Below are 57,671 nucleotides of genomic sequence, written 5' to 3' on the forward strand. Positions count from 1 at the left end.
CTCGGACGAAACTAATCCACGTAAATTCGAATTATATATATGCCGAGTTTACTTCTCTCATTATGCGATATGTTGACGATGTTGAATTCTATTTTGATGAGAAAAATAAACTCCTTCACTTTCGGTCCGCCTCTCGATTGGGAAAATCTGATTTTGGAGTGAACCGAAAACGAATTGAGTCTGTATTGAAGGATTTAGAAATCTAATAAAAACAAATTTTTCTTAGATTTTCCAAACCCTTTCGTCGCTTTAATTCTTTTTATGTTTTGCGTGAATTTCCTGAAGGGAATTCACGGAGAATCCTCTGTCCTTCATTTCCACCAAACCATGAATTAACGCCTTGCCAGCTTGCGCTGTCGTCAAACAAGGAACTTTATATTTAATCGCTGCTTGTCGAATTGTAAAAGCATTTTCACGAGTTACTCTTGACAAAGGAGTGTTGATGATCAAATGAATTTTCTTTTCTTTGATATAATCAATCACGTTCGGGAAGTAACCATCATAGATTTTATTGATTTTACTAGATAGAATTCCATTATCAGAAAGAAATTTATGTGTTCCTTCCGTTGCGATGATATTGTATCCTAGGTTGGACAATGATCTTACAGGTTCCAATAATTCTTTTTTAGTTTTATCGTTGATGGTTACAAAAACCGTACCGTGTTTCGGTGGTTCTTCCCCTGCCATAATCTGAGCTTTGACAAAAGCTTCCCCTTTTGTTGTCGCAACTCCCATCACTTCGCCAGTTGATCTCATCTCTGGACCAAGGATCGTATCCACACCAGGAAATTTGCTAAATGGCAATACAGCTTCTTTAACAGTAATCATCGGTGCTGAAAAACGTTTTCCAAGTTTAAAAGAAGACAAAGGCTCACCTAACATCAAACGAACAGCAATTTTTACAACGGGGATTCCAATTGATTTTGCAACAAATGGAACAGTTCTTGATGCACGAGGATTTACCTCTAACACATACAAAGTTTCTTCTTTGATGGCGTATTGAACATTGATTAAACCTTTTACATCTAACTCTAAAGCCAAACGATAAGTTGCTTCCTCAATTTCTTGTAACATACGTTGAGAAATGGTTTGCGGAGGTAACACACAAGCAGAGTCACCAGAGTGAATTCCTGCTTCTTCGATATGTTCCATAATCCCTGCAATGAATACATCTTTCCCATCACAAAGGGCATCGACATCGACTTCGATTGCATCTTGTAAAAAGGAATCTACAAGAAGTGGTCTATCTTCGGATACCTCTTCTGCTTCTTCCATATATTTATCGAGTTCTGACTCTTCGTTTACGATGAGCATAGCTCTTCCGCCCAAAACATAAGAAGGTCTAACAAGAACTGGATAACCAATTTTTCTTGCGATCTCTCTTGCTTTGTCTTTGGAAGCAGCAATTCCATTGTCTGGTGACTTTAGATTCAGTTTTTCTAAAACTTCTGCAAAACGTTTGCGGTCTTCTGCTCGGTCAATTGAATCTGGACTTGTTCCCATAATGGGAACTCCTCTTTTTTCGAGTGCTTTCGCTAATTTCAAAGGAGTTTGACCACCTAACTGAACGATAACACCATCTGGTTTTTCTTTTTTAAAGATTGCCATTACGTCCTCAAGACTTAATGGTTCAAAATACAATCTGTCCGAAGTATCATAGTCTGTGGAAACTGTTTCTGGATTGGAGTTTACCATGATGGATTCTACTCCCGCTTCCTGCAAAGAAAAGGACGCATGGCAACAACAATAATCAAATTCGATTCCTTGCCCAATTCGGTTTGGTCCACCACCAAGAATCATAACTTTCTTTTTCGAAGTTACTTCTGCTTCATCTTCCTCATCATACGAAGAATACATATACGGCGTAAATGCTTCGAATTCACCGGCACAAGTATCAATTCGTTTATACACAGGATTGATTTTTTTATCTTCTAAGTATTTTTCAATGGCCTCTTCTTCTTCTCGAAGGGTTTTTTCTACTTTTGCTTTTGTGATTTCTATCGCTGCCCCACTACGAACTTGAGAAAGGATTTGTTCCTCTTTAGTGAGAAATGCAAGTTGGCGGTTGGAAAAACCAGATTTTTTCATTTCTTCAATGATGGCTTTTCCCTCTTTACGATATCGATTTTCTAATTGATATAATTCTTCAAACTGATAGAGAAACCATGGATCAATTTTACAAATATCAAAAATTTCTTCGACACTCATTCCAAAATCGAATGCCATTTTTACATAAAAAATACGTTTGTCGGTGGGGCGTTTTACCTTAGCCGTTAACCAAGTTTTTCTTTCTTCTTTCGGGACAGATTCCCATTCCAAAAGTTCCTTCAAATAACCATCACTTCCAAAACCAAAACGATCCGTTTCTAAAGACCTGAGTGCTTTCTGAAAACTTTCTTTGAAGTTACGACCAATGGCCATAGCTTCTCCAACTGCTTTCATCTGAACACCTAACGTAGGATCGGAACCAGGAAATTTTTCAAAAGCAAAACGTGGGATTTTAGTTACAACATAATCAATAGAAGGTTCAAAACTTGCCGGTGTCACTCGAGTGATATCATTTCTGATTTCGTCTAAAGTGTATCCGATAGAAAGTAAGGCAGCAATTTTTGCGATTGGAAACCCTGTTGCTTTCGATGCCAAAGCAGAAGAACGCGAAACTCGTGGATTCATCTCAATTACGATAACATCCCCATTTTCTGGATTCACTGCAAACTGGATATTAGAACCACCAGTTTCCACTCCAATTTCACGAATGATATCAATGGACATATCACGAAGTCGTTGGTATTCTTTATCACTTAAAGTTTGTTGTGGTGCTACTGTAATAGAGTCACCAGTATGAACACCCATAGGATCTAAGTTTTCAATGGAACAAATGATAACCACGTTATCAGCGAGATCTCTCATCACCTCTAACTCAAACTCTTTCCAACCCATCACCGACTCTTCAACTAATACCTGTGATATGGGAGAAGCGGAGAGTCCTTTTTGTGCAATTTCTTCGAATTCAGATTCGTCATAACAAGTTCCGCCACCAGTTCCACCTAAAGTAAAGGCTGGTCTAATGATGATAGGAAATCCAATTTCATCTTTTGCTTTCCTAGCGGCTTCCATGTCGGAAACCATAAATGATTTCGCAACACGAATGTCTAATTTTTCCATCGCTAGTTTAAATAGTTCCCTATCCTCTGCTTTACGAATGGCTTCCACTTTAGCACCAATGAGTTCTACATTGTATTTTTCTAAAACTCCTTCTTTATGAAGTGCTAAAGCTAAATTCAAAGCAGTCTGTCCACCTACAGTCGGTAAGATGGCATCTGGTTTTTCTTTTTTGATGATTTTTTCTAAAACAGGGACAGTGAGTGGTTCAATATAGGTTGCGTCCGCCAGTTCAGGATCCGTCATAATTGTGGCTGGATTTGAATTTACGAGAATCACTCGTATCCCTTTTTCCCTCAATGCTTTGGTTGCTTGTGTTCCGGAGTAGTCAAATTCACATGCCTGCCCGATGACGATAGGTCCGGATCCGATGATCAAAATTGATTTTAAGTCGTTACGTTGCGGCATAGTTTCCTCTTTTTTTCCTATTTAGTTTTCATTTATATCTGATAAAGAACTTGGTATTAAATACTCTCCGGCGAGAGTTGCGTCTTCCCATTGAATCACAGTTTTGTACAACATGTCTTTCATTTTTGTTGCCACGGGATGGTTCGGATAAAGATTTTTTGTATTCAAGGGATCTTTTTTTCGATCATACAATTCAAAAATGACACCTTGACGTGTTGGAATATAAATCAATTTGTAATCGGAATTCTGAACAGACCTATGTTTTGAAAAAGCAATGGTTTCTCTGTAAATGGGATCTGTGATCATAATTTGATAGTCTTCTTCAGGGATCACTTGGTGGAGAGAAAGGATATTGGGATAAGGAATTCTTTGTTTTTGAAAGAAATGATCTCCGGCATCAGAAAACCAAATTCCAGTTTCTGCATAGATCAAACGTTCATCCACCCAGTTTCTTTTTCCAAGGACCGGCAACAAAGATTGTCCAGGAAACTTTTGTTTGGTACTGATTCCAAAATAATCCATAAGCGTGGGATAAATATCTACACTAGATGTAATTCCGAAAAACTCATGATCTGGTTTCGTAGGGTTTGTTGATTTAGGAAATTTTATGATAAATGGAACATGTGTGACTGCTTCCCCACGAAGGTGTTCCCCATGCCCTTGCCCATGAACATCTTCATACAAGGCTTCCCCATGGTCAGCTGTGAGAATGATGATGGCTTCGTCATAAATTCCTTTTTCTTTTAAGTCAGAAATGATATCTCCAAATTCAGAATCAAAAGCATACACAGCACTATCAAATAATCCACGAATTTGTTTTGTTTCTACTTCGTTAGGTGTGGACGCGTTTGTTGGATCTACAAACTTTAAATATTTATACTTACCGTAATAATTTGGATCAGTAAAAGTTTTATAATAAGGATATGCTGGTGTGTAAGGAAAATGAATGACGCTGGAAAAGTATGTAACGGAAAATGCATCATAACCCTCCCTTCTCAGAATCGAACGGAATCTATCTAAAATACGATTTCCATCCCCCCAAGTGGACAATCCATCCATTTCTTCTAAATACATTCCACCGGAAAACCAAGATCCCGTGAGAAATGGCATGAGGAAAAGTTGAGACTCAGCAGTCCTTTGAACCGTCATAATGCGAGCATTAAAATTCGGAGCCAAAACCTCATCAAATCCAAAGTTTGCACGAGGAAAAATATCAGCGGCAAAACTTCCAATGGCATAACTACGATATCCGATTTCTTTTAACTTTTGTTGGATGGTTGGGAATGTTACCGATCCAATCCTTTGTTTTTCTTCTGGGGAAGGAAACATATCTCGAACCTTATGGCTCATTGCATATTGACCGGTGAGTAAATCAGCCCAACTGGGAAAAGTGCGAGGAATGGTAGTATGATGGTCGTGAAATACAAAACTATCTTTTGCAAACAAATCGATGTTAGGAGTAATACTTTTTTCATTGATTTTGAATCCAATTTTATCGTATCTGAGAGAATCAGCGGCGATGATAAAAACAGGAGGTTTCCCTTTTTCTTTCGAATGGGTGAATGCTTCGATTTGATTCCATATACTCGGAACCAGATAAAATAGAATTAAAAGAAAAAGAATGATTCCATAAGACTTGATATGAATCCTTTGGTATTGTTTGCCTTGCCAAAAAAGAATCGCAAAGTAAAAAATCCCCACCATATAGTGACCGGATATATGAACCAAACCTATCACTAAGACATGAACCAAAGCAAAAAAACTTTCTTTGTTTTTATGGAGATAAATTTGGCGAAAAAGAACCGAGACAAATCCTAAAATAAGCATTCCCAAAACCAAACTAAAATAACCAGGACTTGTATGGTCGGTTAAAAAATAAAGGAAGGGAGCAAAGGAAGGATATCGAAAGAAAAAGAACTCACCATATATTTGAGGGAAACTTACCATCGAATGGAACAAGGCCAAACATTCGATAAAAATCACCCAAACCGATAAATGGTACCAAGAAACGTCAGAACGTTTTAGAAAATGATAAGTTAAATAAACGAGTGAAAAAAGAGTTAGGTGTAAGAATAGGGAAACAGAAAAAACTTTGAAGGTTGTTGAAAGGTAAACTCCAAAAAAAGCACCTAAATATTGTTTGAGGAAGTCACCTACGTCAACTCCCATGATGGTAAAACTTGTATTAAAGACTAAAAAAAATAGATAAAAAAAAACGGTAAACCAAATGGCAATTTTTAAGATTCGGATGGGGAAAAGAGGGGCTTGGTTCGGACCCATTAGAGTCATAATTCCAGGCCCTCTTTATCCGTAAACTTTTCCTATTCCTTATTTTCCGAAATCCTCACAGTTTCATTTGGCCATTCGGCGTGAGTTTCTGGAGAATACATCGCCTCCACCCGAGTGGCAGGCATTTTAAAACTTCCCGTATGGTTCAAACGGAAACTATGCTCCAGAGTGTGGATCCCTTTCGGTAGGTATTCAAAATACGCTCTGTACTGAGATAGGGTCTTTTCTTCAAAACTCAAATAATAGGAAGAATCCCCTTGTTTAGAGTCTTGGCCAATGATCGATTCCCGACCAAACCCCCGACCCAAAGGTAAGGATCCTGGTGGGATCGGATCTTCCACAACCACCCAAGTTTTATCCGAATCGGCCTGGATTTCGATCGTGACTCGGATTGTATCTCCTTTTGACAATACTCCGGGTTTAGCAACTTGCAACGGTTCCCAAGTTCGTTTCAATCGGTATCCACTGGAGATAGGTGCTTTCAATGGAAGGATGGACTTTACCGACCATTCCACCCAAGGTTTTCCTTTTCCATCATAACTCACAGATACAGATTCGGGACTGGTTCCAATGGATTGGGATACCGTTTGTTTTCCGTTAGGTTCTAAATTAAAACTTTCCTTTGTCGATTGGATATTTAATTTTCCACCTGTGACTTTTTCAGATTCCAGAAGTTTACTCACCCGATCAAAAACCAAAATGGAATATGCATTTCCAAGGGTGGTATCGTAACTTCCACGCTTTTGCATTTTAACAAAGGCTTTGATTAGACGAGGCATATCTTTTTTATAACTTGGTTCAGAGAATGCCCAAAGTAAAAGTTTTGCCATTGTATAATCACGACTTCCCAAAATCCACCAAGGATTCGTAAATCCAGAATCAGCTACAATGAGTTCCGATCCTTGGATATTAAGTCTTGATCGTAATGTACTTGTCAGGCGAGACTTTATAGAAGTATCTCCCCCATTCACTCGACCCCAAATTTCGGAAAGGTCTATTAGAGATGCTGTAGGTAAAAATTCAATTCCTTCAAAGATTGGTCTGACTTGTTCCCATTCATAAGTTTGGTAACGTGTGAGAGCTTCCCAAACGATGATTTTCCGCACAATCGAATCGGCCCCAAACTTGTATCTTTCTCCTTTCACTCGTCCTTCTAAATAACCTTGTAAACCAACAATCATCTTGCCCAAAGTTTCCTCGGGAATTTTTTTGTTAGCCAATTGAGCAGATGTTAATACATATGCGGTTAAAATTTCGCTTCCATTTTCCATTCGAGCAAAATATTTCACAAGTCCATCATAATCCAAAAAGGAATTCAAATCAGAGAATACATCATTCCACATGGATTCAGATTTAAGACCAATGGCTTTCGATACACGTTGTTCCATACAATAATATGGATAATTTTGGAAATAAGTTTGGATCCCGAAAAGGCTAGTGAGAATTGTTGGAGACGCCTTCCAAACCATTTTACCAGAGTTTGGTTGTGATCCTTCTGGAACTTGGACAGATTCTTTGATGGGAGTTTCATACAAAAATAGTCCCGCCTGATAAACTCTTTCCGTGTCCACAGGCAGAACCGTTTGTTCCACAGACAATTGGTCGAGGACTGTGCCATTCGGCGAAGAAACTTCCAAATGAAATTTTCGTTTGGTGGTATTTTCAGGAACCATCAAATCCCAAAAAATAACCTTGGTTTCACCAGAATTCAAAATGGCTGACTTTGTTTCTAAATCCTCTTTTGATTCTGATCCATTTTTGAGATCAGTCACAGACAAACGCAAACGAAGTTGTTCCTTACTTTCTCCTGCATTACGAAGTGTTACTTCATGACGGAGGTTGTCACCTAACCGAACTACAGGTGGAATTCCAGAGAAAGATTGGATTTTTTGTGTGGTTTGGATTTTTGCCATTCCTGTTCCAAACTCTTTGGCACCAGAAGTGGCTACGGCGACAATGCGAAAACTGGTAAGAGAATCATTTAAAGGAAAACTAAACTTATACTTTCCATCCTTACCCACAATGGCCTTTCCCTTCCAATACACTAAGGTTTCAAAAAGAGAACGAGTGGATTGTTTTCCACCACCACCACCTTCTGGTTTTGCTTTTAGGCCAAAATGTCGTTTCCCAATGATTTGGGATTGGGCAGTGGAAGTTCCTACGGAATGAGGTCTTGTTCCCATCATCACATCGAGTAAGTTCCAAGTAGGATTCGGTGAAAGTTCTAGAAGCGCTTCATCCACAACCGCAAGAGTGACCTCTGTAGATTCCAGAGGAATCTTTCCATCTGAAGTTTTGATTTCTAATTCTACGTTAGCAGTTTCTCTGACTTGATAGAGTTTTTTCTCAGGACTCACTGATACGGACAGAGTGTACGGTTTGGAACCCACTTTTAACATGGTAAGACCCAAACGGTATCCTGGTTTTGCTAAATCCACAAGCCCTGTCGGTTTGGGATCACCCACTCGTCCCCGTACAAGTAAAACCGAAATATAAACATTAGGTGCATATTCCTTTTTGATAGGAATCGAAATCACAGGATCTTTTCCTGAAATTGGTGTCACAAAATAATCTAAAACCCCTTCTCTTTCTAAACTCACAAGGGCAGTTGCTTCTCGAAAAGGAGAACGAATTTGTACTTTGATCGTTTCGCCAACATCCACTGAACGTTTTTCTGGTAGGATGTCCATACGATTGTGATCACTCACATCAAACCAAGCTTCTTGTTTTGAACTCACCCAAACACTATATCCAGAATTGGTTATATTCCCGTTGGTGTCCTTGGTTTCTGCGAGAAATATAATATCTCCGACTGCAGGAGATTTCCCTTCACAAATCAGAATCCCTTTGGAGTCGGTTTTCCCTTCACAAAATTCTCCGAGTTTGGTAACCTCTTCATTGTGTTCATACGCATAAAATCCACCCACAAGGCGTTTACGGTTGGAATAAAATTCTCTTTTATAAGCAGTGACTTTTATTTTTTGAGAAGAGATGGCTTTATCTTTTCCATTCAGTGCAACTAATTGAAGTTTTACGTTATCTTCTGTAAAAAGCCAACCATCGGGTAAAATTCCGAGATGTATTTCTGCGGGAGAAACAGGAAAACTTCTGGCTACGGTTTGGATTTCTCCCGATGGATCGGCATATTCCATTTCCACTTGGAAACTTCCATAACCAGGAACTGGTTTTAAACCTTCAAATTTATATTCTAAAAATCCTTTCTCATCTGTTTTGAGTGCGGTGGATAAAACAGTCGGTTTTGATTCTTCTGCTTCTTCTTCATCGTATCCACTCACCTTCCATTTTCCTTCTGTGATGGATTGTGGGGAAAACGAAAATGCCGAATACTCTTCTCTCGCCGAATAGTGGCTAGGTACTACTTGAGAACGAATTTTTACAGGGAAGTTTGAAGCCCCACCCCCAGACAAATATTCCAATCCAAACAAAACTTTGGATTCCTTTGGAGAAATTAACTCTTGTTTGTCGCCTGCGAGTTGGATATTTCCTTTGACCACGGGCAAACGAAATTCCTCTACCCGAAACTGTGTGACCGTTTCCCCATAACTAACATCCTCATTGGAATAAGGATAATAAACAATATACTGTCCGTGTTTGGCAGTTTTTGGAATTTTAAACTCGGATTCCGAATGTCCAGGAAAAGACCAAACCAGTGGCAAAGGATAGGCCTCACCAGAACCTTCATGTTTGATGATGACTTGTGATGGATAGTCCTTGGGATCAGCTGGACTGAGTCCTTTGTTTCCAAATCCACGGCGAACATGTTTTAGGTGGACGGTCTCTCCTTTTTTAAATAGGGTTCTATCAAGCACAATAGATTTGATTTCTTTCGAATGGCCTGTAGAGGTACTTGGCAATTGGTAACGCCAACTTTCAATTCCTTTGTCCCAAGTGCTTGAGGTAAAACTAATATCATCATTTTTTTGAACAAAGATGGTAAGCCCTGAACCTAACTCATGATAACCACAATAAGGAACCTCTTGGAAATTTAAATTTCCAAATAACATACTTCCGTCTTTTCCGGTGATCCCTGCCCCACGTAAGTTTCCCTTACAGTCCAAAATTTTAATTTGGACTCCCGACTCCGGTAGGCCTTGGTCTAAGTTTGTAACCCAAACTAGACTTGTATCCTTTCCCCATTTAAAATGAGCCGAAAGGTTTGTGACCAGAGCCGCACTTGATACATACATCTTACCTTTTTTTTCAAGAAGGTTATTTCCAAGGATATCACTTGCTAGTTCTACCACATAAAACCCTGGTGTTTCCAAAGGAATCCCCACCACTTCCATTGGTTTTTTCCCATTGGGTTTAGGAAGAGTGAAAGAAGAAATACTAGCGGATGTAGGTGGATTTTGGAATACAGATTGTTCTCTTTCTCTAGTGGCTAAAACTTGAAACCATTTTTGAATTTCTAAGATGTCCATTGTCTTTTGGGTTTTGCCACCAACACCAAGAGAAACCGATTTTAAAGGGAGGTTTGCTTCTAAATTCCGAAGCGTGACAGGTAACGCAGGTTTGGCTTTGGATTCCAAAATTCCAAATTTTGCACTGAATTTTGCCAGCGGTGGAAACTCATCCGTTTTAAACTTTAAAGGAAAAGAGGTTTGGTTCGACAAACTTCTGTTTGTATCATCGACAATTTCTGGAATTCGAATTTCGAATTCAGTATTTTCGGGAAAAGGCCCAGGAAAACTTACCCATTCATAAAACTCGTTTCCTTTTTCTGTAAAAGGAGACATGGGATATTCTTTTCCATCTTTAGAAACCAATTTGATTTTTTGTAATAAAGAAATTGGCACCGCCGAACTAAAAGAAAGCGATACAGGTAGAATTGGAATACAATCTGCTTTTGCATTGACTCTTTCACAACTGAACCTAACAGAAAACACTGGCCTTACCGTAAAAGGTATGACTTCATCTTCTCTGATCTCACCACCCCAAACGGATTTCGTTCCTTTTCCCAGTACCAATTGGATTTGTCTTTCCGGTAAAAAGGTTTGTTTGGATTTTAAAAGAATTGTTTCTTCTTTGTCTGTATCCCCTGTAGATTTAAGAATCGCTTTCCGATCCGTTCCCGTAACAAGAACAATCGGGATCCGGTTTCCTAATTCTTCCGAACGAAAGTAAACATACTTTTGAAACGAAGCTAAGTCCGGTTTCGCATCTAAATGCAGAATGAAAATCTGGTCTTCGGTGATAGAAGCGCCGTTATACGGAGTGGAATACTGGACAGAAGGTCCACCTGTATGGAATGAAAATTTACGTTCCCCTTGCACGTTTTCTCCACTTAAGGTTTTTGTTCCCTCTTTTAAATCAAAGGAACATTCAACTCCCCCAGGAACTTCTTTTTCAAATTCATAAACCCAAGTTGTGGAATCAAGGAAACGACTGGTTCCCGGAAGTGGACACTGGATTTGAAAGATATCCACCTTCGGTCGAATGTCCCCAAGGGTTACCATTGGTTTTGTGAACCGAACAGTCACCTGTTTCGGTTGTTTGACAAATCCATTTGGGGTAAAAAATTCGATGCTGGCTGGTTGGCTTTGTGTGAAATCAGAACGAACCAAACAGAGGAAAAGGAGTAAAAGAACAGGATACCGAAACCGGAGGAACATGGAGAGAATTTAGGAAGAGGAATTGGTTTGGAAAGAAAAAAAAGAAAATCAGGGATATTGACCCCTCCCTGCGGGTATCATAAGGAGAAACATCTATGAACAATATTTAGACCCTAGAGCATTGAAAAAGGTTTCCAATTACTAGAAAACTTTCCAACGGGACTTCCTTTTTGGCCTAAAATTTCAGGGAGAAAGCAACGACAAAAAAATCTTCTTTTTTGTCGGTAAACTTCGTTTCTTCTGAAAGGACAGGATATACAAACCCAAAACATAGAAATATCTCGACATAGAGATACCTCTTAAAAACTCATTAAGAGAAATTTCATTATAACAGTGAAATACTTAAACTCGCGATTGGTTTAACCAACGATACCCAATTCCAGGTTCAGTGATTAAAAATTTAGGATCACCAGGAGAATCTTCAATTTTTTTTCTAAGTTGAGTGATATGAACTCTTAGCGAATTCATTTCATTTAACGCCTGTTCTCCCCAAATTTGTTTGATTAAAACATCATGAGTGATTGCTTTACCTGAATTTTTGATTAAAAAAGTCAAGATTTGAAATTCAGTTGGTGTCAATCGAATCTGATTATGATTTTTGATGACCTGGTGATTGACAAAATCCACAACTAAACCCGCATTTTCCCAATTGGGAGGTGTTTCATCCGTTGGAAGTCGTCGGAGTGCCGTCCGAATCCTTGCTAGTAACTCACCCATACTAAATGGTTTTGTAATATAATCATCTGCACCAGCATCAAGTAAGGATATTTTATCTTCCTCAGAACTCATCACTGACAAAACAATAAAAGGAATTTCTGAAAAATTACGAACCTCTTTGATAACTTCCAAACCAGAACCGTCAGGAAGTTGTAAATCCAGTAATACTAATTTTGGAGAATTTAAAGCAACAGATTCAATGGCTTCTTTTTTAGATATGGCTTCAATCGTTTGGTAACCCTTTGCCTCCAATGCGATGCGTAACATCTTTCGAATGGCACCATCATCATCAACAAGTAGAATCAAATCTTTCCCCATAAGAAAATGTTTGTTCAAAAATTAGGAATGTCAATGACAAACCTCGCACCACCATCTTTTCGATTCATCGCGTCAATGCTCCCTCCGTGTAACTCTATGATTGATTTAGATATTGCAAGACCAAGGCCTGTCCCAATTTTCCCAGAAGACTCACCTCTATAAAACTTTTGGAAAATTCGGGAAGAATCAAATGGCAATCCATTCCCATTGTCTTCCACAATCCATTGCAATGAATTTTCCGTTTTTACCAATGATATCCATATTATTGAATCCTTTTGGGTATAAATACAGGCATTATAGAGCAAATTAAAAATTGCATGAGAAAAAAGCACACGATCCAACTCAATAGGGAAATCCAAATCATTTAATAGAATTTTGATTGTATGATTGGTTTTATTTTTTCCTAAGTAAGATATTGAATCATGAATGATCTCAGAGGGATAAACTTTTTCTTTCTTTAAAGCCAAAGAACCCGATTCAATTCGACTGATATCAAGTAAATTTCCCAAAAGTAAATTCAAAACCAAAGAACTCTCTTGAATTTCCTCAACCAAATCTTTTCTAGCATTTGGATCTGCATCAATTTCCGGATCTAACAAAGCGGAAGCGGATCCTTGAATGGACGTAAGTGGAGTTTTTAATTCATGTGATAAGGAATTAAAAATTAAATTGTATAATTTTTCAGATTCTTTCAGTAAAAAATTCTTTTTAGAATCTTCAGAAAGAATGTCTCTATCTAATGCCAGCGCCACTTGGTTTGCCACCGTGTTTAACAAAATCTCTTTTTCTAAACTTGGTTCTTCATTCGATACGACATTGATGACACCGGTGATCCCTCCCGGCGAAACTAAGGGATAAAATGTTGCATTTGCCAAAGATAATGTTTCCGTATATTTACCGGCAGGTTTCCCATTCTTTATAGTCCAAGTTGCAACTGCTAAATCTTTGGCATCTTCAATAGTGGGAGAAAACTCTCCAGCTTGGTAAAAATGAAGTTTCACAGGGAAAGGGAAAATTCGTTTAAAAAATGCCTCACCAGTTTTGATAATCTCCGATGCAGTAGATGTTTTCGAAAGATTCCTTGTGAGTTCGTATAGAATAGAAAGTTTATCCTCTCTTGACCTAAGTTTTGATTCATTCTTTTTAAGCCTTGCCGTTAAACTTCCGTTAATAAGAGCAATCAACATAAAAATAACAAACATCAAAGCATCTTCTAACTTTGAAATGTAAAAAGTATAAAGAGGTGGAATAAACAAAAAATTCCAAAAAGATGCAGAAAGAATGGCTGCGAGTAATACTGGACCTCTACTAAAAAACATTCCAAGCACAGCCACATAAAATAAATACAAAATAGAAACGGTCCAATAACCAATATATGAAATCAGGAAATAATTACAAAAAGTTACAATTGAAGTTAAAACAAAGACAGAGAGGTATTGCCGAATTCCAGAGGATGGGATTAGTTTTTTATAAAAATCTAATTGGAATCTTTGATCCTCTAAGTATGGAACAATGATGATCTCTATATCTCGAAGTTGTTTGATGATTTTAGTAGAAATATTTTTTTGAAAAAAGTCCCCAAAAAAATTCTTTTTTGAACCACCAATCACCAAACGGTTGATTCTTTTTTCTCTGACAGTTGTAACAATTCCAAAAACTGGATCCACTTCAAAGGAGTGAACCACTTCTGCACCTAACTCTTTAGCAAAGCGAATATGGGAACGAATAAAATTTGCGGCTTCTACACTTTTCTCTTCATCGTTCTCAGAAAAAAAAGCATACAATTCTGAATTTCTTTCTAGAGCCAATTTTTTTGCATAACGAAGTAAGGTTTTAGAATGAGGGCTTGCCGAGATAGCGACAAGAATTCTTTCTCTTCCTTGAGGCATTCGTTTTTCTACATACTTTGCAGTGTATGACAAAGACAATTCACGTAAGTAGGTTAAATTTTCTTTTCGAAAAAAGTTTTCTTTGGCAGAAATGATTTTTTCAGGTATATACACTTTCCCTTCAGACAACCGCTTCAACAATTCATCTGGAATGATATCAATTAATACAAGTTCATCTGCCCTTTCTAAAATACTATCAGGTATGGTTTCTTTGACCTGGCTTTGGATGATTTTTTCAATGGAGTCAACTTGGCTTTCTAAATGTTGTACGTTGACAGTGGAAAGAACATTAATTCCCGCATCTAACAACGAAAAAACATCTTGGTATCTTTTTTTATTAATGGAACCTGGGATATTGGTATGAGCTAGTTCATCAACCAATACATAACTTGGTTTTTCTTTAAGGATACGTTCGACATCCATTTCCTCCCATATCTTTTCTCTATATTCGATTGTTTTGAGAGGAACCCATTCGAGTCCCTCTACCAATGCCTTCGTTTCTTCTCTTCCATGACTCTCAACGATGCCAACTTTTACATCTTCTCCATCTTCCTTTAGGTGATGCGCCTCAGTTAACATTGCATAGGTTTTACCAACACCAGGTGACATTCCAAAATATACTTTCAGAATCCCTTTTTTCTTTGGTTCTTCCTGATTGGCTAAGGAAAGAAAATCTTCTGGGCGTTTTCCTTCATTCATATTTCATTTCTTTCCAAGATACATTCAGTTTTGTAACATTCACTCGCTCTGTACCGAAAATTCCTAATATAGGATATTCTGTATTTTTATTAATCAACTCATTTAAAACTTTGAGTGGGAAATTGAATTTTCGGCTAAGATAGAATGCCTGTTCCTTCGCGCATCCCACCGAAATATGTGGATCAAGTCCAGATCCTGAGCCATACAACAATTCAGAACAAACTTGAGAATCAATGCCCAAAGTTTCCAAATCGAATTTCCTTTTTTCTACTAACGTTTTTAAATCGAAACTAGAAGGACTTAAATTTGAGGCTCCACTTGGTAGCGTATGATAATTTGCTGCACTCGGACGATACAAAAACAAAGATTCTGTATTTATCTTTTGTGCAAGTAGTTCTGATCCGATTACATTTCCTTGAAAAACAACCAAACTTCCGTTTGCCTTAAAAGGAAATAAAGATTGAGCGAGTCCCGTTACCGAAAGTGGATACAAAAGTCCCAAACCAATAATGGATAGAAAAAAGAATCGAATGGCAATTTCCCATTGGTTCGATGTTTCGTTCGACTTCATAAAGATCCTCCAGAAATCATTAAGTCAATGAGTTTGATTCCTAAAAATGGAAAAACCATTCCCCCTCCACCATAAATCAGAAAATTTCTAAGTAACGCGGAATCAGGAGACTTAGGAACATATTTCACTCCACGAAGGGCAAGTGGGATGAGGATTGGAATCACAAGTGCATTGAATATCACTGCTGCTAAAATCGCATGATCAGGACTTGATAAATGCATGATATTGAGTGGAGCTAAAGGCAAAAACAAAGCTGGTAGAATGGCAAAATATTTGGCGACATCATTAGCAATACTAAAAGTAGTCAGCGCCCCGCGAGTCATTAGAAGTTGTTTGCCAATTTCTACAATTTCAATGAGTTTACTTGGGTTACTGTCTAAATCGATCATATTCCCAGCTTCTCTTGCTGTTTGGGTACCCGTATTCATCGCTACCCCAACATCCGATTGAGCAAGAGCCGGTGCATCATTGGTTCCATCTCCAATCATCGCCACCAAATACCCGTTTGATTGTTCTTCTCGAATGCGTTTTAGTTTTGCTTCTGGTGTAGCTTCTGCTATAAAATCATCCACACCGGCTTCTGCGGCTATAGCAGCAGCCGTAAGTGGATTATCACCAGTGATCATCACTGTGCGAATCCCCATCCTTCTTAAAGTAGCAAATCGTTCTTTTAGTCCTCCTTTGACAATATCTTTTAATTCAATCAGACCGAGGATTCGTTCACCCTCAGCGACAAATATAGGAGTACTCCCTCTTTTAGAAATCTCATCCGATATTTTTTGTATGGATTCAGGAACGGTTCCACCTAAAGACTCTATATATTTTTTAATCGAATCGGATGCACCTTTCCGAATATTCCGAATCAATTTCCCGTTTTCATAAATCTCTACTCCACTCATCCTTGTTGAGGCTGAAAAGGGAATCCAACGAACATCTAACGATATTAAATTTCTTTCACGAATCGCATATTTTTGTTTGGCGAGAACTACAATCGATCTTCCTTCCGGTGTTTCATCAGATAGTGATGATAGTTGGCTCGCATCCGCAAGGTCCTCCTCGTTAACACCAACCGCAGGATAAAAACTATGAGCTTCCCTATTTCCTAAAGTGATTGTTCCCGTTTTATCTAACAACAAAACATGAATGTCGCCTGCTGCTTCCACAGCCTTTCCACTTTTCGCAATGACATTACAGCGAATCAACCTTTCCATCCCTGAAATCCCAATGGCACTTAAGAGTGCAGCAATTGTGGTTGGGATCAAACAAACAAATAAAGCAAGCCAAACAGAAAAATCAAAATTCCAATTTTGTCCAATTTGCGATCCAACAAAATTGGCAATGGGGATCATAGAAAGAACAGTTAACAAAAATAAAACAGTAAGTGCAAAAAGAACAATTCCTAAGGCAATTTCGTTCGGTGTTTTTTGTCTAGTGGCTCCTTCAATCATTGTGATCATTTTATCAATAAAACTCTCACCAGGTTTTGTTGTAATTTTTATGTATAAATGATCCGAGATTACTCGAGTTCCCCCAGTGACTGCTGACCGGTCCCCACCACTTTCTCGAATCACAGGAGCAGACTCTCCCGTCACCGCTGATTCATCGACACTCGCAATTCCAAAAACCACCTCTCCGTCACCAGGAATTGTATCTCCTGCTTTGACATAAACGATATCATTGACTTTTAATTCACTGGAAATGATTTCTTTGAAATTTAAATCACCGACAGAATCTACTTTTTTAGAAATTGTTTTGGATCTTGTTTTTCGTAGACTATCGGCTCTTGCTTTTCCTCTTCCTTCTGCAACACTTTCGGCAAAGTTTGCAAAAAACAAAGTGATGAGAAGCCAAAAGAAAATAGGCAATTCGTTATGGAAAGGAATCCCCGATCCATAATAATATAATATTTGTAAAAATAAAATGGAAGTTCCAATCCATACGGTTGCCATCACGGGATTGGAAAAAGCATATTTGGGAGAGAACTTTCGAATCGCAACCGTAAGTGATACAATGAAAAGTTCTTTTGATATTAGATTTTTTGAATTTACCATAATTGCCTCCTAGAAGAAAATCCCTTTGTTTAAAAGTAAATGTTCCAGTATAGGCCCGAGAGCCAGTACAGGAAAAAAGGAAAGACCACAAACGATGAGAATCACACTAAAAAGTAAAACTCCAAAAAGTGCCGTATCCAATTTGAAGTTTCCATCAAAAGACTTAGTTGTGGTTTTTCCACCGAGGCTCCCGGCAACAAGAATCACTGCATAAATCACACTGAATCTTCCCACTAACATAGCGAATCCTAAAGATAAATTTCCCCATAGAGTATCAGCAGCAAATCCAGCAAAAGCAGAACCATTGTTCCCTGAAGCAGAACTATAAGCATAAAGGATTTGTGATAAGGCATGTGGACCTTTTGCAGAATGACCAGACTCTAAAAAAATTGTGATGGCAGAACCAACAAGGATACAAGCAGTAGGAGATAAAATTCCAAACAAAGTCCATTTGATTTCATAACTGCCTATTTTTTTACCAAAGTATTCTGGTGTCCGACCAATCATAAGCCCCGACAAAAAAACAGTTAATATCAAAAATAAAAACATTCCATACATTCCCGTTCCCACACCACCAAAGATAATCTCACCTAACATCATTTGGAAAATAGCAATCCCACCGGCTAAAGGGGAGTAACTATCAAACATAGAATTTACAGAACCATTGGAGGCAGCCGTTGTTGCGGATAACCAAAGTGAGGATTCGGTCAAACTAAATCTAAATTCCTTTCCCTCCCAAAATCCTAAGTGAAAACTCTCCGAAACATATACGGCAATAAATCCCAATAGAAAAAATGACAACATTACAAAGAAAATCACCCAAACATGACGAAAAGAGTTTGTTATTTTGCCGTATAAAAACACACAAGAGGCTGGTAAAAAAAGAATCGAAAACATTTGGATGAAGTTAGAGAGAGGAGTTGGATTTTCAAAAGGATGAGCACTATTCACACCAAAATAACCACCACCATTGGTTCCAATTTGTTTGATCGCAATCTGTGAAGCGGCAGGCCCCATCGGTATCATTTCATTTCCTCCATCAAAACCCAAACTTTGAATCGGATCCTGAAAAGACTGAATGACACCTTGACTCACAAGAAGAATGGAAACAAAAAACGAAATCGGAAGAAGGATATAGAATGTAGAACGAAATAAATCCAACCAAAAATTTCCAAACCGATTGGTTTTCGTCGATACAACGGCACGACCGACAAAGGCTAAAACAGAAATACCAACACCAGCACTCAGGAAATTTTGCGGAGTGAGTCCAACCATTTGTGAAAAATAACTGAGCTGGCTTTCACCAGAGTAAGCCTGCCAATTGGTATTTGTAATAAAGGAGATTGTAGTATTGAGTGCAAGATCCCAGTCCATACCGACAAGGTGCAAAGGATTCAATGGCAAATAATTTTGAAATTTCAAAATCGAAAATAGAATCCCTGCTCCTAATAAGTGAAAAAGAACAAGGCTGTTTAAATATTGTTTCGGAGTTTGCGAAGGAGGTGCACCAGAAAATAGAAACTGGATCACCTTCTTTTCCAAAGGCAAAGACCCAGCATTCAATACAAATGCCATATAGTAACCAACAAAGGGTGAAACTAGAATCAGTAACCCTAGATAAAAAGGGAAATAAAGTAATTCAACCATAGAGAAATTCTCTCATGATTCTAAGTCTTCGTAAATATCTCCCAACTTAAGGAGAATGGAAATCACATTAAGAAAGGATTAAGATTCTTTTTCTTTCTGAAACGGAAAATAGACCATAACCGCCCAAACGACAACAAGAAACAAAAAGAAAAGTAAAGAATACACTCCCTTAGTCAACATCTCTGAATCCATAGATCCACGCCAAACTAGATAAACAGAGTTTTTTGTAAAAGGAAGATCTTCTAAATCCCAAAGAGGTTCTTGTAAAACAATTCCCCCTGAATACAAACTAGAAAGATGGCATTTAGTATCTTCCTTAGAATAACAAATTGCATATAACGGAGGTTTTATCTCCTTCCCAGAAATAGAACGAACTTGTTTGTATTGGAAACGAATCACAGGGCCATACACAGACCCACCGGATCTTTTTCGAACTAGAAGTGGAGAACGAAACTCGCCGGCACTTTTATCATCCAGATAAAAATCTCGGAGGAATAAATAACGATAGTTTAGGTAAAGAAATGATTCTTCCGGAAGAACATCCATCTTAGCAGTAATTCCTAGACCATAACCAATCGAATCACCCAGAAACAGAACAGAGTTTCCACCAGCGAGTAAGGATAAAAAAACAGCAAGGAGGATCTTAAAACCCGTTTTTTTAGAAAGTAAAATTCCTAAAAACAAAACCGGTAAAAACAAAATGAGAATGGCCCAAATAGAAATAGATAAAGGGAAAAAAGCACCAAAGGGAAGCAAAAAAAATCCAAATCCAAATATGATAGAGATTCCCGTCCAAAAGATAAAAAATAAGGATGGTGGTTCTTCATTTGGTTCGCGTTTTTTTCTATTTTGATTTTCAACAAAACCAACAAACATCCATTACTCCTTAACTTCAAATGAACTTCGAATGGTTTGCCAATAAAGGTCTGCCGTTTCCTTTTCTCGTTTGGGATACGACAAGGAGAGAAAGTAACCCCGAGGTGCGTTATAAAGATAATACTCTTTCATCTCCATTGCAACTGAATTTCCAATTTCATCCACCTCTGTCCATTCGCTCAAATATTCCGATTTAGATTCAGTCCGTTTGAATCCCAACTTTCGGATGAGAGCTGGTGTGAGAGAACGCATAGAATCCCAAAACCGAAAATAATTTTTAGTATCTCGGAGTGGTCTTGTTTTATCAAAACTAGAACCTATTGACAAAATGATTTTAGGTAGGTTCTTCTTTTTTTTACCCGAAGTTTGGAGGGTTAACGCTTCTTCCCATTCCGTTTGGCCTTCTGGTAAATAATTAGAGAGAAATTGGACAAATCGTACGATGCGGTAGATAGAATCCCTGTTTTCACCATAAATTCCGAGACGATTCCCAAAAAGTCCCTCATAACGAAGTTTAGACGAAAATCGAATCCGATAACGAAAGGATTCTGATTCTAAAACCAACTGGTCTTTGGGTTTTGCCGATTCCACATAACAACCATAAGGATCGCTGACTAAATCTAAAGGAATGGTTTGGTCTGACCATTCGTTGGCCGCACGGTTTGTGATTTCATTGGAACGAACAAGCCAACCTGGAAAAAAACCAGGTTCTTTCTCCCTTTGCAACCGGTAGCAGAGATGGATTCCTTTTCCGAGAAACACGACATCTTTTTCTTTTCGAACTTCATAAAGTGCCTCTAATTCTTTTGCGGCAATGTCTGCTTCGGTGATCACAGGAAATTCTTTTATGTATTCATCATCGATGAGAAAGCGCATTTGGCCAGCCGGCGAAACCAAATAATTCCGACCATGGGAATCTTTTTTTTTGACCGTAGATTGTTTGTTTTTATGCTCAGAAAGGAAACGATGAAAACTACGACTCTCCTCTTCTTCCGCATCAGGGATCCAAGGTTTTTGCAATAATGGATCTACTATGATATTGGGGTTTGTTTGGGCACCTAACGAGAAAACTTGAATCAATAGGAGTAAAATCAAAGATCCTAATTTTAGGGTAAATTTAGAAAATAGAAGAGAGTAATTCTCCCCTATCATGTTTAAACCTGAAATTTAGATTGGATGAAATTCAGTGCCATTGTAAAGATTTTGGAAAAATCTCGTTTATGGTTTTCGTCCGAAACTCGCGATAAAATTCCTTTTAAAAGAGTTTGTACTTGGGTATAATTGGGAACTTCGTAAAATGCTTTTTGGATATGAGGCCAAGCCATCTTAACCATTTGCATAAATTCAGGACTCCCTTTTTTAAATTCCTGAATCATACGATCTAACGTAAGTTTTACGACTTGGAAATTTTTTAGTTTTTTAACAATACCAACCAAAACTTCACGGCTCAAATCTGATTTGGAACTCATCATTTGAAAAAGAGAATTCCAATCCACGGCTTCGTTTTTTTGTTCTTTTAGAACTTGAGTGCGTAAAGACACAATCGCCTTTTCAAATTCCGAAAGACCTCGTAACCAGTTTTGGTAACCCACTTGGTCAGCTTTGGTTTGGTATCCAGTGATGGTTTGCACAAGATCCATAAATTCTTTCACACCAAAAGATTCTAACCTAGCTAAATTGGGATCAATAGCAACGGCGGGTTCTGGTTCTTCAAAATCAACGTCTATGTCCTGAGAAAAATCATCCGAATCATCGGAGTTTCCTCCCGAACTTTGTGAAGACCTGGAATCAGAATCATCAAATTCTAAATCCTCTATTTCATATTCGTCGGAATTAGATTGGTTGTTAGTTGGTGTTGTTTCAACGACTGGATTGTCTTTGGGATCTGGGCCAATTTTGATGTCTAAGGTTTCGCCCGTGAGAGTATCCCCGAAGGTCTCTACAATTTCCAAAAGAATGGATTTGTCTTTTTCAGGGATGAGAGATTGTTTTTTAACAACAGGCGTTGGCGGGGCATTGGCTATGGCCAAAGCATCGGTAAGAGAGACTGGTTCTTTTTCCGACTCGGCACTGGATGGCATAGAAAGAGCCGCTTTTGCCGATTCCGCCATAAGACCTTTTGGTTCAATGATCTCTCCCGTAAGCGGATTTTCGAGAACGGTAAGAATTCCTTTTTGAGCAAAAACAAAATCTTTAGGATGAGTGACTTGGAGTCTTTCTACGATTTCTTCCGCAATGGAGGCAAAACTAGGAGCCGGTGCATTCGCTAGTTTTTCCAACTCTTGGGCTTTTAGTTTCTCTTGTACTTTATTGAGAACATCGATAAAATTAGAATTTAAATATGTCGAAACCTCGTTTTGAGGCACACCTAACATAGTTGCAAACTGCGGGAGGTGTTCAAAAAATTGGTCGGTCTTTTTGATATTACCCGTCATGTAGGATTTGATCTGTTTTGCGACCTCTTCCACTTTTGCTGGATCCATTTTGCGAGCTTTTAGTAGTTTTTTGAAAATATCGATATGGGCGTGGAAATAGGATAAAAATTCCCCGTAAGCGGTGAATTCAAACTCTCCGTGCGCTTTTTTTTCTAAAACCTTTTTAGAACCGTCTGACATAATAGAATCTCATCCAATGCATAGGAAAAGTCACAAGGGTCAAGATTTTTACGAACCGATTGACGAAATGCAGGGAGAACGGAGTTTAGGAATATGAATCGTTTGTTCGTTTTGTTTGTGTTGTGTTTTGTCATGATCTTCTCTACATCTTGTCAAAAGAGAGAAGACAAAACTGTGGAAAAGAACCTGTTGACTTTCCTGGTGACTTGTACGGGAGGAAGTTTAGAAGCTTGTAATGCTGGTTGTGCTGGTAAATATCCAGACGTAACTGGTGACAATTATCCAGCTGCTTCTGCTTGTTTTACCGCTTGTTCTACTAACTGTAACTTATCTACCACCCTTCTCCTACTTACCAACAAGTAAGACAGGAATTTCTTTTTTTAAGTTCCATACACAAGGAAACTGGCAGCGACAATGCCTGCCGTTTCCGTTCGGAGAACTCCACCAGGAAGAGTGAGTCTTGGGATTTGGTTTTCTTCCATCCAGTTTTCCTCATCTAAATGAAATCCCCCTTCAGGTCCAATCACAGGAATTTTTTCAAGTAAATGATTTGCCGAAAACATTTCAGACCTATGCGGATGAAAGACCACCAAACTATCTTTATGTGACTTCATCCAATCTCCGGCTGGCTCAATGGAAAGTTTGAGTAACTCTGTTTGTTTGGACTGGGCGGCCGCTTCTTTTACGATTTTTTCGGCCCTCTCCAAATTGAATTCTTTGCGAATGGAATGCCGAAAGACTAAAAAGACTACAGCATCGAGTCCAATCTCCGTAACCTTTTGTAAAAAAAAATCGAACCGGTTTCCTTTCGGAAGGGCAATTGCGACGGTTTTCCTTTCTGTTTTTTTAGGAACTTGTGTTTCGTTTAGAAATTTTAATTCTTTGGAATGCGGTGAGAATTGATAATCATAAAGACCACCTTCTCCATCTCGAATTTGGATTATGGTTTCTTCTTTACTGAGTCGTAAGGCTCGGAGGTGCGCTAACTCTTCTGAGAAAAGAGAAATGTTCGGTTTTGGCGAAAATCCAGTCCGAAAAAGAATGAGACCAGGTTCTAACAAGAGTTTAACGACTCAGGTTGTCGACTGCAAAAAGAGAAGCATCCGGGTTTACGGATTTGTCCACTTCTTGGATTTCCCAAACAGTGATACTACCTGTATTCAAATCTAACATTTCCAAACGCGATGCTTTTTGAATTTCTTCTACCTTTCCAGAAACTTCTTTTACTTTCACAGGTCCGTATTTTAAGTTTAAAGTTTTGAATAAAATTCCGTCGCGATCATGAAAGTCAACGCGGTAAGGTTTTAGATCTTTTTTACCTACAAGTAAAACTAATTTTTTATAAAAGTAAGGAAGGATGGGTTTGAGAGAAATTCGGTAATACACCTCTCCACCAATTTCCAAATCCCCATTCACTAACGGATTGTAATTGGCCTGATAGGAATATCCAGAAAGATCCACATAAAAAAATCCAGTTCCCATCAGCGCTTCATACTTTTCATCATCCGTTTTTCGGAACAACTTTGCACTCAGAACATTGAAGAAAAATACATTTTCTCCTTCGTCCTTAGTGAGTAGTTTGGATTCTAATCCCCGCCCCTTTCGATCAAATAGAAGTAGAGCATCTTCCCCATTGAAAAACCTGTTGATTTTCCAAGTTTCAGAAGTTCCGTTCCTACGAATGAGGACGTAAGTACCTTTCACAAGTCCTTTCCCGAAATCCATTTCTCGGTCTAATCTTGCCAAAAGTTCCTGCGCCGACAAACTAGCGTCAGGCGCACCTTGCGCTTCTATCGAACCAAAACTAAAAAAGAATAATAGAACCCAAATTTTTCGCATGTAAGATTGTTATTCCGCTCTCATCGATGGTTTTGTGTAGGAATACAACCCGTGAACACTACCTTGTGCTTGGGCAGATTCCGTTCTTCTTTCGAAACGAAGTTTTCCTTCTCGTAAGGCTTTATGAAGGTCAGTGATATTTTTAAAACCCATATCTTGGAAACTTTGTCTGAGTCCTTGGACTAGATAAGGAATGAGGTTGAGAACTGATCCTTTATCCACAACGTATCCAGAGACACCTTGTGCAACTTTGATCTTTTGGGATTCAGAGAAATACCGTTTGTCCCCACCTTTACTCATTGCTTCTAAACTTGCCATTCCTCGGTATTTCTTTAGACGAATTCCATTTTCATAAAAATACTCACCTGGAGCTTCTTTTGTTCCGGCAAACATAGAACCCATCATACACATAGATGCACCAATGGCGAGGGCGTTGGCAATATCTCCAATATTGGAAATTCCACCATCGGCAATGACAGGAACTCCATGTGCCTGTGCATACTCTGCAGTTTTAAACACTGCCGTCGCTTGCGCACGACCCACGGCCATAGTATCTTGTGTGATACAAATAGAACCAGGACCCATACCAATTCGAAGACCATCAGCACCAGCAGCGATTAAGTTTGCCGCTTGTGCTTTTGTGACAACGTTCCCACCAATCACATCGATGTTTGGAAAATTGGATTTGATCCAATGGATCATCTCCATTTGGTAACTAGAGTTTCCTTGTGCAGAATCAATGATGATAGCATCAACTCCCACTCCCGCAAGAGCGGCCATACGATCACGAGACTCAGGCAAAGTGGAAAGGGCGGCCCCTACTCGTAATCTTTTTTGGTCATCCTTGGAAGATTGAGGGAACTCTTTATTTTTTTTCAGGTCACTACGACAGATGAGTGCGACAAGTTTTCCTTGTTTGTCAACGATTGGCAATTTTCCTTTTTTACTCGTGCGTAGGATGTTATTGGCTTCTTGTAAACTAATTCCAACATTTGCCGTGATGAGTTCTGTTGTCATCACCTTGCCAAGTTTGATGCTACGATCTCTTTCAAAATCCACATCACGGTTGGTCACAATACCAACTAACTTTGTACTGGCGGTTCCATCTTCTGTGATAGGAATTCCACTAAACCCATATTTTTCTTTTACAGCATCTAAATCAGCCAATGTATGTTCTGGTGAAAGTAAGATAGGATCTTTAATGAATCCATTTTCATATCGTTTTACTTTGCGAACAAGATCCACTTGTTCATCGATGCTATTGTTATAATGGATGATTCCGATTCCACCCATTAGCGCTTGTGCAATCGCCATTTCTGACTCAGTGACAGTGTCCATAGGAGAACTCATAAGAGGTCTTTTGAGTGAAATATTTTTGGAAAGTTTGGTTTCTAGTTCTACATCGCTTGGGTTGAAGTCTATATAACCGGGTAGAACTAAAAAGTCCCGATAGGTAAGTCCCATGTTGACCGAGAAGAGCTCTTGTCCGCTGACTCCATCGAGAAGCTCAGATCCAGGTAGGGGTTGATTTGACATAATTATCCTTCCTTTTTCTACTTTAGGCAAGAAAACTCTCCGTGCAAGAGAATTTCAGGGGAAATTCGTCCGATAATAGTGAGTACACAACCTTTTATGGATACACTTGAAAGAAGTAAGCGATCTTTGGATGTTTTTTCCGACACCGAAAAAAAACTCCATGTTTTGACGAAATTTTTATTAAACCAGGAATTAAGCCTAAAGGACAATATTCATTCTGGGGAGAGTTGTTTTTTAAAAAAAGTTTCAGCCGACGGGAACAAAGTACTAGTCAGCGTACGTCCAACCATGTCCCTCTCCGTGGGGCAAAAAATCACCTTATATAAAATTTTAGGAAGATACCTCCACCTAGAATGCACCGTCGAACAAGAAAAGGCGGAGTCTCAATACGTTTTACATTTAGATAAAATTGCCATTGCTAAAAAAGATAGGGAAAGTTCGAGGATTCCTGTTCCCCCAGGTTCTGCTTGGATTACCAACGTAGTTTCCAGTAAGGCAAAAATTGAAACGGATATGTTTCATGTACCAACAGCGGTAAAAGTAAACTTCCAAGACTACGAAACCAAGTTAAAAAACTCCGTAGATTTCATTAAAATCTCTACTTTTAACTCGAGCATTGATAACGAAATCATCCTACAAATCAAAAAAACCAAAAAAGGTCTACTTTTAGAAGACGCTACCGATAGGAAATGTTACGAAGAATCACCTAACGAAGATTTTTTGGTATTTTCCGAAGAAATCGACTTAGATATTAACAAAGAAATCAACAATAGACGAAATCAAAAAATCAGATCAGAACTCATCCTTCCGATCCTTTATCTAACCGATGAAGAAGAGTCTATCCCTATTGGTTATATCCAAATGCAAAGTAAAACAGAGACCTTTGATTTGATGAAAGCCATGGAGATGAAAACTGTATGTTTTGAAATGGTAGACCGAATTCGTCATTCCAACATGATCAAATCAGATGGAAAATTTCCAGTGATTGATATTTCTGAGGGTGGACTCAAAGTGATTGTAGACCATCCAGATTTAATCCAAAGTTTACCCAAACTTTCAGGATTTCAGTTTGATATATTTTTCAAAATGCAATCTCCTCTAACCGCTTTTGGAACTATCAGAACTATTACTAAAAACCATGAAGGCCACCTAACAGTGGGTCTTGCGATTGCAGGCCACTCTTCACGTTCTGGTGAGAAAAAAAGATTTTTAGAAAACGTAGAATTCTTTCGCAAACAAGTTCAAAAACCGTAATCTAAAGTTCACCGTATCCCAAAACTTCCATAGACCATTTTTCTTCTAAAATCCTAGAAGAAAAAGTAATGGCTTCTGGATCCATTTCCAATTTTAGAAATTCAAAATCAGAGTTATCTATTTCTTCGCTATCGATTAAATAAAAAGCTTCTTTGGACGGATTTAATTTTCGGATGTTTTGGTTTGTGATTTTTTCATAAATCAAAAAGGAAGTGGAATCTCCATTTTTATCCCGCCACTTTTTTAATTCATTCCTGTTTTCATCGAAAACAAAAACCAAACGGTGTTGGAGATTCTCTCCCCTATGTGCCAGCGTGCGAGATAAATACGAATTTCGTTTAGCCTCAAGCCCAGTTACCAATTTGGTCACTTCTGTAAGTTTGGGCAGAGACTTTAGTTCGATCACAAAATCAATAGTACAAAATGGTTCTGCCGTAATCCTTTCTTCGATAAGTGATTGGATACGAGAGAGATCTTCTGAAAAATTTTCTGGATGAAACCAAACACTGTGATGGCGGCTACCCTTCCAATCAGAAAGGACTTTCTCTAAATCTGAATTTGATTGCTGCGAATATAAAACTTTGGATTCTTTTAGATCCACATCGATCCGATCATTTCGTTTGGACGAAGGATCACATAAAAATGGTCTTGGAAATTCATCTAATCGTCTTTCTAATAAATCTTCTGCAAAATACAAAGACTCTGTTAAATCGCGGGGACTAAAGGTGGGAGTTTCGATGATCCGATACGGCGGGGTTGGCATAAAGGAAAGGCCTTCTTTTTCAGCATCCCTACGCATAGCAGTTCCCGGAAGCACTGACAAAGGAAAGGCCTGAACCCATTCACCGAGCCCATGTTCCAAAAAGAAATGGATTCCCCTTTCGACATCATCTGGTTTGTCACCGGGTAGGCCAATGATGAGATCAAGTAGTAGTTCCATCCCTTCACCGGCAAGCATCTTTGCCACTTCTGCCACTTTATGAGGGCTACCATACCGTTTGACACGTTTTAAAGTTTCTTCGTTTACCGACTGGAGCCCAAGTTCCACTCGAGTGAATCCCGCCTTACGAAGTTTAGTTGCAAGTTTTGGTGTCACACCTTCCGAACGAAGTTCGGCAAACATGGACATCCGACCATCAGAGTTCACTTCAGCAATGGCATCTAAAAAGTTTTCGAATCCCGGTCGATGGTTGAAGGTGGGGTCCAAAAATACAAGTTCCCTTGCCCCCTTCTCTTTTAGATCCGTGATGAGTTTGATGGTTTCTGGAATGTCTAAGGTTCTAAGATTTTGAGATGATTTAGGATAAAAACAATAAGTACATTGAGACTTACAACCACGAACTGTTTCTAAGTATGTGGATCTTTTTGGATCCACTAACAGATGTCCTGTTGTGTATGGAGATGGAAAATCTGTTAAAGGAAAGTCAGCAGCGGCCGCTTTGCCAAAGGGACTGAGACCTCCTTCTTTTTTTCGGTAAGCCACATTTTCCAATCCTTCTAAGGAAGACTTAGAAAGAACGGATCGCATGAGTTTACGAAAACTATGTTCGGCCTCTCCTGAAACTGCAATGTCATAACCCTCTTCCCCAAGGACATAAGGATTGTCTTCATTGACCTCGGGCCCTCCGATCAGAATGGTTGTTTCCGGGTTTCGTTTTTTGACTTCTTTTGCGATATAAAGGCTACGTTCTGTATTCCATAAATAAAGAGAAAGTCCTAGAAAATCAGGGCCTTCTTTTGTAATTTTGTCTACAAGTTCCTTGTCTCCCAGAGAATCTGTATCTTCCGGTGAAACTACATAAGGAGTGATTCCTTTAACAGGATCCGTTTTGGATTCTAGACAACTTGCTAAACTAGCAGCCGCTAAAGGAACATTTCCCGTGGCTGCAAAGTAGGAAGGAGGCGGAACTGGTAATTGCAAAAATTGTATTTTTGCCATAGCTCTTGCCAGTATCCACCCAGAGAGGGTTTTTCGCAAAACCTTTCAGGATCTTGAAACCACCACATCGATAAATAAAATCAGATTTTCCGATAAGTTTCTAGCGAATGTCCGTAACATCATCCGCTCGGAAATGTCATGGTACATTTGAGAAAGGGTCCAAGCATCCCGACTCGTTTTAGATTTGTGTAAATGTTCAAAAAAATACGGACGAAAGGACCAGTTTTTGCCTAAAAAAGAATAATCCGGTACCATAACTCCCGCCGCATCCCGAGAATAATTGGGAGAAACTTGAAACCCGAGAGTATTTGTGATGTACATCCGAAAGAAATTTCCATCTCCAAATATATTGGTTTCAAAATCACCTTTCCATTCCCAAATCCCATCTTCTTCGGTAAACCCCATGACAATTTCAGAAAGTTTATCTTTCCAAACATTTTCCCATTCAATTTGCCGATTCATTTCCCCTTGTTTGCGGGCATGAAAGTATTCCAATGAAGATTGCATCTCCATTCGATAATCAAATCGTTTGGCAAAATCTAATTCGGGTCTCGCAAAATAAAATCCTTGGATGTATCTTGCTCCATAATTAAGAGAATTATAAAGTTCATCTTCAGATTCAATCCCTTCGAACAACAAACTACTTCCCAAAGACTCACCAAGTTTAGATAGATTGAGTAAAATTTCTTTGAAGTTTCGAGAGAAAGTAGATCGCCTAATCATTTGTAAGTCGACTTTGATAATTTCTGGATGAAACAATCCAATCCGATCTAGGTTACTTGCTTCCGAACCAGCATCATCCACCGCAATGGAGAAACCTTCCTGGCGATAAAGATTTAAAATCGGTCGCAAAAGTTCTAAGTTATGTGGAAACCTTTCTTCTGTAATTTCGATTACGATCCTTTCGGGATCCACACCTGCCTCTCTAACCATAAGAATGGTTTGTGGAAGGGATACCTCCAATTGGAGGAGAGCATGATACATTACATTTGGGGAAATGTTTAAAAATAACTTGGTTTCGGGAGGTGCTTCTTTTGCAAATTTCTGTAAGGCAGCAGAACGAATTTCTTCATCGACCTTTTTCTTCAGGAAAAAAATTTCATCATAACCAAATGTCTGGGATAAAAAGAATTCTCCGAGACTCACAAGTCCTTCTGGTGTAGAAAGACGTCCTAAAAGTTCATATCCGTAAATGCCAGTGGATTCGGACGAGAGGATAGGTTGGAAAACAGGAACCAAGGTTCCCCCTGATAACCAATCTTTCCATTCTCGTAAGAATTTATGACTTTCTCTTTCTGTAATCATAGAGTAATGCAACTTTATAGTGCAAGATCGGTACCAGTAAGCATTGTAGGGAATATTACTGCATTTTGCCTAAAAAAAAGGCAACAGAGAACACGTCGTCAAAAGTGGGGTTTTTGGGTGCCTATAAATTAAGCGAAATGGCATAAAAAAACCACCCAAGTTGCCCGGGGTGGTTTCCGCTTCGAGTAGAAATTACTTAATGTCTCTAGCTCTTGTTTTGAATGAATCATCCAATTTTGGTTTTTTAGAAGGTTTTGGTTCTTCCACCACTGGCGTTTGTTTAACTTCTTCAGAGGCACAGTTAATCATAAATACAGCCAAAAAAGCAATGATCAGCATAGACGAAATTTTTTTCATGTTTTTGCTCCTTAGACTAAATTGTCGAGTTTAGTAAATAAGTCGAGGAAAAAACGACCATTCTTAAAATGGAGGGGATATGCCTCAAAATAATCAGTTCTTTGTCTTTGAAGGGATCGATGGTTCCGGGAAAACCACTGTCTCTCGTTTGGTTTCCGAAGCACTCCTAAAACAATCCATCCCCAATCTCTGGCATAGAGAACCAACAGACAGTGTGCACGGTAAAAGAATCCGAGAATTCTTAGAAGGTAAAATAAAACTAAACAAAGAGGAACAAATTGAAGCCTTTATCGCTGACAGAGAATGTTCTGTAAACGATATCATCTTACCAACGTTAAAGAATGGTAAATCAATTGTACAAGATAGATATTATTTTTCCACCGCTGCTTACCAAGGCCGTGATGAAGAACATGCTGCTGACATTCTATACAAAAATGAAGACAAAGGTTTTCCCGAACCCAACCGTGTTTATTTTTTAGATCTTTCACCTGAAGAAGCACATGAACGAAGAACCACAAGAGGTGGTGCCAAAGAAGTGTTTGATGTTGACTCCGAACAAATTCGTATCTACCAAAATTATTTGGCAATTTTGCCAGAGTCCACAATCTTTGTGGATGCAACTGCGGATTTAGAAGAAGTGGTGGCTTTTTGTGTAGAGGATATTTTGAAATCACTCGAGGGATAAATTTATCCCTTCTTCACCATATAGACCATCATATCACCGATCCCAAACCACTTCACAGCACGATCCATAATCCATTTTCGGAATTTGAAAAAAAAGCCAGCTCCCGCGCGAGAAGTCATCCCACTTCCATAGGTGAAGGAAACTGGATTTTGATACCCGAGATTCAAAAGTAGTTTTTTCAAACCTTTGTAAGAATAATAATAAAGATGTTCGGGAACATTCAAATACCGCCAGGAAAGGCCTGCCAGCTTCGCAAGGATTCCATACCGACAAGTGGAGAGAATCAAAACTCCACCTGGTTTCAAATGGTTTCTAATCTTTTCTAAAGTTTCTTTGGGTTTGTGGAGATGTTCGATGGTAGCCCAAAGAGTGATGGCATCATACTGATTTTGAAACTTCGTATCCCAATCGAGAAAGTTCTCTTGGAAGATATTTAAGTGTAAGGTTTCGCGGGCAAACCGAACCGGGCCATCCGCAATTTCGATTCCGAAAGCATCGTATCCTCTTTCTTTTTGGTAAGCCACAAAATACCCGGCAGCACATCCAATGTCCAATGAGGAAAGTTTTTCTCCCGAAGGTAACTCCGAGAGGCGATCCCTTTCCCAAGAAAAAAAATCCAAATCATTTAGATTGAGTTGGAAAACCCGAGAGATCTCTTTGCGGAGTTTGTCAGAATAATAATTGTCATAACCCCTTTCGGTCCTTTGGGTAAAATAAGAATCATCATAGTATTTTTTAACCGCAAGGAAATCAGGTTGTGGGTTCACTTGGACAAGACCACAAAATTCACAAGAGACGATCGCAAAGGATTCCCCAAGTGGGCTTTCTTTGGTAAAAATAGGACGGAAGCGGTTTTGTCCGCAGGTATTACAAGGGATTAGTTCCACAAATTACCTATCGGACAGATTTGGAAAAAACGGAAGTAGTAAGAAACCGAACCAGATGCAGTAAAAAGGCCAAAACACAAAGGACAAGAATGATACTGGAAGAAGTGGGAAAGTAAATCATTTCCCCATTTCTTTCGAACCCAATGAGTGAAATTAAAAATCCAGAGATGGTGGCAAATACAGAAAACAAAGCACAAACAAGGGTGAGTAGCTTTAAAGAACGAATGATGGGAAGTAGTGCAAATACAGGTAAAATCAAATGAGCAATGCTATAAAAGGTTCCCAGTAAATTTACCGCAACCGTAAGAGAAGCGGCAAGGATGATGTAAAACAAAAGATCAAAAGGAAGAGGATTTCCTACTTGGATTTTGTATTCGTCCCGATCAAAACTGATGAAAAGGAATCGTCTAAAAAAACTCAAATAAAGGATAAAAAAGAAAACAGCGATATAAAGACCGAATGAATCAGCTCTTACTTGTGAAGTTAAAATATCTCCAAAAAAAGCAGCCATCAAATGGTTTTGGACATTCCCACCAAGAGCCAACATGAATTGAGACGCAGCAGAAAAAAATACAAAGAGAATGCCGAGGATCACCTCTTCTTTCATTCCAGGAAGTTTCCTAACATACAAAAGAGGAAATACCAAAACACAGGAAAACAAAACAGGAAAAATTTCTCCTGGCCACTCCATAAACAAGGATAAGGCGACAGAAAAAGTAACCGCTTGGGAAAGGGTAACTCCAAAGAAAGTCATGCCTCGGAGTACAATCAAAATTCCAAGAACGGCCAAAAGGGCACCCACAAGACTACCCACAACCATTTGCGGTAAAAATAAATTCCAACTCGAAAGTATATTAGTCATGATGGTGGCAGTTCGGAGGCCTTTCTCCGCTGGTGATATTGTAGAGTTTTCCTTCGTCTATTTCGAAAATTTCATCAAACCCAAAACCCCAATCATGTTCCAAACTATGTGTGATAAAGAATAAAGACCTGTTACCAGCTTTTAAGTATTCAGAAAGAATCGATTGGAAAAGTTCTCTCGCATTATGGTCCAAAGAATCCATTGGTTCATCTAAAAAAATCAAATTGGCTTTAGTGAGAAGGGAACGAAGGATGAGAACTTTTTGTAACTGTCCTCCACTACAAAGGGAAATTTGTTTTTTCAAATAAGAGCTAACACCCGTTCTTTCAATGAGAGCCATATCTTCATCAGAAAATTTCTTTTTGGGCAAAAAACTCAGTCCAATATTTTTTGGCATCAAAAGTACATCTTGTACTCTAAGTGGAAAATCCAAGGACATTTTTTTTCCTTGGGGAACATAGGAAGTGGCAATCTGTTTTGAAAACTGAATGGAACCAGAAAGCGGAGGGAGTAAATCAGTTAAAGTTCGAAAAAGAGTGGTTTTCCCTGCACCATTCCCCCCAACAAGGGCATAGGTTTTCCCTGGATGGATATGCAAATGGATATCTGAGACAACAGGAAATTCTTTTCGGTATCCCACAGACAAATGGTCTGTATGAATAAAAGAAACGGGGGTATCAGAACTATTTGGTTTTGTCGCTTGCATCACGTATTTTTTGTAACATTATCCTGAGAGTGTCTTCGTAAGTGACAGCTTCAGGAGAACCTCCCACAGAAACTGGTAACGTGACAACCACGGAACCCGGAACCTTGGAGGATACATACTCTGCATACTTTGGATTGTGATAGGGTCCAATCAAGATAATTTTTATCTTTTCGGCAGTCATATAAGAAATGACCTGATCCATATAACGAACAGAAGGTGGAACACCTGGGCGTTCTTCGATCGTTAAGTTGGCGTTAAATTTAAACCGAGAAGCCAAATATACAAATTGGTCATGAAAAACGGCAACTTTCAGACCAAAGTATGGTTCCATTTTTTTCATTTCTTCTTTTGTGAGTTGGATGAGGCGTTTTTTAAAAGAATTAAAATTTCCTTCGTAGTATTCCCCATTCAAAGGATCCACACGAGTCAGAGCATTTTTAATATTTTGAGCCATTTGGATGGCGTTGATGGGATCATTGGAATAATGAGGGTTTCCATAAATATGCATATCCCCCATCGACCGGTCCATCATCACAGTGGGTTCACCCAGAATTTTCACTCCGAAGGAAGTATCACAATACCCTGGTTGACCTTTTTGGATTTTGATATTACGAGACTGTTGTTGGAGGTAAGGAATCCATCCAATTTCTAAATCAAGACCAATCACACAAAGTACGTCTGCTTCACTGAGTTTGACAAGAAAGTCTGGTCTTGTCATTACAAAATGTGGGTCATCGGTTCCGCGAATCATTCCAGAAATTTCGACTCTATCACCTGCAACCTGTTCTGCGATGTATTTGATATCGGGAAGACTTGTCACGAGTGATACCTTAGCCGTTAGATTCGATACAAATGTTATCGAAAACAAAAAACTAAAAATAAAAAATTTGGGAACTTGTTTTGAAAACATTCTCTGTAACATCACTACCTCTTTGTTTTCCTTAATAACTATGTGCGGGATGAGAACCAAGAACCGCAACCGTTTGGATATAAAAACGATATTCTCTAACTTCTTCCTGAGAGGTCCGCGAGTAGTCTTGGATGTATCTTCTTTCGACAGAACCTCTTACCTTTCCAAATTCAGAACTATGGAAAGTCATTTGGAAAGATTGGGCCTCGATTGCATTTTTTGCAGGGTCTCCATTTTTATCAACAAGAGACTTATCTGTAAAATAATCATACCGAAAACCCATAGACCATAATTGGTGAAATTTAAAATCAACAAAAACATAAGCACCCCATTGGTCTTTGGTTGGTGCCTTAAATTTTTGGAAGGTTACCGGATCCATACTAGATGGAAATACTTCTTGTTGGTACCAACCTTCTCCCATTAACATAATCTCACTTAGATTAGACCGGTTCCAACGGAGCACAGCATCGGCCCCATACAATAACCTTTGGTTTTTTCTTTCTGTGGTAGGTTCAAACCGAATGCCTGAAAAACCAAACTGGGTTCCCCAGTTGTTTCCAAAATAATAAAAATGTTTTAAGTGGGCATATAACAAAGGATTATTTTTTTGCACACCGGCATCATGCGAGTGGCCCCATTTGCGTCCATTTGTAGCACCGAGCACAAGTTCTTGAGTGATCCACTTCCAAGGAAAAAGAATACTAAACTCTGCACCCGTATCAATCGCCGATTCCCAACCGATAAATTTTTCATGAACAATCGGTGTCATAGTAAAGGCTCTGTCATGTGCATGGATTTTATTGAGTCTACCTACATCGATAAACATTTGGCCGGCTTTGAGGGAAGTATTAAAAGGTAAAAAAGGAAACTGAACCCAAGCCTCATGGACTTCAAAAAAATACTTACCATTTTCACCGTGAGCGGCACCAATAAAATTAGCACGCATCCACTGGTCGACAGCTCCGTTAAACCCGAATTCGGCGGTACGGATGTCGAGTTGGTTATCGATACGTTCGCCAGTTCCTCTTGGTTTGTTCCTATCCCAAGCTCCAACAATATCAAGGGCAGCATAAGCATCCATCATGAGGTTCTGTGCAGAACGATTGATTTGTTGGTTGGACTGGACAGGAGATGTGATCCCCCGACTGCCTTCGGTTCCTTTTTCTCGTTTTTCTAGATCTTGGAGATCCTTTTCTAAATCAGCTTCCCAATCAGAGTCTTTCGTATCCGTTTTGGATTGTGATACGACCGTATCTTTTTTGTTAGCTGGTGCCTTATCTTCTAATTCTTTTTCCCATTCCGGGACTTCCGCAAAAAGAATCACAGAAAACAAAAGGGAGAGGATCGCTCCCCCTTTTTTGATTTTAGAAAAACGAGAATTTGGTTTCACTTGTAATAATTCTTTTGAAATCTATTGAATGGATGCTGAGGTTCCAATGTTACTGGAATAGATTGTAATCGATTTTACAGTTGCCTTATTGATTCGCAACCCAATTCTATCTCCACCGAAATTAGCAGCCACCGGTTCTTCTTCAAATTGGTAACTGCCTCGGCTGGCAGTGGCACAACTTGATTCCCATCCAAGCACATGGGCGGCTCCACTCTCTTCGTGGACTTCCAAACATAGTGTTTTTTCAGCGGATACTGAAGATACCCAAGATCTTGGAGAAGCCAATGCGGAGTTGGAACCATTGGAAGCGATTTTATTCACAGTGGTAGGAAGGATATGAAACCCTGGGCCGTTTAAGCTCGTAGTGGAAGGAAGAATGGCATCGATGCTCGAATCCCCTTGGGAAAGAACATAAACGATCTCGATACTTGCTTTTTTGTTTCCCCCAAGACTAGACAAGCTAGAAGCAGTTGTATAAACAGTAGAACTTGATCCAGTTCCAACAAGTCCGCCACTGAGAGAAACGGAGGAAGAAGAAAATCCGCTTGCTGCAAGGGCCGCATTAGCATCGCCACGACAAGCAGTGAAATCAATCTTTCTTCCAGAAGCCGGTGCGGAAACATCGGATACCGTACATCCTGCATTCAAAAGAAGAGCAAATAGAGCATCATTATTATCTTTTTTGTCTGACTGAAAGAGTTCAGCACAATTCATCACAGAGAAAAGGATGGTCGAAAATAGAAAAAGTTTGGCAAATTTCATAAATACCTCTGTGGGACTATCATTTGCAACACTGTTGCAAATGCAACCACGTTTCATTTAAAAAATAAGTTTTCTGCGTTCCGGTAGAGAATTTTTTGTTTGGCCAAATCACTAATAGGCAAATCCAAAAGCCGAGTGATGGGGTGGTTTAGGTTGTAGGGAATGTTCGGAAAGTCAGATCCAAAGTAAATTTGGTCCTGGTATCTTTCCAAATAAGAAACGGCAGCATCCACATCTTCTGCTTTCCCCGTCGCAAGGAAGTCCACAAACACCATTGTGGTATCAAGAGCCAAGTTAGGGTATACCTCAAGTAACGAAGCATAAGCGGAGATTTCATTAGCGCCCATATGAGCCACAATGATCTTTAACTTTGGATAGGTTTCTAGAAAAGGTTTAAAAAATTCGATTCCTGTAAACTCACCAGGAAGTGGTGCCGTTCCCGTATGAATCAAAATCGGAATTTGTTTATCCTGCAAATAAAGGAATGTGTCGGTTAGTTCGGGACGATTTAGATCAAGTTTGGAGACTTCACAGTGGAGTTTAAAACCTTGGAACCCGTAATCTTCCACAGCTTTTTTTACGTAAACGAGGACTCCCTCTTCTGGATAAAAAGTTCCAAAGGGAATCGCTCCTTTCCAATTTTTATAATTAGCATAGGTCCAATCATTTAATGAAGAAGCCATACCTGCTTTGTGTGCATAATTTAAAGTAGTAAATCGTTCGATCCCATTATGATGGAGCCTTTCCACTCGTTCGGATTCCGGCAGTCGGTATCCAATGGCCCAGTTCACATTATCAAACCAGCGCCAAATCAGTTTCATCACTGTCTCAGGAAAAAAATGAGTATGGATATCAAAGATATAAGGAATTCCTAAATCACGAATTCGTTTTAAATGGTCTGGAGTTTCCGAATCTAAAATGGGTGGAAGTGAATCTCCCCTCCAAGTAAAAGGAGAAGAGATCCGAGTGTCTGGTTTGTTAGAAGACTCTACATGCTCCCCTTCTCCCATAAAACATGCGTAACAGGGAAGAAGAGGATTTGTATCTGCTTTTTTATGCAGTGACTGGTGCTTTCTTTCCACGAATCTTTGTTAGGTTCGAAGCAAGGATTGCCGAACTATCAAGAATGTATGCGTCTGTAATAGATTTACGATAGTTTCGTCTTTCTACTTTCGAACGACCAATACTTCTTTCGAGTAACAAACTATTGTGGAAACGGGCTGCCGACTCAACCACTTCAAAAGCCAACTCTTCGCGTAGTGGAGTGGAATCGATTTCAGCAAACTCAGCCACAACCGATTCAAATTGTTTGAATAGATCATTTAGGCCATTACTTGCTGTAAAGGTTCCCATTTCTGCTTTCAAGTATTCACGGTAGATTCCTGTTTCTGTCATTCCGGAAACAATTCCCCCGATACAAGCAACCGTTTGGAGTTGTGTGGTTCCTTCATAGATATTAGTGATTCGCACATCACGATAAAGTCGTGCTACATCATAATCCTCTGTGTATCCCGATCCACCATGAATTTGCATAGAATCATAAGCTACGAGGTTTGCCATTTCCGTAATATAGTATTTAGAAAGTGGAGTGAATAGAGAGGCAAGTTTTTCCCATTTCTTAAAGGATTCATCTTTTTTGATGTCCTTTTCAGTAAGACCTTTCATCTTTCCTCGTTCTTCTTTCCAACGATACTGGTCTACTGCGTAACTTGCTTCATACAAAATACAACGCATGGCAGCGACTTCCCGTTCCATTCTTTCCAACATTTTTTTCACAGCAGTGATGTTGTTGATGGTTTTACCAAATTGAACTCTTTCTTCCGCATACTTTTTACCTTCGAAGTAAGCAGCAGTTGCAATCCCCATCGCTTGGGCCGCAATGTTGAGGCGAGCTTGGTTCATCATGGCCATAGAATACTTGATAAGTCCTTTGCCTTCATCACCAATGAGAATTCCCGGACTATTTTCAAAAACCACTTCACAAGTAGGAGAACAATGAAGTCCCATTTTCTTTTCAATAGATGCAACGAATATATCTTTGGAGTGAACTAAAAAGAAAGAAAGTCCACGGGCTCCACTGGTTGTGGTTCCTGTTCTTGCAAGTGTGAGAATGATAGAAGGTGCATTTCCAAACCCACAAGCATGAGTGATGAATCGTTTGGTTCCAGTAATCTTCCAAGTTCCATCTTCGCCTTTCACTGCTTTGGTTTGTAAGTTCGGAAGGTCCGATCCGTAGTTAGGTTCAGTGAGTGCCATCGCACCACAAAGTTCACCGGCTGCCATCTTCGGAACAAATTCATGGATCATTTCATCTGTTCCAAATCGTTCCACAGTTTCTGCAAGGTTCATACAACCAAGAGTGATGGCAAGTGACCCATCTCCACGAGAAACACATTCAGATAACATTGATTGTACGACAGAAGGAAGACCGAGTCCACCGTAATGTCTATGGATTCCGTATGGAAGGAGTCCTGCTGATTTGATTTTTTCTACCACATCGAGCATAGCTTTTGGAAATCCGACTTGGCCGTCTTTGTATTTGAGACCTTCTTCATCCATTTGTTTAGCAATTTGGGAAATGTCGTTTCCGGCAATGTCTCCACCTGCTTCTAAGGTAGAGCGGTAAAATTCAATAGCGTCTTCGTAGTTTCCGGGTGCGAAAGTGAGTTCTTCCTTTCCCGATTTTTGGTATTCTGCAAAGTCTTCGAAACCTTGTTCGTATTGGTCTACCACCTCGTTCCAAGGGGTAAGAGAATCAAAATGATCAATAAGGTCATCGTTATCGTTAAAATAGTTATTGGAAATCATACAGTCGGCTCCTTAAGCAGGACTTTCACAGTTTCACTCAAAGATCAAAAAGGTGAGGAGAATTACAAATAATTTTCCCCTCTTCCCTACTGAACGAAACCTGGCAGCGTTAAGTTAATGGTGTTAGACAAGGATTACTTGATGCGATTTGCCAAAGTTTGGATGTCTTCAATATGTTCTGAAAGTACTCGCGTATTTTCAGCCACAACTTGAACGGCATCTTCTATACTTTCTGCGGCCCGCATCACTTCCTGGTTTCCCAGTGATTGTTCTTTGGCGATGGTTTCGAGTTGAGAAGAAAGGTCTTTTAATTCTTTTTGTGATTCCACAACTCTTGCATTTAATCTTTGCAAGTCGACAAACTTCTCGTTAAAATCGGTCACCTTATTTTGAATATTCACCATTTCCTTTTCTTGGTTCTGTGCCAGGTCGTTGGCTTCTTTTGCGGAATGATTTCCCTTTAAGAGATCAGACTTAGATTTGAGAATGGTTTTGGAAATGATACTGGCATTTGTTGCTGAGTTATCGGCAAGTTTAGCTACCTCTTGGGCAACCACTGCAAACCCGCGACCATGTTCCCCTGCCCTTGCCGCTTCAATCGAAGCATTGAGCGCCAGGAGATTTGTTTGGTCAGCGATTTCTTTCATGATTTGGTTTACATCTTCTACCTTTTGGAAACTAGAACTCACTTCCGACAAAATTGAATTTAGATTTTCCATGGAGCCTGTCACTAAATTACTAAACTTAGATGATTCGTTAATTAGGTCTGAGATGGAATCAATTTCTAAACGAACCGATTTGACAATTCCTTCTAAGGTTTGGCTTTCTTCGTTTAATGTTTCAATCCTTTTGTATTGGTCTTTCACAAAGGAAAAAGAGTTTTCCGTAGATTGAGAAATCTCTGTTAAAGAAGCTGAGATTTCTTCAATGGATGCTGCTTGGTTTTGAACAAGTCCGTTCAAATCGTTCGCAAAAATTTTAAGTGAGGCAACAGAAGCATTCAGGCTTTCTCCTGTTTCCACCATGGCTTCTTTTTGTTTTTCCATCACTTTGGAATGTTCTTCCGATGTATTTTTTCCGAGCACCGCTTCATCCCGAATGGAGATGAGTAATCCAACCATTTTTCCAATCACAACCGTAGCCATGATCAGGAAAAAAACTTTTACAATTTCAACAGGCAAAGAAATGGAATAAGCCATTTTATGTGTATCGTTACGATCAATAAACTCCATTCCTGTCATTCCCGCAAATACCAAAGATCCCACTTGCACTATAACAAGCATTGCACCTAAAACATAAGTTTGGCGGGAAGAAAATAAAAAACCAGAATAGAGAAGGATAAAAAAGGAAATGATATAATTGACCCCGTCCTTTAAAGCAGAGGATGCAATGTCCAAATCAATGATACTTTGTCCCCAAGTATTAGAACCAATCAGAATGATATCGATGAAAACAAACCAAAAGGCATAAGGGTTTTTTCTTTTTTTCAATAAAACAAACTGAGTGAGTGCCACCATTCCATAAAAGAAAGTAGTACAAAGCATCATAAGAAGTTGGTCTCTATGGAGTGAACCCAAACTCCCCAGAATCCCTAAAATAAAAATCACAAGGAGAGTGATGCGGATGGAATTTATGGTTTTCGTGGCTTTTAGGGAATAAGAATCCAGATGCATTTCTAAAGAATTTGAACTTAGTTCATAAAAAGCAAGGATTTCCCCGTATTTTTAGGGGAAAGTCGAAGTTTCAGCCTAAAACCATAAATGCAACAAAATTGCGTTTATCCGTTGACAAGATTTCCCGAAGAAAACAAATGCAACTATATTGCATTAAGGAAAATCCAATGAAACCAAAAATTCCAGTCACAGTTCTCTCTGGATTTTTAGGAGCGGGCAAAACCACCCTTCTAAACCACATCTTATCCAACCGCGAAGGCCTTCGAGTGGCAGTCATTGTGAATGATATGAGTGAAGTAAATATTGACGCAAAACTTGTTGCCTCCGGTGGCAGTTTGAGTCGCACCAATGAAAAGTTAGTGGAGATGTCCAACGGTTGTATCTGCTGTACCCTTCGTGAAGACTTACTCATCGAGATCACCAAACTTGCTAAAGACGGAAAATTTGATTCGATACTCATCGAATCCACCGGAATTTCAGAACCCCTTCCCATTGCTGAGACCTTTACCTTTGCCGATGAAAACGGCGTCAGTTTATCGGATATCGTTAGCCTTGACTCTATGATTACTGTTGTGGATGCTGTTAACTTTTTAAAAGATTTTCAAAGTTTGGATTCATTGAGTGAACGTAAATTAGGTGCCGGTGAAGATGATGACCGCGATATTGTAGACTTACTAGTAGACCAAGTGGAATTTAGCGATACGATCATAGTAAACAAAATCAGTTTGTTATCGGAAGAAAAAAAGAATAAACTTCTTACCATCTTACGTTCCTTAAATGCGGATGCTGAAATCATCACCACAGATTATAGTAAAGTCCCTCTATCCAAAGTTTTGAATACAGGGAGATTTGATTTTGATAAGGCAAGCCAGTCTCCTTTATGGCTCAAAGAACTCCGAGGGGAACATGTTCCCGAAACCGAAGAGTATGGAATCAAAAGTTTTGTATATGGGAATAGACGTCCCTTCCATCCGGAACGTTTTTACCAGTGGTTGCATTCGGAAAAACTAGGTGTGGTTCGGGCCAAAGGTTTTGTTTGGCTCGCAAGTAAAATGGACTGGGTTCTTCTCTACTCGCAAGCAGGTAATTTATCCTCTTATAAACCCGAAGGGTATTGGTGGGCGAGTATTCCAGACGAAGAGATCCCTGATGATCCTGATGTATTTGAAAATTTACAAACACACTGGTTAGAACCTTGGGGGGACAGGCGCCAAGAGATTGTTCTCATTGGTCGTGATATGGATGAAAAAAAATTAAGAAACTCTCTCGATAAATGTCTGTTAAGTGAAAAAGAATATAAGGAAGGGCCAGAAGTTTGGGCAAAATTTGACGATCCATTTCCAGATTGGGATGCAATGATCGAGAACGTAGATGAAACTTCTATCTCACAAGAAGAATCAAAGGTATAAAGGATTTTGGGAAATAGGCCGGTAGAGCTTACCGGCAGACACGAAAAAAACCAGAATGAAAACCTACATGAAGTGAATTGTAATTTATCCGATTCCTTCTTTTAGTATTAAGATTCCGTTAACTTTGAATTGGTATATAGGGACCACCTGTTTCTCCCCAACTCCATTTGGGCATAGGTTCGTTCGTATCCATAAGGTTAGTTGTTAGATGAGAATTAATTACAGCAAGCCGTGTGCCCCATTCAATATATCCTACAAATGCGGAACGAAACTCAGGATCGCTTTTCAGTCCAACTTCATCGGCTGTTTGCAAAAGTAAATGAACCCAACGTTTTCTCATTTCTTCCGTTAACATTTTTCCAATGTGTTTTCCTATCATTTGAGAATGGCTTCCTCCATCTTTCGAAGTATACAATGTGCCACCGCCAAAAACTTCAGAGACAAAATGAGAGACATGTTTTACATGTTCCGGCGACATATCACCAAATACCTTTCCCAGTAAGTCGTCTTTTAAAACTTTGTCATAAAACTGAGTAAACAAAACTTCAAAAGTTTTTTCATCACCCGCCCACTCAAATAGTGTTGGTATTTTTTTCATCAATTCCCCTTGGCCCACTCGTTCCAATCTTTGGCAGTTCGAAATTTTTGTCCTGTGATCGCAGTGAGTGCATAATAACTCAATTTTCGTTTCTCAGAATCATCTCCGTTGGCATGGACCAACAAAAGAGGAATTGATTTTTTATCCTTTCGTTTGGCAATTTCTTCCATCGCAGGTCTGTAGACATCTGCATCTTTGGATTTTGTTGCTTCCTCAAGGATGAGGCGGGCTTCTTCTGTGGGGATGAGAGCCACTGTCGAAAGGATTTGTGGAGACATTTTTGGACGATCGACTAACAATTCTTTTAGTTTTGGAAGGCTTGTGGGATCGGCAATGGAACCAAGTGCTTCCAAAGCATAAACCATAAGTTTTGCATCACCCATATCAAGTGCTTGGATGAGATCAGGAACTGCTTCTTTAGCACCAAGAATTCCCAATGCCCAAGCAGAACCATAAGGCCCTTCTGTTTCCCCAGATAACAAAACTTTTCTAAGGATGGGAACAGAAGCCTTGTCCCCAATCCAACCGAGTGCTTCTGCAAAACTATCACGTTCTGGAGTAGATGGTTTTCCAAGTAACTCTTCAATACGGAGTCTTCCCTCTTTATACCTTTGCCGTCCTACAATTTTTGCAGCACTTCCCCAACTTTTTGTTTCCTTTCCATTTAACAGACCAAAGGCTAACTTTGCTGCTTCTTTCGAAGGAATCGAACACAGTACATCAGTTGTATAAAGTTTGGTTTCCGCATCTTCAGAACTTAAAAACAGAAAAACCTTGGGAACCACAGAAGGATTTCCAATTTCAATCAGAGCCATGGAAGCATTTTCTTTTCCTTTGCTATAAGGAAGACCCAGTGCTTTCACAAGAACATCATTTGCATTTTTTGCTTTGATCCTTCCGAGAGCCAAATAAGCAGCAGCAAGAGTGGGAGATTCATCTTGCATTTTTGTAAGACCAAGTAAATAAGATTCAGAAGCACTTACCTTTAACTTCCCCAGTGCCATCGCATAGGTTTTGTCTTTTTCCCGATCTTTGTTTTTGGATGCCAAACTTAAAATTTGTGAACCAACAGAACTCGCACCAATTTGTACAAGTGCATCCACTGCCTGCAATCGAAGAGTAGGATTTGCATCATCTAACAAAGGATAAATGCGAATTCCCACCGAAGGATCTTTCATCCTTGTGAGGGCATCTAAATAAACATCTTTGGGATTCTCCGCATCCGACCACATCAAATTGGCAATGGTAGTCGAAGAAGATTTGTCTTTTAAATCCCCGAGGGCAATGGCAGCACCCGCACGCACCCCCGGTTCCTTATCTGATAAAAGTTTTTTTAATTTGGAGATGGCTGATCTTTCTTCCCGACTGCCTAGTTGTATGGCCGCTTGGGAACGAGTGAAGGTGTCAGTTGAATCTAGTTTTTCCAATAGTTCTTTTGTGGTTGGTTCTTCTGACACAATTTCCTCTACGGAGTTTGTATCCTGCTTCACCGGGACTGGATCACAATTCAAAATAAGAAAAAGAATTAAAAAAAAGAAAAAAGAACTCCGATTCGTTTGCATGCCAGACAAATGTCTCAATTTAAAAATCTGTCTACAAGTGATAATTCATAAGTAAGGAATGATTTTTTTAATTTCATCCCTTACGTTCGCAAACGTTTTTAGTTAGTTCATTTACAATGATAGTAAAAATCGAATCATACTGGCACGATCCGATACATTCAGGGCTAAAAAATATTTTTTACTTTTTTCGGCTTCCCCGCCATGCCAAAGAATGGCTTCGTCCAAAGTTTTTGCACGACCATCATGTAAATACCGAGCCCTTCCATTGACAGTTCCGAGAAGGCCGATCCCCCAAAGTGGTGCCGTTCTCCATTCTCTCTCGTTTGCTTCCCCATCGGCTTTCCCATCAGCAAGATCCTCACCCATATCATGCAAAAGTAAATCGGTATAAGGACGTATGGTTTGGTTGGAAAGGAGTGGGTTCGAAACATTCGTTCCCGTAACCATTTTTTCCGTATGACATTTGTTACATCCTGCCATAAAAAAATGTTTTTTGCCAGTGAGAATTGCTGGTAAATTTGGATTCCGACGAACAGGCACCGCAACTAGTTGCATATATTTCGTAATGGCTAGAATTTTTTCTTCTGGGACTTCTGGGTTCCCACCACTCGTAGCAGCAGAACAAGAGGTTTGGGTCAAAGAACAATTTTCCGATGAAAACATAGGACTTGTGATTCCAATATCACCAGAAAAGGCGGCCGAGTTTTGGCGTTTGAGATTTGGTGCATTTGCCTTCCACCCAAAACGGCCGAGAGATTTTCCACTTCCCGTAAGATCCCAAATCCAATTGGGCCTTCCGGAAATTCCATCCCCATCTAAATCAAGTGGATCCGATTTTTTTAAGATGGTCTCTTCAGAAACAGATTCTAAAAGACCAAGGCCGATGACTTGTTGTGTCAACCGAACAGAAGTTTTGTGATTTGTATCGAATGGGCCATACCCAAGTCCACTAAATACTAAATTAGGTTTTCGAAGCGAATAGGAACTTCCATCCAAATACGTTCCAGTGATGGTATCATATTCGAAATGAACCTCCCCTTCTGGAGTCACACCGGCAACTGCATTTGGTTGGAATTGAGTTCCATAAACTGGTTCTGGATCATTTCCTTTGCTTCCAGCACCTAACCGAACCAAGGTGAAAATTAGAGGATCTCCGTCATCTTCTACTGCTCTTCCATTTCCCAAATGACAACCCAAACAGGAATTGGTATGAAAAAAAGGTCCAAGCCCATCCCGGTCTGGTAAACCAGCAGAAAAACCTGCTGTCCAAGGAACTTCAAAGACAGCCTGCCCCACAGTAAAATCGGAGATTGTTGTTAAGGGAGCATTTTTTCCAAATTGAAGGAAGGCACGAGCATCAGTTACGAAACTCGTCATGGCCTTTCCACCAGAAAGTTCTTCCCCTTCTTCGTATTCCCAAGGAAATTTTTCCGTTTGAGACAAACCGAGTAAGGCCAAACAAGAATCATCGGCACAAAGTTTTTTCTCAGATGGGCATCCCAAAACTGATGTATTACTTACAAACTCAGGGAATTTGACTCCCGTAGAACAGGCGCTTGATTCCACAAACGCACATCCAGAATAACAACAAAGAACCAGGAAAAATAGAAATAATCTCATTAACAAAAATAAATCCAATAAAATACGAATCGAAATATTAATTAGTACGGAATGGTTAGATAAATGGGTGTTGTAGCCGCCCAAGTTTCTTGTAAATCAGACCTTCCAATGGAACCTTTAAAGTTCCAACCCCAACCATATAGAACACCGGATTTTAGAATGGCAAAATTATGTAATGCCCCACACCCAAAGTATTGGATATCTTTGATGCCCACAACAATGTCTCCCGGAGTGTAAAGTTTGGCAGGTGTTGTTTGACCCGTTCCTAAATTTCCACTGGAGTTTGCTCCCCAACCTTTTACAGTTCCATCACTCAAAATGGCAAAACTTTGTGTGCCATTGGCCCAAACAGAAACGGCATTGTATAAACCTGTCACGAGAGTCGGTGTAGGAACAGGAGCCGGTGACCCAGTCCCACCAATTCCCAATTGACCACTGGCAGCAAGTCCCCATGCATACACGGTTCCATCATTTCTTAAAGCAAGGATATGATCACGTCCTGTTGCGATATGTACAATTCCAGAAAGAGAACTTACTTTTTTAGGAGTGCCATTGACTTCCGTAGAAGTTCCAAGAACCCCATCACCCAAATTTCCATATTGGTCTTTACCCCAAACATAAACATCACCTGACTTTGTCAAGGCGGCTGAATGATCAGATCCTCCAATGACTTGGATGATATCTGTCGGAAGGCCAATCACATTCACTGGGTTTGCAGAATAAGTTCCTGCCCCACCCGTTCCATTCCCAAGTTGGCCTACAGAATTCGAACCAAAACTAACAACCGTTCCGTCTTTTTTCAGAACGAGCACATGATCAAAACCATATACACCCATTACCGCATTGGTAATCCCAGGAACCTTCCTCGGCGGATTCCTTGGACCTGCATCCGTCGCAGCTGCTTGTAGATCGCCAATATTCCCCATACCCAATTGACCAACGGCATTGGCTCCCCAAGTCCAGACAGATCCATCTTCAGTGATGGCAAGGGAACTGTTTTGGTTGAATCCAATCGAAACAACATTAGAAATTGTTGATAGTTTGGTAATTTTAGGATTGGTAAGATCTCCCGTGGAAGTTCCCGTTCCGAGTTGTCCAAAATTATTTCGTCCCCAAGTATATAAACTTCCATTGACCACATAACCGGAGTGAGACCCTCCAGCCGAAATTCGATTTCCAAAATAAGTCAGGACGGTTTTTTTCGCAGAAACACCCGCTTCATTTGTACAATGGACTTGGATCTTATTTGCACCAAGTAAAGGTTTCATAGAAACGGATGAAGTAACTTCTCCCTTTCCTACTGTGATATTTTCTTTTTCCGTTTTATTTTGTAAAACATGACAGGTTAAAGAATCTGATGTTTTTATATTTAATGCCAAATCATATGTTTTGATGATACTTCCGTCTTTTGGAGATAGAATTTCAAATTTAGATCCGACCTCTTTCTGGTTCGCAAGACTCACAAGAAAAATGGTATCTGTCAAATGAGAGATGTCTTCAATGGAAGGTTCTAAATTTTCAGAGGAAGAAAGTTTAAAGGATCCGAGTGTCTTTCCATTGACGTCCTTTACTAAAATTTCGTAACTACCAGTCCCCAAAGAGAGTTGCCAGGAACCAGTGTCTGTTGTTGTCGAAAGAGATTTGGAAAGTCCCTCAGCTCGGGAGCTATCCTGGGTTGCTATTTCCAAACTGGCATTGGGGATAGGATTTCCTGCCCCATCGGTTAGGGTTCCCGAAACCATGGAGAGGTTCAAAGTAAACCCAAGCAGTGCCAAAGCGGATGGGTCCGTTTCTTTTTTCTCGCAAAAACTAAAAACAGCGAGGCAAAGGACTACGATCAGCGGTTTTACGAAAATCTTTCTATTTGTGTACATGGAATCTGTTCTCCTTAGAGGGTGAGACCAATAATGAAATCGAGTCTCAATTTCAACTAATTTTTTGAACGTTGTTCCTGTCAAGCACAGAGAAAAATTTCCGAACTCGGGTCGGTTGTGATAGATCTGATCTAGATTTTTGCAAAAAAAAAGAGGACGATTTGTCCTCTTTGAAAGAAATCAGGTAAGTTCGAAATGCGGGAATTATGAATTCGGAACTTGGCTTCTCACTTCGCGTAAGGTAGTAAGCTCTGTTTTCCAAAGTTTTAAATCTTTTTCAGCAGAAAGTTTTACTTCCCCCGATGGTTTTTTGTTTTCGATCCAATATTCAACCATTTGGATTCTAGATTCCAGTTCGTTGATTTTAAAATCGAAATAGGCTCTTTGGGTTTTGGCAGAGGGTCTATCAGCTGCCTTCGGCTCTTCGCCGGAAGGTTTGTCTGACCATTTCTCTTTTGCAATCGAAGCAGAAAAACTAGCATCCATTGCTGTAAAAGAATCCAACATTTCCATATGTTGTTTTTCCTCTGCTTCGGTCATACTCGTTTTGATTTCACGAGGAATGTAGAAATTCTTTGGATATTTGGCCGCAAAATCTCTCCATTCTTCTTTGATCTCTTCTTTACGATTTGGTTTTTTTTCCAATGCAAACGGCCATAGAACCTCAGCCTGTGCCAATTCCAATTCTTCTGGATTGGGAGCGTCGGCAAACTCTGGATCGTCAAACAACGACTTGGCGTGACTTTCTGAATTTCCGAAATCGGAATCGGTGACATTTACTTGTTGGGTTGTTTTTTGTGCGGAAAACTTCCAAATCACAAAAGAAAACAAAACAAGTAAAAAACCACAAACCGAAATGATACCTATAAACCGTTTATTCATTGTTTAACCTCTTAAGTAAAGATAGAAACTACCCAAGAAATTGCCTGACCAAAGATATTCTCTGTTAGGAATTTTTTTAGGTCTACAGGGTTTCTATTGAGGGAATCGTAATACCAAGCAGTGTATTCACTCACTTGCGGGATTGAATATCCATAACGAGTGTTAATTGCTTTGATCAATTCATTTGCAAACAAAGAGTGACCATACATATTCGGGTGAACACCATCTAATCCAAACACACCTGGTTGGTTAGGAAGTGGCCAATTGGCACGAGCATTTCCTGGAGACCAACCATCAGCACTACGGATAGGTCTTCCATTTTCTTTTAAATCATCAAAAATCACTTTTAAATCAGCCACCGCAAATCGCATAGTTGCAGCTTGTGCTTTGATTTCGTTGTTTAACATAGTAAGGAAAGTGGAAATGGAAGCGATTTCATTGGCATCCAAAACTTGGTTAGGATCTGATACAGAGTTTCTAAAAAATGCTTTTAAACCTGTATAGTTCGCACGACCATTTGGATCTTTATAATTTTCTAAGAAAGCAATTGAAGTTACGTTAGGAACGGTAAAAAGAACTCCACCTTGCAAACTTCCCATAACAGACATTCTGCGGAAAAATTCACGGATGTCTCTTTTGAATCTGGTTTCATCCAAACAATCAGTGGATGTATGTAATGCAGTACAAAGTACGTGGTTCGCACCAGCCGATCCAAAGAGGAAAGTTGGTTTTACTTTTTCCATCACTTGGGTTTGTGTTCCCGCATCTCTCAGTCCAAAACGATGGAATTTATCAGGTTCTTGGCAATCAGCAACAGTCACCCAACGGTAAGTGTACCAATACCATTTTTCCCAGTACCATTCTTTTTCTTGTTTGGTGGCAGTGATGTCTTCGCATTTACCGGAAGTTTTGAGTAGGCTAGTATACTCAGCTCCCGTGATCCCTGCGTGAGTGGGAAGAGAAACTGTGGATGCATTTCCACCAATGATACTTTCCGCAATACAGAAAATACCACAGTTCCATTTGAGTACATCTTCTAAATTTACATAAGGCCCTTTGAGGACATTGTAAGAAACAGTGGCACCTGCTTGTTTGCTCACAAGAACCGGATAAGCCCAATCTTGCGTTTTTTTCTCAACCGTAACTCCAAAGAATCCTTGGCTAAGGGAATCTCCCACGACCCCTACTCTTTGGAACATCTGGCTTTGAGTTTGTGCAGAAAGCGATCCTGCGAAAACCAGTGACAATACCAGTCCTTTTGCTATTTTTACGTTCATATTTCCTCCCAATCGGAACATTTTTAACATATTTTATACAATTGCCACAATTTCATGACTTTTTGAACGAGTGTCAAATAATTTATTTCCGAACCACTGAGATTTTTTGAACAAAGTTCACGATCCTCTCCATATCCTGCCCTGATAAAAATCAATCAGATACAAAATAAATCATATTGCCGCCGTAGAGGACGTTATGAACGTTGTTTAATTAATAATGAGAATTATTCTCATTTAGATAGAGGAGAGAAACTCATATGAACATGAAACGAACTCTGACGCTCGTACTTTCACTTGGTCTTGTATTAAATGACTGTACCCCCGAAACAGAAAACACAAAAACAAATATGTTAGCAGCGTTGGTCTTGGCCGCAAGTGGTCCCAACCAAACTGCATTTTTGGAAACCTATTCGCAGATCGCTTTCCAAAATTATAGCGATGCCTACACAGATGTCGTCGCGTTAAGACAAAAAGTATCTGCTTTTACAGCGAAAGCATCCCCTACCCTTGCCGAGCTAAATGAAATCAAAACCTATTGGAGAAAAGCTCGCCGAAGTTATCTCCAAACAGAAATCTTTCGTTTCAGCCAGGGGCCAATTGACAATCCGGCACTGACTGGTGGCGTAGAAATCGAACCGCTTGTGAACGCTTGGCCACTGGATGAAGGATACATTGATTCAGTTGTACTGACAGGTACAATCACAAAACAAGGATTAATTGATGCAAATGAAGGTGATTGCGCTACTGGAACTTGCCCCGATGGAGATTCTGCAAAAAATATTTCTGTAGGTTGGCATGCCATTGAATACTTGTTATGGGGAGCAGATGCACCAAACAATTTCACACCAGGAAATACAATTACTCAGACCAACTTCACAACAGCAAATGGAGCGGGAAATGCACAAGCGAAACGATCGGCTTATCTTTTGTATTCTACAGAGATTTTGGAAAACCATCTCCTTCAATTGAAAAATGCCTGGGATCCTTCTCTTTCCACTTCCTATGTTTCTAAATTTAAATCTACTTCCACTTCTTTTGAAAATGTATTACGTGGGATTGCAAGATTTTCCGGTGGAGAATGGGGCGGAGAAAGGATGACAGGAGTTTTCGGTGGAGAACAAGAAGAAGAACATTCTTGTTTTTCAGACAATACAAAAGCTGACTTTTATTATGACGCCAAGGGACTAGATAACCTTTTTAACGGAACTTACACAGGTTCTCAAACCATTAATGGTTATGGCTTAAAAAATCTACTAGGCAATGAATCGAGTTATATCAAGGAAAGAATTGCTACTGCAGAATTATTTTGCCTAAATGAATTCACAGAAGATGTTTCCTTAAACCAAGCTTGTAATAGTTCCATTATTTCCAGTCGGTTCGATCGTATGATTGCGACAGTGAACGTCTCTGGTTCTGCAACAGAAAACGCCGACTACAACCTCTTCCGTTACCAAATCCAACCAGCAGTACAAGAAATTGCAAAAGCACTACAACGGTCTGCCGCAAACTTTGGTGTCTCGATTGGAGACGACGGTTTAGTTCTCGAATAATTGAAAAACATAAAAATGAAATTAAAACACCTTATCCTAATCATAAGTCTCGGATTCCATCTCCAATGCAAAAAAAATGAAGATGAAAAAAACCTAAACACTGCCATCATTCTATCTGCCATTCTTTCTTCTCCCTCCTGTTCTACGGGAGATTTTTTAAATGATCCCTGTGAACAATTTAGTGGTGGTGATACTACCACCTTTGATTCTACGGAATCTGCATTTGATTTAGAAGCCGCCAATGTTGTGGATCCTAGACGTTCTATCGATTTCCAAGATGGAAATGCAAACTTCAATCGCACTTGGCTTCCTACTGGAAACTCATCTGTGGCAGGACTTGGGCCTGTCTTTAACAACCGTTCGTGCCAAGGTTGCCATGTCAAAGATGGACGAGGTCGACCTCCAGCAGATGGAACTAGTTTCTCATCAATGCTCATTCGTTTGAGTGTTTCTGGATCCAATCCAACGACTGGTGGCCCACTTCCTATGACAAACTTTGGCACCCAATTGAATACCGAAGGAATTTTAGAATTTGGAACAGGAACTCAAATTCCCAAAGAAGGAACAGCTAACATTACTTATACAGAAGAACCAGGAAATTTTCCCGATGGAGAATCATATTCTCTACGGAAACCAAGTTATACAATCACTTGGAATGTGGGAGGCGGCGCCACACAAATTAATGTCGCAAATCCTGGCCAAGCCTATCATCCAACAAACAATCCTTCAGGATCTTATTTCATTTCACCAAGAACGGCACCTATGCTCCCAGGGCTTGGACTTTTGGAAGCAATTCCAGAATCTACCATTCGTTCTTTTGTCGATGCCAATGATTCAAATGGAGATGGAATTTCAGGAAGGGCAAACTTGGTTTGGGATACAACACAAGCAAAATCATTTCTCGGACGGTTTGGATGGAAAGCAAACCAACCCAACCTAACACATCAAAACGCAAGTGCTTTTCTTGGTGACATTGGTCTTACAACTCCCATCTTTCCCAGTGAAAATTGTGCCACCGGACAAACTGTATGTACAGCAAGCCCATCAGGAAATGGATCTAATCCAGAAATCTCTAACGAACGTTTGAGCCGTGTTACATTTTACACAAGTCTTGTGAGTGTTCCCGGTAGACGTGGTTGGAGATCAGAGGATGTGAAAAAAGGAAAAGAACTTTTCATCCAAATTGGATGTTCCTCTTGCCATATCCCGAGATTAAAAACGGGAGATCATTCCATTGCAGAAATTTCCAACCAAGAAATACGACCTTATACAGACTTACTTCTCCACGATATGGGAGATGCCTTGAGTGATAATCGTTCTGATTTTTTAGCATCAGGGAATGAGTGGAGGACCACTCCACTTTGGGGGCTTGGGCTCATTGAACGAGTGAATGGCCATGAACTTTTGATGCATGATGGAAGAGCTCGGGGAATTCAAGAAGCAATCCTATGGCACGGTGGCGAAGGGGAACAAAGTAAAAACAATTATAAACTTTTACCCAAAGAATCTAGAACAAAGGTCCTCAGTTTTTTAAAATCTTTATGAAACCATTGAATCTTATATTAAAAATTCTAACCTTCGGATTCTACATTTTGTTATACAACTGTGGAGCGAATTCAGACAAAGCTTCTGAAAGAGCACAAATTCTTGGTTTGGTGGACACCTATTTTAGAACCTATAGCACTTCAAGTTTACTCAGTGATATCACAAACAAACTCATCATTCCGAAATATACTAATTTAGATACAAAAGTGTCTGCATTACAAACGGCCACCACGACCTATACAGCAAACCCTGATGTTACTAATTTAAATGCAGTTCGAAATGCATGGATCGAAGCCGATTTGGCATATAGAGAAATTGAATGGGCTTATTTTGGGCCGGCTTATATCCCATACAATGTTTATCTTTATTTGGATAGTTTTTCTAGGTCATTCCCCATTGATCCCACCGCTATCGAATCCAAAATCACATCCAATTTAACACCGAATGGATTACGAGTGGATGGCCTTGATGCCGCAGAGTATTTACTTTTTAAAGATAACACCACAACTACGAATGCCGCTTTTGCGGATAACAATCGAAAAAACTATCTAAACAAACTCATCCAAGACATCAAAACCCAAACAGGCCTACTCCTCATTCATTGGGATAAATCAAAATCATCTTCATTTTATTATTCCTTTACCAATGCAGGGAAAGGAAGTCGCGAGTATCCAAACACAAAAGATGGACTGACTGAACTAACCAACCAAATGGTATTTTTTTGTAACACCATTGTGGATATTAAAATTGCAGAACCTTCAGGATTACGGGCAACCAATTTAGGTGTAAAAGATATCACAAAAGTTGAAACACCATATGCTAACCTTGCCCTTGATTCTTTATTAAAGAACTTACAGGGTTTTTCTGATTTAGGCGAAGCTGGGTTTTACCAATTTCTTGCCCTTCGAAGCGAAACTGTCACCCCGAGACTAAAAACACAAATCAGAACTACAACGACTGCGGTAACCTTGGTAAAAACAAAATACGGAACCTTTCAAAATGCAATTCTAACGGGCGGAAGTGATGTAGAACTTATGTTAAATGAATTTAAAAAACTCAGAGTGCTCATCTCAACAGAAGTGATCAGTTCCCTTGGTGGTACTATTGGAGTGAGTTCAAATGATGGCGATTGATCAATTGCGTAAAAACGTTCCTTCCTATTCCTTACATTTCTTTCGCATTGCTTATGGGTTTGCGACAACGATTCTTATCTTTAGATATTTTTATTATGGATGGATTCATTCCTACTTCATCAAACCTATCTTTTTCTTCAAACATTTTGGCTTCGAATGGATTCACCCACTTCCTCCAGTTTTCACCTATCTATTATTTGGTGTTCTTTTCCTGACGGCTCTTGGGATTTTTTTAGGATACTTTCTTAGATTCAATCTCTTTGTTTTTACCATTGGATTCACATGGTTTCATTTTTCTGATGCTACCATCTATTTGAATCATTATTACCTAATTTCGTTACTTGGTTTTTTATTGTGCTTATCTCCCGTAAGCGAACGAAATCTCCCTTTATGGAAATGGAAGGATTGGATCCAAACACTGAAACCAATTCCTAAACTTTGGCTTTATACCTTTCGATTACAAATGGGACTTATTTATTTTTTTGGAGGAGTAGCCAAACTCCAACCAGATTGGCTACTCGAAGCCCTCCCACTAAAGCTGTGGTTGTACCAATCGGAAGGAAAACTTCCTTTCCTCGATCCCATTCTTGGCCTTCCTTTAACTGCTTATGTGTTTTCTTGGATTGGTGTGGTCTTTGATTTAAGTGTTCCTTTTTTCCTTTGTACAAAAAGATTTCGATTTCCGGCTTGGCTTGTTGTTTTATTCTTTCACAGCTTTACCTCCTTTTTATTTCCCATCGGTGTATTTCCCATCGTCATGAGTTTATCCTCTCTTATCTTCTTTGATCCCCATTGGCCCATTGTTTTGATAAACAAAGTTTTTAAAAATGAGTTCAATACTTCTGTGGAAACGAAAATTCAAAAAGAACCAAAACAAGAGACAAAAACAAAACCTTTTGAATTTAAAGAATACTTTCTCTTCACCTATCTAACGTTACAAATTGTGATTCCTTTCCGGCATATCTTTTATCCTGGACAGGTGATTTGGACAGAAGAAGCCATTAAGTTTTCTTGGCAGGTGATGGTTGCCGACAAAGTGGGATCTGCGATTTTTTGGGTGAACAAAGAACCCATTGATCCAAGGGATATTCTCACCAACTACCAATATAGAATGATGACCATCCAACCAGAACATATCTTACAATTTGCAAAGTTTTTACAAAAAAAAGAATTCGAACGATCAGGGGAAAAAAATGTACCTGTTTATGTTCAATCTTTTGTTTCGATCAACGGAAAACCAGCAAAACCATTATTTCCACCTAATGAAGATCTAACTAAGATCAAAATCAATTTTTCTCCCATGCAAGGACTCCTTCGATGAAATCTGAATTCGGAAAATTTACTTTATATTTTCTACTCATACTTGTTTTGAGATTTCCCATCTTCTCCCAAACAAACTCGGAAGAAAAAGATTCAAAACCACAAAAAAATGAAGGAATTCATGTCATTGGTAGCAAAAAAGAAGACCTAAAAAAAATACCAGGATCTGCTTACATCATTGATAAAAAATATCTGGAAGAAGCATCTCCTACAGATCCCATGGAAGCTCTAAGAAGAACACCAGGCGCAAGTGTTCGTTTCCAAGACGCAGCAGGGCTTACACCAAACATTGGTTTCAGGGGTGTAAGCAATGAAGAATCCAGAAAAACTTTAATTTTAGAAGATGGGATACTTACCTCTCTTTCTCCTTACGGACAACCAGAAAGTTATTATTCTCCTTCTATTGAAAGAATGGAAAGGATCGAAATCATTAAAGGATCTGGTTCTATTTTATTTGGTCCCAACACAATCGGGGGAATTGTAAATTTTGTCACCAAACGGCCACCATCCGAATCTACATTTTATACAAAAAATGTGGGAGGTGAAAATGGATATTTTTCAACATACAATTCTTATGGGAAAAGTTTTGACTCAAGTTCTTTTGAAGTTTCTTTACTTAGAAAACAAGGAGATGGATTTCGAAACTACCAAAAATTTGATGTTACAGAAGGGAATATCAAATGGATTCAAGATTGGAATGAAAACCATAACACGACGATTAAGTTAGGTTATCATGTTCAGAATGCTCAGTCTACTTATTTGGGTCTCTCACAAGGATTATTCCGAATGGATCCAAAAATCAATCCGGCTGAGTATGATGAAAAACAGCTGAATCGCAGCCAAACGGTGATTTCTCATAACTGGAAACTGGCAGAAGATCACACACTCATCATTCGAGGTTATTTTTCACAAGCAGAACGGAACTGGGCCAGGCAAGATTTTTTATCTGGTAAATCCTCCTCTGGTGGTTATCTAAACGCACCTCAGGATACACTTCGTACGTATTCCCCTGGTATCATCGGAAACCGACCCGGTGATACAATTTATATGCGTGATTCCTATTTCAGTCGTGATCAAGCTTTTATGGTGGGTGGCGTAGAAACCAAACTCGAA

General features: G+C 39.4%; 42 protein-coding genes (2 of these 42 running past the window's edge). 10 read left to right on the plus strand and 32 right to left on the minus strand.

Annotation, left to right across the window (positions count from 1 at the left end):
• A protein-coding gene (locus EHQ70_RS05440; RefSeq protein ID WP_135584186.1) for a DUF1499 domain-containing protein crosses the window boundary here: on the plus strand, nucleotides 1-206 show its 3' end. It extends 244 nt beyond the left edge of the window; the window shows 206 of its 450 coding nt (coding positions 245-450); its start codon lies beyond the left edge, outside the window; the stop codon is at nucleotides 204-206.
• Nucleotides 207-249: 43 nt separating this feature from the next.
• On the opposite strand, the gene carB is transcribed toward EHQ70_RS05440, so the two are convergent.
• From carB to EHQ70_RS05495, 11 genes are all read right to left on the minus strand, one after another.
• Nucleotides 250-3,570 carry a carbamoyl-phosphate synthase large subunit gene (gene carB / locus EHQ70_RS05445; protein WP_135584188.1) on the minus strand — a complete coding sequence of 1,107 codons (3,321 nt, stop codon included), beginning with the start codon at nucleotides 3,568-3,570 and terminating at the stop codon, nucleotides 250-252.
• Nucleotides 3,571-3,591: 21 nt separating this feature from the next.
• Complete coding sequence (locus EHQ70_RS05450) at nucleotides 3,592-5,850, minus strand: sulfatase family protein (protein WP_135584190.1); 2,259 nt, start codon at nucleotides 5,848-5,850, stop codon at nucleotides 3,592-3,594.
• Nucleotides 5,851-5,891: 41 nt separating this feature from the next.
• A complete protein-coding gene (locus EHQ70_RS05455; protein ID WP_135584192.1) occupies nucleotides 5,892-11,492 on the minus strand; it encodes an alpha-2-macroglobulin family protein in 5,601 nt (1,866 codons plus the stop codon).
• 342 nt (nucleotides 11,493-11,834) lie between these two features.
• Entirely contained in the window at nucleotides 11,835-12,527 is a 693-nt protein-coding gene (locus tag EHQ70_RS05460; RefSeq protein WP_135584383.1) for a response regulator, read from the minus strand.
• Between the two features lie 14 nt (nucleotides 12,528-12,541).
• Nucleotides 12,542-15,115, minus strand: a complete 2,574-nt coding sequence (locus EHQ70_RS05465) for a sensor histidine kinase (protein ID WP_135584194.1) — start codon at nucleotides 15,113-15,115, stop codon at nucleotides 12,542-12,544.
• Nucleotides 15,108-15,686, minus strand: a complete 579-nt coding sequence (locus EHQ70_RS05470; protein WP_135584196.1) for a potassium-transporting ATPase subunit C — start codon at nucleotides 15,684-15,686, stop codon at nucleotides 15,108-15,110. The genes EHQ70_RS05465 and EHQ70_RS05470 overlap by 8 nt, the downstream gene beginning before the upstream one ends.
• Entirely contained in the window at nucleotides 15,683-17,737 is a 2,055-nt protein-coding gene (kdpB, locus tag EHQ70_RS05475; RefSeq protein WP_135584198.1) for a potassium-transporting ATPase subunit KdpB, read from the minus strand. Before kdpB ends, EHQ70_RS05470 begins: the two co-directional genes overlap by 4 nt.
• Before the next feature lie 9 nt (nucleotides 17,738-17,746).
• Complete coding sequence (gene kdpA, locus EHQ70_RS05480; protein WP_135584200.1) at nucleotides 17,747-19,384, minus strand: potassium-transporting ATPase subunit KdpA; 1,638 nt, start codon at nucleotides 19,382-19,384, stop codon at nucleotides 17,747-17,749.
• Between the two features lie 78 nt (nucleotides 19,385-19,462).
• On the minus strand, nucleotides 19,463-20,260 hold the full coding sequence (locus tag EHQ70_RS05485) for a hypothetical protein (RefSeq protein WP_135584202.1): 798 nt from the start codon (nucleotides 20,258-20,260) through the stop codon (nucleotides 19,463-19,465).
• 3 nt (nucleotides 20,261-20,263) lie between these two features.
• Nucleotides 20,264-21,412: an LIC10775 family protein gene (locus EHQ70_RS05490; protein WP_135584204.1), complete on the minus strand. Its 1,149-nt coding sequence runs from the start codon at nucleotides 21,410-21,412 to the stop codon at nucleotides 20,264-20,266.
• Nucleotides 21,413-21,414: 2 nt separating this feature from the next.
• The gene (locus tag EHQ70_RS05495) at nucleotides 21,415-22,875 is read right to left on the minus strand and encodes a hypothetical protein (protein ID WP_135584206.1); all 1,461 of its coding nucleotides are present in this window, start codon (nucleotides 22,873-22,875) and stop codon (nucleotides 21,415-21,417) included.
• A gap of 93 nt (nucleotides 22,876-22,968) precedes the next feature.
• Between EHQ70_RS05495 and EHQ70_RS05500 the strand changes: the two genes are divergently transcribed.
• Nucleotides 22,969-23,238, plus strand: coding sequence for a hypothetical protein (locus EHQ70_RS05500; protein ID WP_135584208.1), 270 nt, complete (start codon nucleotides 22,969-22,971; stop codon nucleotides 23,236-23,238).
• Nucleotides 23,239-23,255: 17 nt separating this feature from the next.
• On the opposite strand, the gene EHQ70_RS05505 is transcribed toward EHQ70_RS05500, so the two are convergent.
• From EHQ70_RS05505 to guaB, 3 genes are read right to left on the minus strand one after another with little or no spacing between them, the layout of a single operon-like run.
• The gene (locus EHQ70_RS05505) at nucleotides 23,256-23,936 is read right to left on the minus strand and encodes a 16S rRNA (uracil(1498)-N(3))-methyltransferase (RefSeq protein ID WP_135584210.1); all 681 of its coding nucleotides are present in this window, start codon (nucleotides 23,934-23,936) and stop codon (nucleotides 23,256-23,258) included.
• A gap of 4 nt (nucleotides 23,937-23,940) precedes the next feature.
• Nucleotides 23,941-24,714 carry an outer membrane lipoprotein-sorting protein gene (locus EHQ70_RS05510; protein ID WP_135584212.1) on the minus strand — a complete coding sequence of 258 codons (774 nt, stop codon included), beginning with the start codon at nucleotides 24,712-24,714 and terminating at the stop codon, nucleotides 23,941-23,943.
• A gap of 9 nt (nucleotides 24,715-24,723) precedes the next feature.
• Nucleotides 24,724-26,250, minus strand: a complete 1,527-nt coding sequence (gene guaB / locus EHQ70_RS05515; RefSeq protein ID WP_135584214.1) for an IMP dehydrogenase — start codon at nucleotides 26,248-26,250, stop codon at nucleotides 24,724-24,726.
• Nucleotides 26,251-26,346: 96 nt separating this feature from the next.
• On the opposite strand from guaB, the gene EHQ70_RS05520 reads away from it, so the two are divergent.
• Entirely contained in the window at nucleotides 26,347-27,504 is a 1,158-nt protein-coding gene (locus EHQ70_RS05520; protein WP_135584385.1) for a DUF1577 domain-containing protein, read from the plus strand.
• A 1-nt stretch (nucleotide 27,505) separates the two neighbouring features.
• Here EHQ70_RS05520 and EHQ70_RS05525 read toward each other — a convergent pair whose 3' ends face one another.
• From EHQ70_RS05525 to EHQ70_RS18570, 3 genes are all read right to left on the minus strand, one after another.
• The gene (locus tag EHQ70_RS05525; protein ID WP_135584216.1) at nucleotides 27,506-29,443 is read right to left on the minus strand and encodes a B12-binding domain-containing radical SAM protein; all 1,938 of its coding nucleotides are present in this window, start codon (nucleotides 29,441-29,443) and stop codon (nucleotides 27,506-27,508) included.
• 45 nt (nucleotides 29,444-29,488) lie between these two features.
• Nucleotides 29,489-30,748, minus strand: a complete 1,260-nt coding sequence (locus EHQ70_RS05530) for an EAL domain-containing protein (protein WP_135584218.1) — start codon at nucleotides 30,746-30,748, stop codon at nucleotides 29,489-29,491.
• Between the two features lie 192 nt (nucleotides 30,749-30,940).
• Nucleotides 30,941-31,105 (minus strand): hypothetical protein, encoded by a 165-nt coding sequence (locus EHQ70_RS18570; RefSeq protein WP_002973824.1) that lies wholly within the window; start codon nucleotides 31,103-31,105, stop codon nucleotides 30,941-30,943.
• Between the two features lie 79 nt (nucleotides 31,106-31,184).
• On the opposite strand from EHQ70_RS18570, the gene tmk reads away from it, so the two are divergent.
• A complete protein-coding gene (gene tmk / locus EHQ70_RS05535) occupies nucleotides 31,185-31,790 on the plus strand; it encodes a dTMP kinase (protein WP_135584220.1) in 606 nt (201 codons plus the stop codon).
• Nucleotides 31,791-31,792: 2 nt separating this feature from the next.
• Here tmk and EHQ70_RS05540 read toward each other — a convergent pair whose 3' ends face one another.
• The 9 genes from EHQ70_RS05540 to EHQ70_RS05580 all read right to left on the minus strand — a co-directional run bounded on the left by EHQ70_RS05540 (nucleotide 31,793) and on the right by EHQ70_RS05580 (nucleotide 41,788).
• Entirely contained in the window at nucleotides 31,793-32,677 is an 885-nt protein-coding gene (locus EHQ70_RS05540; RefSeq protein WP_135584223.1) for a class I SAM-dependent methyltransferase, read from the minus strand.
• Nucleotides 32,678-32,684: 7 nt separating this feature from the next.
• On the minus strand, nucleotides 32,685-33,539 hold the full coding sequence (locus tag EHQ70_RS05545) for a metal ABC transporter permease (RefSeq protein WP_135584225.1): 855 nt from the start codon (nucleotides 33,537-33,539) through the stop codon (nucleotides 32,685-32,687).
• Entirely contained in the window at nucleotides 33,532-34,245 is a 714-nt protein-coding gene (locus EHQ70_RS05550) for a metal ABC transporter ATP-binding protein (RefSeq protein ID WP_135584227.1), read from the minus strand. The genes EHQ70_RS05545 and EHQ70_RS05550 overlap by 8 nt, the downstream gene beginning before the upstream one ends.
• Nucleotides 34,223-35,167 carry a metal ABC transporter substrate-binding protein gene (locus EHQ70_RS05555; RefSeq protein WP_135584229.1) on the minus strand — a complete coding sequence of 315 codons (945 nt, stop codon included), beginning with the start codon at nucleotides 35,165-35,167 and terminating at the stop codon, nucleotides 34,223-34,225. The genes EHQ70_RS05550 and EHQ70_RS05555 overlap by 23 nt, the downstream gene beginning before the upstream one ends.
• Before the next feature lie 19 nt (nucleotides 35,168-35,186).
• Nucleotides 35,187-36,545 carry a hypothetical protein gene (locus tag EHQ70_RS05560; RefSeq protein ID WP_135584231.1) on the minus strand — a complete coding sequence of 453 codons (1,359 nt, stop codon included), beginning with the start codon at nucleotides 36,543-36,545 and terminating at the stop codon, nucleotides 35,187-35,189.
• A 21-nt stretch (nucleotides 36,546-36,566) separates the two neighbouring features.
• Nucleotides 36,567-37,307: a hypothetical protein gene (locus tag EHQ70_RS05565; protein ID WP_135584233.1), complete on the minus strand. Its 741-nt coding sequence runs from the start codon at nucleotides 37,305-37,307 to the stop codon at nucleotides 36,567-36,569.
• Nucleotides 37,308-37,360: 53 nt separating this feature from the next.
• Nucleotides 37,361-38,317 (minus strand): amidohydrolase family protein, encoded by a 957-nt coding sequence (locus EHQ70_RS05570; protein WP_135584387.1) that lies wholly within the window; start codon nucleotides 38,315-38,317, stop codon nucleotides 37,361-37,363.
• A 43-nt stretch (nucleotides 38,318-38,360) separates the two neighbouring features.
• Nucleotides 38,361-40,115 (minus strand): acyl-CoA dehydrogenase family protein, encoded by a 1,755-nt coding sequence (locus EHQ70_RS05575; protein ID WP_135584235.1) that lies wholly within the window; start codon nucleotides 40,113-40,115, stop codon nucleotides 38,361-38,363.
• Nucleotides 40,116-40,249: 134 nt separating this feature from the next.
• Nucleotides 40,250-41,788 carry a methyl-accepting chemotaxis protein gene (locus EHQ70_RS05580; RefSeq protein WP_135584237.1) on the minus strand — a complete coding sequence of 513 codons (1,539 nt, stop codon included), beginning with the start codon at nucleotides 41,786-41,788 and terminating at the stop codon, nucleotides 40,250-40,252.
• Nucleotides 41,789-41,955: 167 nt separating this feature from the next.
• Between EHQ70_RS05580 and zigA the strand changes: the two genes are divergently transcribed.
• Entirely contained in the window at nucleotides 41,956-43,197 is a 1,242-nt protein-coding gene (zigA, locus tag EHQ70_RS05585) for a zinc metallochaperone GTPase ZigA (protein WP_135584239.1), read from the plus strand.
• A 118-nt stretch (nucleotides 43,198-43,315) separates the two neighbouring features.
• On the opposite strand, the gene EHQ70_RS05590 is transcribed toward zigA, so the two are convergent.
• From EHQ70_RS05590 to EHQ70_RS05615, 6 genes are all read right to left on the minus strand, one after another.
• A complete protein-coding gene (locus EHQ70_RS05590) occupies nucleotides 43,316-43,795 on the minus strand; it encodes a group II truncated hemoglobin (RefSeq protein WP_135584241.1) in 480 nt (159 codons plus the stop codon).
• Nucleotides 43,795-45,357, minus strand: coding sequence for a HEAT repeat domain-containing protein (locus tag EHQ70_RS05595; RefSeq protein ID WP_135584244.1), 1,563 nt, complete (start codon nucleotides 45,355-45,357; stop codon nucleotides 43,795-43,797). The genes EHQ70_RS05590 and EHQ70_RS05595 overlap by 1 nt, the downstream gene beginning before the upstream one ends.
• A 111-nt stretch (nucleotides 45,358-45,468) precedes the next feature.
• On the minus strand, nucleotides 45,469-46,977 hold the full coding sequence (locus tag EHQ70_RS05600; RefSeq protein ID WP_135584246.1) for a di-heme oxidoreductase family protein: 1,509 nt from the start codon (nucleotides 46,975-46,977) through the stop codon (nucleotides 45,469-45,471).
• 41 nt (nucleotides 46,978-47,018) lie between these two features.
• On the minus strand, nucleotides 47,019-48,851 hold the full coding sequence (locus EHQ70_RS05605) for an RCC1 domain-containing protein (protein ID WP_135584248.1): 1,833 nt from the start codon (nucleotides 48,849-48,851) through the stop codon (nucleotides 47,019-47,021).
• Between the two features lie 204 nt (nucleotides 48,852-49,055).
• Nucleotides 49,056-49,733, minus strand: coding sequence for a hypothetical protein (locus EHQ70_RS05610; protein ID WP_135584250.1), 678 nt, complete (start codon nucleotides 49,731-49,733; stop codon nucleotides 49,056-49,058).
• An 11-nt stretch (nucleotides 49,734-49,744) separates the two neighbouring features.
• The gene (locus EHQ70_RS05615; protein ID WP_425270014.1) at nucleotides 49,745-51,010 is read right to left on the minus strand and encodes a hypothetical protein; all 1,266 of its coding nucleotides are present in this window, start codon (nucleotides 51,008-51,010) and stop codon (nucleotides 49,745-49,747) included.
• A 263-nt stretch (nucleotides 51,011-51,273) separates the two neighbouring features.
• On the opposite strand from EHQ70_RS05615, the gene EHQ70_RS05620 reads away from it, so the two are divergent.
• The 5 genes in view from EHQ70_RS05620 to EHQ70_RS05640 are tightly spaced (at most 15 nt apart) and all read left to right on the plus strand, a layout consistent with a single transcriptional unit that may run on beyond the window.
• Nucleotides 51,274-52,560 (plus strand): imelysin family protein, encoded by a 1,287-nt coding sequence (locus tag EHQ70_RS05620; protein WP_244288223.1) that lies wholly within the window; start codon nucleotides 51,274-51,276, stop codon nucleotides 52,558-52,560.
• 15 nt (nucleotides 52,561-52,575) lie between these two features.
• Nucleotides 52,576-54,105 (plus strand): di-heme oxidoreductase family protein, encoded by a 1,530-nt coding sequence (locus tag EHQ70_RS05625; RefSeq protein ID WP_135584256.1) that lies wholly within the window; start codon nucleotides 52,576-52,578, stop codon nucleotides 54,103-54,105.
• Nucleotides 54,102-55,238: an imelysin family protein gene (locus EHQ70_RS05630; protein WP_135584258.1), complete on the plus strand. Its 1,137-nt coding sequence runs from the start codon at nucleotides 54,102-54,104 to the stop codon at nucleotides 55,236-55,238. Before EHQ70_RS05625 ends, EHQ70_RS05630 begins: the two co-directional genes overlap by 4 nt.
• Nucleotides 55,228-56,559, plus strand: coding sequence for an HTTM domain-containing protein (locus tag EHQ70_RS05635; protein ID WP_135584389.1), 1,332 nt, complete (start codon nucleotides 55,228-55,230; stop codon nucleotides 56,557-56,559). Before EHQ70_RS05630 ends, EHQ70_RS05635 begins: the two co-directional genes overlap by 11 nt.
• Nucleotides 56,556-57,671 carry the 5' portion of a TonB-dependent receptor family protein gene (locus tag EHQ70_RS05640; protein ID WP_244288225.1) on the plus strand. It continues 1,266 nt past the right edge of the window, so the window shows 1,116 of its 2,382 coding nt (coding positions 1-1,116); it begins with the start codon at nucleotides 56,556-56,558; its stop codon lies off the right edge, out of view. The genes EHQ70_RS05635 and EHQ70_RS05640 overlap by 4 nt, the downstream gene beginning before the upstream one ends.

This window comes from Leptospira congkakensis, assembly GCF_004770265.1.
GTDB classification, from domain to species: domain Bacteria; phylum Spirochaetota; class Leptospiria; order Leptospirales; family Leptospiraceae; genus Leptospira_A; species Leptospira_A congkakensis.

Coding starts and splice junctions, on each gene's coding strand:
- EHQ70_RS05565 (WP_135584233.1), bottom strand. CDS start 37,307: ATGAAATTTGCCAAACTTTTTCTATTTTCGACCATCCTTTTCTCTGTG.
- EHQ70_RS05635 (WP_135584389.1), top strand. CDS start 55,228: ATGGCGATTGATCAATTGCGTAAAAACGTTCCTTCCTATTCCTTACAT.
- EHQ70_RS05630 (WP_135584258.1), top strand. CDS start 54,102: ATGAAACCATTGAATCTTATATTAAAAATTCTAACCTTCGGATTCTAC.
- EHQ70_RS05465 (WP_135584194.1), bottom strand. CDS start 15,115: ATGAATGAAGGAAAACGCCCAGAAGATTTTCTTTCCTTAGCCAATCAG.
- EHQ70_RS05605 (WP_135584248.1), bottom strand. CDS start 48,851: ATGTACACAAATAGAAAGATTTTCGTAAAACCGCTGATCGTAGTCCTT.
- EHQ70_RS05530 (WP_135584218.1), bottom strand. CDS start 30,748: ATGATTACAGAAAGAGAAAGTCATAAATTCTTACGAGAATGGAAAGAT.
- carB (WP_135584188.1), bottom strand. CDS start 3,570: ATGCCGCAACGTAACGACTTAAAATCAATTTTGATCATCGGATCCGGA.
- EHQ70_RS05455 (WP_135584192.1), bottom strand. CDS start 11,492: ATGTTCCTCCGGTTTCGGTATCCTGTTCTTTTACTCCTTTTCCTCTGT.
- EHQ70_RS05525 (WP_135584216.1), bottom strand. CDS start 29,443: ATGGCAAAAATACAATTTTTGCAATTACCAGTTCCGCCTCCTTCCTAC.
- EHQ70_RS05470 (WP_135584196.1), bottom strand. CDS start 15,686: ATGAAGTCGAACGAAACATCGAACCAATGGGAAATTGCCATTCGATTC.
- guaB (WP_135584214.1), bottom strand. CDS start 26,250: ATGTCAAATCAACCCCTACCTGGATCTGAGCTTCTCGATGGAGTCAGC.
- EHQ70_RS05595 (WP_135584244.1), bottom strand. CDS start 45,357: ATGCAAACGAATCGGAGTTCTTTTTTCTTTTTTTTAATTCTTTTTCTT.
- EHQ70_RS05510 (WP_135584212.1), bottom strand. CDS start 24,714: ATGCGAAAAATTTGGGTTCTATTATTCTTTTTTAGTTTTGGTTCGATA.
- EHQ70_RS05600 (WP_135584246.1), bottom strand. CDS start 46,977: ATGAGATTATTTCTATTTTTCCTGGTTCTTTGTTGTTATTCTGGATGT.
- EHQ70_RS05555 (WP_135584229.1), bottom strand. CDS start 35,167: ATGTTACAGAGAATGTTTTCAAAACAAGTTCCCAAATTTTTTATTTTT.
- EHQ70_RS05620 (WP_244288223.1), top strand. CDS start 51,274: ATGAAACGAACTCTGACGCTCGTACTTTCACTTGGTCTTGTATTAAAT.
- EHQ70_RS05580 (WP_135584237.1), bottom strand. CDS start 41,788: ATGCATCTGGATTCTTATTCCCTAAAAGCCACGAAAACCATAAATTCC.
- EHQ70_RS05450 (WP_135584190.1), bottom strand. CDS start 5,850: ATGGGTCCGAACCAAGCCCCTCTTTTCCCCATCCGAATCTTAAAAATT.
- EHQ70_RS05460 (WP_135584383.1), bottom strand. CDS start 12,527: ATGGGGAAAGATTTGATTCTACTTGTTGATGATGATGGTGCCATTCGA.
- EHQ70_RS05500 (WP_135584208.1), top strand. CDS start 22,969: ATGAATCGTTTGTTCGTTTTGTTTGTGTTGTGTTTTGTCATGATCTTC.
- EHQ70_RS05625 (WP_135584256.1), top strand. CDS start 52,576: ATGAAATTAAAACACCTTATCCTAATCATAAGTCTCGGATTCCATCTC.
- EHQ70_RS05545 (WP_135584225.1), bottom strand. CDS start 33,539: ATGACTAATATACTTTCGAGTTGGAATTTATTTTTACCGCAAATGGTT.
- EHQ70_RS05485 (WP_135584202.1), bottom strand. CDS start 20,260: ATGTTTGTTGGTTTTGTTGAAAATCAAAATAGAAAAAAACGCGAACCA.
- zigA (WP_135584239.1), top strand. CDS start 41,956: ATGAAACCAAAAATTCCAGTCACAGTTCTCTCTGGATTTTTAGGAGCG.
- EHQ70_RS05575 (WP_135584235.1), bottom strand. CDS start 40,115: ATGATTTCCAATAACTATTTTAACGATAACGATGACCTTATTGATCAT.
- EHQ70_RS05615 (WP_425270014.1), bottom strand. CDS start 51,010: ATGAACGTAAAAATAGCAAAAGGACTGGTATTGTCACTGGTTTTCGCA.
- EHQ70_RS05570 (WP_135584387.1), bottom strand. CDS start 38,317: ATGGGAGAAGGGGAGCATGTAGAGTCTTCTAACAAACCAGACACTCGG.
- EHQ70_RS05590 (WP_135584241.1), bottom strand. CDS start 43,795: ATGAAAAAAATACCAACACTATTTGAGTGGGCGGGTGATGAAAAAACT.
- EHQ70_RS05490 (WP_135584204.1), bottom strand. CDS start 21,412: ATGATAGGGGAGAATTACTCTCTTCTATTTTCTAAATTTACCCTAAAA.
- kdpA (WP_135584200.1), bottom strand. CDS start 19,384: ATGGTTGAATTACTTTATTTCCCTTTTTATCTAGGGTTACTGATTCTA.
- EHQ70_RS05550 (WP_135584227.1), bottom strand. CDS start 34,245: ATGCAAGCGACAAAACCAAATAGTTCTGATACCCCCGTTTCTTTTATT.
- EHQ70_RS05610 (WP_135584250.1), bottom strand. CDS start 49,733: ATGAATAAACGGTTTATAGGTATCATTTCGGTTTGTGGTTTTTTACTT.
- EHQ70_RS05520 (WP_135584385.1), top strand. CDS start 26,347: ATGGATACACTTGAAAGAAGTAAGCGATCTTTGGATGTTTTTTCCGAC.
- kdpB (WP_135584198.1), bottom strand. CDS start 17,737: ATGGTAAATTCAAAAAATCTAATATCAAAAGAACTTTTCATTGTATCA.
- EHQ70_RS05495 (WP_135584206.1), bottom strand. CDS start 22,875: ATGTCAGACGGTTCTAAAAAGGTTTTAGAAAAAAAAGCGCACGGAGAG.
- tmk (WP_135584220.1), top strand. CDS start 31,185: ATGCCTCAAAATAATCAGTTCTTTGTCTTTGAAGGGATCGATGGTTCC.
- EHQ70_RS18570 (WP_002973824.1), bottom strand. CDS start 31,105: ATGAAAAAAATTTCGTCTATGCTGATCATTGCTTTTTTGGCTGTATTT.